55 protein-coding genes and 8 tRNA genes (1 of these 63 only partly in view) are annotated in these 57,671 nt (G+C 38.4%); 24 read left to right on the top strand and 39 right to left on the bottom strand.

Annotation, left to right across the window (positions count from 1 at the left end):
- Nucleotides 1-20 precede the first annotated feature (20 nt).
- The 7 genes from FAR12_RS18650 to FAR12_RS18620 all read right to left on the bottom strand — a co-directional run bounded on the left by FAR12_RS18650 (nt 21) and on the right by FAR12_RS18620 (nt 932).
- A tRNA-Tyr gene (locus tag FAR12_RS18650) sits at nt 21-104 on the bottom strand.
- A 10-nt stretch (nt 105-114) separates the two neighbouring features.
- Nucleotides 115-187: transfer RNA gene (locus tag FAR12_RS18645), tRNA-Phe, on the bottom strand.
- 30 nt (nt 188-217) lie between these two features.
- Nucleotides 218-294 (bottom strand) — tRNA-Asp (locus FAR12_RS18640).
- Between the two features lie 87 nt (nt 295-381).
- A tRNA-Ser gene (locus tag FAR12_RS18635) sits at nt 382-474 on the bottom strand.
- Between the two features lie 12 nt (nt 475-486).
- Nucleotides 487-563: transfer RNA gene (locus FAR12_RS18630), tRNA-Met, on the bottom strand.
- 58 nt (nt 564-621) lie between these two features.
- Nucleotides 622-697: transfer RNA gene (locus tag FAR12_RS18625), tRNA-Ala, on the bottom strand.
- A 160-nt stretch (nt 698-857) separates the two neighbouring features.
- Nucleotides 858-932, bottom strand: a tRNA-Glu gene (locus FAR12_RS18620).
- A gap of 626 nt (nt 933-1,558) precedes the next feature.
- On the opposite strand from FAR12_RS18620, the gene FAR12_RS18615 reads away from it, so the two are divergent.
- Nucleotides 1,559-2,437, top strand: a complete 879-nt coding sequence (locus tag FAR12_RS18615; protein ID WP_126410290.1) for a helix-turn-helix domain-containing protein — start codon at nt 1,559-1,561, stop codon at nt 2,435-2,437.
- Nucleotides 2,438-2,501: 64 nt separating this feature from the next.
- On the opposite strand, the gene FAR12_RS18610 is transcribed toward FAR12_RS18615, so the two are convergent.
- The 3 genes from FAR12_RS18610 to FAR12_RS24200 all read right to left on the bottom strand — a co-directional run bounded on the left by FAR12_RS18610 (nt 2,502) and on the right by FAR12_RS24200 (nt 6,054).
- A complete protein-coding gene (locus tag FAR12_RS18610; RefSeq protein ID WP_126410289.1) occupies nt 2,502-3,917 on the bottom strand; it encodes a SpoVR family protein in 1,416 nt (471 codons plus the stop codon).
- Nucleotides 3,918-4,247: 330 nt separating this feature from the next.
- On the bottom strand, nt 4,248-5,702 hold the full coding sequence (locus FAR12_RS18605; RefSeq protein ID WP_126410288.1) for an Msr family ABC-F type ribosomal protection protein: 1,455 nt from the start codon (nt 5,700-5,702) through the stop codon (nt 4,248-4,250).
- A 307-nt stretch (nt 5,703-6,009) separates the two neighbouring features.
- Nucleotides 6,010-6,054 (bottom strand): erythromycin resistance leader peptide, encoded by a 45-nt coding sequence (locus tag FAR12_RS24200; protein WP_121128006.1) that lies wholly within the window; start codon nt 6,052-6,054, stop codon nt 6,010-6,012.
- A gap of 113 nt (nt 6,055-6,167) precedes the next feature.
- Here FAR12_RS24200 and FAR12_RS18595 point away from each other — a divergent pair, with 113 nt between their 5' ends.
- Together FAR12_RS18595 and FAR12_RS18590 are read left to right on the top strand one after the other, a co-directional pair.
- Nucleotides 6,168-6,584, top strand: a complete 417-nt coding sequence (locus FAR12_RS18595) for a VOC family protein (protein ID WP_126410287.1) — start codon at nt 6,168-6,170, stop codon at nt 6,582-6,584.
- 125 nt (nt 6,585-6,709) lie between these two features.
- On the top strand, nt 6,710-6,961 hold the full coding sequence (locus tag FAR12_RS18590) for a YhdB family protein (protein ID WP_126410286.1): 252 nt from the start codon (nt 6,710-6,712) through the stop codon (nt 6,959-6,961).
- Between the two features lie 47 nt (nt 6,962-7,008).
- Here the strand turns inward: FAR12_RS18590 and FAR12_RS18585 are convergent, their stop codons facing one another.
- On the bottom strand, nt 7,009-8,727 hold the full coding sequence (locus FAR12_RS18585) for a phospho-sugar mutase (protein WP_126410285.1): 1,719 nt from the start codon (nt 8,725-8,727) through the stop codon (nt 7,009-7,011).
- Nucleotides 8,728-8,935: 208 nt separating this feature from the next.
- Here FAR12_RS18585 and FAR12_RS18580 point away from each other — a divergent pair, with 208 nt between their 5' ends.
- Both FAR12_RS18580 and FAR12_RS18575 read left to right on the top strand, forming a co-directional pair.
- On the top strand, nt 8,936-9,367 hold the full coding sequence (locus FAR12_RS18580; RefSeq protein ID WP_126410284.1) for a disulfide oxidoreductase: 432 nt from the start codon (nt 8,936-8,938) through the stop codon (nt 9,365-9,367).
- Nucleotides 9,368-9,370: 3 nt separating this feature from the next.
- Nucleotides 9,371-9,844, top strand: a complete 474-nt coding sequence (locus tag FAR12_RS18575; RefSeq protein WP_126410283.1) for a thioredoxin family protein — start codon at nt 9,371-9,373, stop codon at nt 9,842-9,844.
- Between the two features lie 57 nt (nt 9,845-9,901).
- Here the strand turns inward: FAR12_RS18575 and FAR12_RS18570 are convergent, their stop codons facing one another.
- Nucleotides 9,902-10,288, bottom strand: a complete 387-nt coding sequence (locus FAR12_RS18570) for a DUF5365 family protein (RefSeq protein ID WP_126410282.1) — start codon at nt 10,286-10,288, stop codon at nt 9,902-9,904.
- 133 nt (nt 10,289-10,421) lie between these two features.
- Between FAR12_RS18570 and FAR12_RS18565 the strand changes: the two genes are divergently transcribed.
- Nucleotides 10,422-11,297, top strand: a complete 876-nt coding sequence (locus tag FAR12_RS18565; RefSeq protein ID WP_126410281.1) for an RluA family pseudouridine synthase — start codon at nt 10,422-10,424, stop codon at nt 11,295-11,297.
- 152 nt (nt 11,298-11,449) lie between these two features.
- Here FAR12_RS18565 and FAR12_RS18560 read toward each other — a convergent pair whose 3' ends face one another.
- Nucleotides 11,450-12,505, bottom strand: coding sequence for a cytochrome-c peroxidase (locus FAR12_RS18560; protein ID WP_126410280.1), 1,056 nt, complete (start codon nt 12,503-12,505; stop codon nt 11,450-11,452).
- A 325-nt stretch (nt 12,506-12,830) separates the two neighbouring features.
- Between FAR12_RS18560 and FAR12_RS18555 the strand changes: the two genes are divergently transcribed.
- The 3 genes from FAR12_RS18555 (at nt 12,831) to FAR12_RS18545 (ending at nt 16,450) form a co-directional block, all read left to right on the top strand.
- Nucleotides 12,831-13,451 (top strand): DUF47 domain-containing protein, encoded by a 621-nt coding sequence (locus tag FAR12_RS18555; RefSeq protein ID WP_126410279.1) that lies wholly within the window; start codon nt 12,831-12,833, stop codon nt 13,449-13,451.
- An 11-nt stretch (nt 13,452-13,462) separates the two neighbouring features.
- Nucleotides 13,463-14,461: an inorganic phosphate transporter gene (locus FAR12_RS18550; protein ID WP_126410278.1), complete on the top strand. Its 999-nt coding sequence runs from the start codon at nt 13,463-13,465 to the stop codon at nt 14,459-14,461.
- A gap of 156 nt (nt 14,462-14,617) precedes the next feature.
- On the top strand, nt 14,618-16,450 hold the full coding sequence (locus FAR12_RS18545) for a beta/alpha barrel domain-containing protein (protein ID WP_126410277.1): 1,833 nt from the start codon (nt 14,618-14,620) through the stop codon (nt 16,448-16,450).
- Between the two features lie 33 nt (nt 16,451-16,483).
- Here the strand turns inward: FAR12_RS18545 and FAR12_RS18540 are convergent, their stop codons facing one another.
- On the bottom strand, nt 16,484-18,133 hold the full coding sequence (locus FAR12_RS18540) for a M20/M25/M40 family metallo-hydrolase (RefSeq protein WP_126410276.1): 1,650 nt from the start codon (nt 18,131-18,133) through the stop codon (nt 16,484-16,486).
- Nucleotides 18,134-18,304: 171 nt separating this feature from the next.
- Here FAR12_RS18540 and FAR12_RS18535 point away from each other — a divergent pair, with 171 nt between their 5' ends.
- Nucleotides 18,305-19,606: an NCS2 family permease gene (locus FAR12_RS18535; protein WP_126410275.1), complete on the top strand. Its 1,302-nt coding sequence runs from the start codon at nt 18,305-18,307 to the stop codon at nt 19,604-19,606.
- 47 nt (nt 19,607-19,653) lie between these two features.
- Here FAR12_RS18535 and FAR12_RS18530 read toward each other — a convergent pair whose 3' ends face one another.
- The 3 genes from FAR12_RS18530 to FAR12_RS18520 form a co-directional block, all read right to left on the bottom strand.
- Nucleotides 19,654-20,529 (bottom strand): hypothetical protein, encoded by an 876-nt coding sequence (locus FAR12_RS18530; RefSeq protein ID WP_126410274.1) that lies wholly within the window; start codon nt 20,527-20,529, stop codon nt 19,654-19,656.
- A complete protein-coding gene (locus FAR12_RS18525) occupies nt 20,510-21,046 on the bottom strand; it encodes an RNA polymerase sigma factor (protein WP_126410273.1) in 537 nt (178 codons plus the stop codon). Before FAR12_RS18525 ends, FAR12_RS18530 begins: the two co-directional genes overlap by 20 nt.
- Nucleotides 21,047-21,220: 174 nt before the next feature.
- Nucleotides 21,221-22,252 carry an FUSC family protein gene (locus FAR12_RS18520; protein ID WP_126410272.1) on the bottom strand — a complete coding sequence of 344 codons (1,032 nt, stop codon included), beginning with the start codon at nt 22,250-22,252 and terminating at the stop codon, nt 21,221-21,223.
- Between the two features lie 159 nt (nt 22,253-22,411).
- Between FAR12_RS18520 and FAR12_RS18515 the strand changes: the two genes are divergently transcribed.
- The 4 genes from FAR12_RS18515 (at nt 22,412) to FAR12_RS18500 (ending at nt 25,477) form a co-directional block, all read left to right on the top strand.
- On the top strand, nt 22,412-22,849 hold the full coding sequence (locus FAR12_RS18515) for a DUF6376 family protein (RefSeq protein WP_246010444.1): 438 nt from the start codon (nt 22,412-22,414) through the stop codon (nt 22,847-22,849).
- Nucleotides 22,850-23,100: 251 nt separating this feature from the next.
- Nucleotides 23,101-24,804, top strand: a complete 1,704-nt coding sequence (locus tag FAR12_RS18510) for an IS200/IS605 family accessory protein TnpB-related protein (protein ID WP_246010443.1) — start codon at nt 23,101-23,103, stop codon at nt 24,802-24,804.
- A 256-nt stretch (nt 24,805-25,060) separates the two neighbouring features.
- Entirely contained in the window at nt 25,061-25,270 is a 210-nt protein-coding gene (locus FAR12_RS18505; RefSeq protein ID WP_126410271.1) for a hypothetical protein, read from the top strand.
- Nucleotides 25,271-25,327: 57 nt separating this feature from the next.
- On the top strand, nt 25,328-25,477 hold the full coding sequence (locus tag FAR12_RS18500) for a DUF3934 domain-containing protein (RefSeq protein WP_126410270.1): 150 nt from the start codon (nt 25,328-25,330) through the stop codon (nt 25,475-25,477).
- 59 nt (nt 25,478-25,536) lie between these two features.
- On the opposite strand, the gene FAR12_RS18495 is transcribed toward FAR12_RS18500, so the two are convergent.
- Together FAR12_RS18495 and proC are read right to left on the bottom strand one after the other, a co-directional pair.
- Complete coding sequence (locus FAR12_RS18495; RefSeq protein WP_126410269.1) at nt 25,537-26,439, bottom strand: aldo/keto reductase; 903 nt, start codon at nt 26,437-26,439, stop codon at nt 25,537-25,539.
- A 15-nt stretch (nt 26,440-26,454) separates the two neighbouring features.
- Nucleotides 26,455-27,255 carry a pyrroline-5-carboxylate reductase gene (gene proC / locus FAR12_RS18490; RefSeq protein ID WP_126410268.1) on the bottom strand — a complete coding sequence of 267 codons (801 nt, stop codon included), beginning with the start codon at nt 27,253-27,255 and terminating at the stop codon, nt 26,455-26,457.
- Nucleotides 27,256-27,325: 70 nt separating this feature from the next.
- Here proC and FAR12_RS18485 point away from each other — a divergent pair, with 70 nt between their 5' ends.
- The gene (locus FAR12_RS18485) at nt 27,326-27,955 is read left to right on the top strand and encodes a DNA-3-methyladenine glycosylase (protein ID WP_126410267.1); all 630 of its coding nucleotides are present in this window, start codon (nt 27,326-27,328) and stop codon (nt 27,953-27,955) included.
- A 64-nt stretch (nt 27,956-28,019) separates the two neighbouring features.
- On the top strand, nt 28,020-28,631 hold the full coding sequence (locus FAR12_RS18480; RefSeq protein WP_126410266.1) for a spore coat protein: 612 nt from the start codon (nt 28,020-28,022) through the stop codon (nt 28,629-28,631).
- 42 nt (nt 28,632-28,673) lie between these two features.
- On the opposite strand, the gene FAR12_RS18475 is transcribed toward FAR12_RS18480, so the two are convergent.
- The 5 genes from FAR12_RS18475 to speD form a co-directional block, all read right to left on the bottom strand.
- Nucleotides 28,674-28,853 (bottom strand): LysM peptidoglycan-binding domain-containing protein, encoded by a 180-nt coding sequence (locus tag FAR12_RS18475; RefSeq protein ID WP_170972250.1) that lies wholly within the window; start codon nt 28,851-28,853, stop codon nt 28,674-28,676.
- Nucleotides 28,854-28,970: 117 nt separating this feature from the next.
- Nucleotides 28,971-29,633 (bottom strand): YknW family membrane protein, encoded by a 663-nt coding sequence (gene yknW, locus FAR12_RS18470; RefSeq protein WP_126410264.1) that lies wholly within the window; start codon nt 29,631-29,633, stop codon nt 28,971-28,973.
- Between the two features lie 56 nt (nt 29,634-29,689).
- Nucleotides 29,690-30,676, bottom strand: coding sequence for a Gfo/Idh/MocA family protein (locus FAR12_RS18465; RefSeq protein WP_126410263.1), 987 nt, complete (start codon nt 30,674-30,676; stop codon nt 29,690-29,692).
- A gap of 321 nt (nt 30,677-30,997) precedes the next feature.
- A complete protein-coding gene (locus tag FAR12_RS18460) occupies nt 30,998-31,615 on the bottom strand; it encodes an NUDIX hydrolase (RefSeq protein WP_126410262.1) in 618 nt (205 codons plus the stop codon).
- 68 nt (nt 31,616-31,683) lie between these two features.
- Entirely contained in the window at nt 31,684-32,496 is an 813-nt protein-coding gene (speD, locus tag FAR12_RS18455) for an adenosylmethionine decarboxylase (protein WP_126410261.1), read from the bottom strand.
- A 119-nt stretch (nt 32,497-32,615) separates the two neighbouring features.
- Here speD and FAR12_RS24030 point away from each other — a divergent pair, with 119 nt between their 5' ends.
- Both FAR12_RS24030 and FAR12_RS18450 read left to right on the top strand, forming a co-directional pair.
- A complete protein-coding gene (locus FAR12_RS24030; RefSeq protein ID WP_281275696.1) occupies nt 32,616-32,738 on the top strand; it encodes a hypothetical protein in 123 nt (40 codons plus the stop codon).
- Nucleotides 32,739-32,893: 155 nt separating this feature from the next.
- Nucleotides 32,894-34,549 (top strand): FAD-binding dehydrogenase, encoded by a 1,656-nt coding sequence (locus FAR12_RS18450; RefSeq protein ID WP_126410260.1) that lies wholly within the window; start codon nt 32,894-32,896, stop codon nt 34,547-34,549.
- 41 nt (nt 34,550-34,590) lie between these two features.
- Here FAR12_RS18450 and FAR12_RS18445 read toward each other — a convergent pair whose 3' ends face one another.
- The 11 genes from FAR12_RS18445 to queG all read right to left on the bottom strand — a co-directional run bounded on the left by FAR12_RS18445 (nt 34,591) and on the right by queG (nt 49,923).
- The gene (locus FAR12_RS18445) at nt 34,591-36,048 is read right to left on the bottom strand and encodes a CoA-acylating methylmalonate-semialdehyde dehydrogenase (RefSeq protein ID WP_126410259.1); all 1,458 of its coding nucleotides are present in this window, start codon (nt 36,046-36,048) and stop codon (nt 34,591-34,593) included.
- A 21-nt stretch (nt 36,049-36,069) separates the two neighbouring features.
- A complete protein-coding gene (locus tag FAR12_RS18440) occupies nt 36,070-37,416 on the bottom strand; it encodes a GntP family permease (RefSeq protein ID WP_126410258.1) in 1,347 nt (448 codons plus the stop codon).
- 23 nt (nt 37,417-37,439) lie between these two features.
- A complete protein-coding gene (locus FAR12_RS18435) occupies nt 37,440-38,636 on the bottom strand; it encodes an iron-containing alcohol dehydrogenase (protein ID WP_126410257.1) in 1,197 nt (398 codons plus the stop codon).
- Between the two features lie 144 nt (nt 38,637-38,780).
- The gene (locus FAR12_RS18430) at nt 38,781-40,559 is read right to left on the bottom strand and encodes a sigma-54-dependent Fis family transcriptional regulator (protein WP_126410300.1); all 1,779 of its coding nucleotides are present in this window, start codon (nt 40,557-40,559) and stop codon (nt 38,781-38,783) included.
- Nucleotides 40,560-40,704: 145 nt separating this feature from the next.
- Nucleotides 40,705-41,877 carry a sporulation protein YhbH gene (gene yhbH / locus FAR12_RS18425; RefSeq protein WP_126410256.1) on the bottom strand — a complete coding sequence of 391 codons (1,173 nt, stop codon included), beginning with the start codon at nt 41,875-41,877 and terminating at the stop codon, nt 40,705-40,707.
- A gap of 222 nt (nt 41,878-42,099) precedes the next feature.
- Nucleotides 42,100-43,995, bottom strand: coding sequence for a PrkA family serine protein kinase (locus tag FAR12_RS18420; protein WP_126410255.1), 1,896 nt, complete (start codon nt 43,993-43,995; stop codon nt 42,100-42,102).
- A gap of 388 nt (nt 43,996-44,383) precedes the next feature.
- Nucleotides 44,384-45,133 carry an oxygen-insensitive NADPH nitroreductase gene (gene nfsA / locus FAR12_RS18415; RefSeq protein WP_126410254.1) on the bottom strand — a complete coding sequence of 250 codons (750 nt, stop codon included), beginning with the start codon at nt 45,131-45,133 and terminating at the stop codon, nt 44,384-44,386.
- A 19-nt stretch (nt 45,134-45,152) separates the two neighbouring features.
- Nucleotides 45,153-45,626 (bottom strand): tRNA (uridine(34)/cytosine(34)/5-carboxymethylaminomethyluridine(34)-2'-O)-methyltransferase TrmL, encoded by a 474-nt coding sequence (gene trmL, locus FAR12_RS18410; RefSeq protein ID WP_126410253.1) that lies wholly within the window; start codon nt 45,624-45,626, stop codon nt 45,153-45,155.
- Nucleotides 45,627-45,681: 55 nt separating this feature from the next.
- On the bottom strand, nt 45,682-46,566 hold the full coding sequence (locus tag FAR12_RS18405) for an amidase domain-containing protein (RefSeq protein ID WP_126410299.1): 885 nt from the start codon (nt 46,564-46,566) through the stop codon (nt 45,682-45,684).
- 89 nt (nt 46,567-46,655) lie between these two features.
- Entirely contained in the window at nt 46,656-48,140 is a 1,485-nt protein-coding gene (locus FAR12_RS18400) for an aldehyde dehydrogenase family protein (RefSeq protein ID WP_126410252.1), read from the bottom strand.
- Between the two features lie 649 nt (nt 48,141-48,789).
- Nucleotides 48,790-49,923, bottom strand: a complete 1,134-nt coding sequence (gene queG, locus FAR12_RS18395) for a tRNA epoxyqueuosine(34) reductase QueG (protein WP_126410251.1) — start codon at nt 49,921-49,923, stop codon at nt 48,790-48,792.
- 108 nt (nt 49,924-50,031) lie between these two features.
- Here queG and FAR12_RS18390 point away from each other — a divergent pair, with 108 nt between their 5' ends.
- A complete protein-coding gene (locus tag FAR12_RS18390; protein ID WP_126410250.1) occupies nt 50,032-50,700 on the top strand; it encodes a B3/B4 domain-containing protein in 669 nt (222 codons plus the stop codon).
- A gap of 88 nt (nt 50,701-50,788) precedes the next feature.
- On the opposite strand, the gene FAR12_RS18385 is transcribed toward FAR12_RS18390, so the two are convergent.
- Nucleotides 50,789-50,862 (bottom strand) — tRNA-Gly (locus FAR12_RS18385).
- A gap of 404 nt (nt 50,863-51,266) precedes the next feature.
- Between FAR12_RS18385 and FAR12_RS18380 the strand changes: the two genes are divergently transcribed.
- Entirely contained in the window at nt 51,267-52,517 is a 1,251-nt protein-coding gene (locus FAR12_RS18380; protein ID WP_126410249.1) for an ATP-binding protein, read from the top strand.
- Nucleotides 52,518-52,548: 31 nt separating this feature from the next.
- Here the strand turns inward: FAR12_RS18380 and FAR12_RS18375 are convergent, their stop codons facing one another.
- Nucleotides 52,549-53,004 (bottom strand): DinB family protein, encoded by a 456-nt coding sequence (locus FAR12_RS18375; protein WP_126410248.1) that lies wholly within the window; start codon nt 53,002-53,004, stop codon nt 52,549-52,551.
- A 291-nt stretch (nt 53,005-53,295) separates the two neighbouring features.
- On the opposite strand from FAR12_RS18375, the gene FAR12_RS18370 reads away from it, so the two are divergent.
- The 3 genes from FAR12_RS18370 to FAR12_RS18360 all read left to right on the top strand — a co-directional run bounded on the left by FAR12_RS18370 (nt 53,296) and on the right by FAR12_RS18360 (nt 55,355).
- Nucleotides 53,296-53,877 (top strand): WxL domain-containing protein, encoded by a 582-nt coding sequence (locus FAR12_RS18370; protein WP_126410247.1) that lies wholly within the window; start codon nt 53,296-53,298, stop codon nt 53,875-53,877.
- Nucleotides 53,878-53,944: 67 nt separating this feature from the next.
- Complete coding sequence (locus FAR12_RS18365; RefSeq protein ID WP_126410246.1) at nt 53,945-54,784, top strand: WxL protein peptidoglycan domain-containing protein; 840 nt, start codon at nt 53,945-53,947, stop codon at nt 54,782-54,784.
- A 100-nt stretch (nt 54,785-54,884) separates the two neighbouring features.
- A complete protein-coding gene (locus FAR12_RS18360; RefSeq protein ID WP_126410245.1) occupies nt 54,885-55,355 on the top strand; it encodes a hypothetical protein in 471 nt (156 codons plus the stop codon).
- A gap of 495 nt (nt 55,356-55,850) precedes the next feature.
- Here FAR12_RS18360 and FAR12_RS18355 read toward each other — a convergent pair whose 3' ends face one another.
- On the bottom strand, nt 55,851-56,417 hold the full coding sequence (locus tag FAR12_RS18355) for an NADPH-dependent FMN reductase (RefSeq protein WP_126410244.1): 567 nt from the start codon (nt 56,415-56,417) through the stop codon (nt 55,851-55,853).
- Nucleotides 56,418-56,429: 12 nt separating this feature from the next.
- A complete protein-coding gene (locus FAR12_RS18350; protein WP_126410243.1) occupies nt 56,430-57,488 on the bottom strand; it encodes an LLM class flavin-dependent oxidoreductase in 1,059 nt (352 codons plus the stop codon).
- Nucleotides 57,489-57,644: 156 nt separating this feature from the next.
- Between FAR12_RS18350 and FAR12_RS18345 the strand changes: the two genes are divergently transcribed.
- Nucleotides 57,645-57,671, top strand: partial view of a winged helix-turn-helix transcriptional regulator gene (locus FAR12_RS18345; protein WP_126410242.1) — the 5' portion only. 333 nt of this gene lie beyond the right edge of the window; 27 of the gene's 360 nt are visible here — the first part of the coding sequence; it begins with the start codon at nt 57,645-57,647; its stop codon lies beyond the right edge, outside the window.

Genomic DNA, 57,671 nt, shown 5'->3' with positions numbered 1-57,671 from the left:
TCACTATCGTGAAAAAACGTTGGTGGAGGGGGACGGATTCGAACCGCCGAACCCGAAGGAGCGGATTTACAGTCCGCCGCGTTTAGCCACTTCGCTACCCCTCCAAATAAAAAGTGGCTCAGGACGGAATCGAACCGCCGACACAAGGATTTTCAGTCCTTTGCTCTACCGACTGAGCTACTGAGCCATAACATAATATTTAATTCAAAAAATTAAATGGCGGTCCGGACGGGACTCGAACCCGCGACCTCCTGCGTGACAGGCAGGCATTCTAACCAACTGAACTACCGGACCAGAGTTTTTTCGACGTAAGGAGAAAATAACTTTCATTAACTTTTTCGCGCTAGCGAAAATAGGTTTCATTATAACAAAGAATAAAAATGGAGGAGGAAAGGGGATTCGAACCCCTGCGCGGTTTGACCCGCCTGTCGGTTTTCAAGACCGATCCCTTCAGCCGGACTTGGGTATTCCTCCACATTATAAAATTGGTAGCGGCGGAGGGAGTCGAACCCACGACCTTTCGGGTATGAACCGAATGCTCTAGCCAGCTGAGCTACACCGCCAATATAATATTTTTTAGTTTTCCACTGCTACATTCTGCAAAAACCGCCGAACCTAGGTTGGTGGAGCCTAGCGGGATCGAACCGCTGACCTCCTGCGTGCAAGGCAGGCGCTCTCCCAGCTGAGCTAAGGCCCCAACTTATAGAAGAAACATTATTGCTAACACAGAAAAACTAAAATTGAATTACGCTATTGCAAGATAAGGAAGTTTATTTTGCTTTCGCAAAAAAACTAGCTATTTTACTCCACTTCGTTTCGTAAAAGTGGAACATTATTTTCGCCATGCGAAAAAATGTTGGTGACCCCTACGGGATTCGAACCCGTGTTACCGCCGTGAAAGGGCGGTGTCTTAACCGCTTGACCAAGGGGCCAATCTATTAATTACTTTTTTGCGACAGCTATATCAATATAACACCTTTAAAAAAACTCGTCAACGCTTTTTCTAAAAAAAATTTAAAAACCACAAAAAAAGAACTACAACCGTGTAGTCCTCCCAATTTTCATTTACTTTTCAAGCTATATCTGTGGGCTCGATAATGGTTATTTCATTAATGTTGACTAATTTTACATCATTATAGGAGTTGATGTTTCTTATTTCAAGCATGCCATTATTATAATTGAATAAGATTGTGTATAGTTCTTCATGGTAAACAACTTGTTTTCCAAGCAAATTCCTCATCCCCCATAATCCTTATTGATGAGAACTAACTATAGCAATTTTTTAATGCATGACGCCAGGTTCATCATCGTTAGAGTTTCCATGAATAGATGTGGTGTCATCATAAGTCCCAAAAAAGGCAAGTAATACAATCAATAGACTAGCGAGCCATTTTTTCATCCTTCATCACCTCTGTTAATTTTCAAATATCATAGCATGTCCAAAGAATTGGTGAATTTTCCGTATTTACTGATATAATGAAGATAATCAATAGTTTTCTTACAATTACGAATTTTTCCGTGCTCCATGATAAATATAGTTATATTGGAGTGAATTATTATGGCAAGATACTTAGGTCAGCGAATTAAAGAAGCAAGAGAACGCCTTGGATTATCCCAATACGAGACGAGTAAAGATATTTGCACTCAGGCCTATATTAGTAAAATCGAGAAAGGTAATGTTCTTCCAACTGCTGATATTTTGTTAAAGCTTGCTGATCGATTTAGCATCGATATCTCCTACTTGTTAGATATTTCTAGCATTCCACGACATGATTACGTCATTGATGCATTTACACAAATTAGAGAATCCATTAATAATCGGGATTACACGACTGTTCGTAAAATTGTCGAAACAGAAAAGAATAATTTTTTATTCATGGAAAAGAAATTGCAGCAATTTTTAACATGGCATGAGGGAATTTGTTATTTTCAATTAGATCAGGATCTGCCCAAAGCGATCCAATGTTTAGAAGAAGCCCTCGATATGACAATAAACAACAAGAAGTTTTTCTCAGAAAGAGAAATCGAAATATTAATTAGCCAAGCCAATATTTTTAGCCAGAGTAACATGCACGAAGAAGCCATCAATAAATACGAAGAAGCAATGACTCATATTCACCAGTTGTCGGAAGTAATCAATAAACATGTTCCTGTTCGTTTGTTCTATAATTATGCCCGAATAATGAGACTTACTGGGAATTATTATGAGTCCATTCATTTATGTGATAGAGGGCTAAAACTCACCGAAAAACATATGCTTATGTATCTTCGAGGGGACCTTTACTTTCAAAAAGCTTATAATTATAAATCGCTTAAAGACATGGAAAGAGCTGTTGAGTGCTTTAAATTTGCGGAAATGGTCTACATTTTAGAGAACAACCAGCCCGCCATTTCCATGGTAAAAAAACATTTGGATCCATTAACTTCTAAATCATGAACCTCATAAAGGGGTTCATGATGATGGCAAGAAAAAAGAACTACCTTTTTCGGTAGTCCTCTCTCTAAAGATATTTCCGATGGACCCCTTTTCCATCGTAAGAAAACAACATATTGCGCTCCTCAATAACCGTTTCCATATGAACACCTCTGCCCCATAGCTGATAAATATAAGGGAGTACTTTTTCCAAATACTTGAGATCAAGTTCAATGCCTTCGTACCAATGCTTTATATAAAGCTCACCATTTTTCAAGTAATCTCCATCTGTCACGGTTAAGAAGGGGAACCCTCCATTGACTCTCATATTAACAAGCTGGTCTCTAACTTCTTCCCAGCCTTTATCAACAATTTTATAGTCTCTTCCCTGCTTTTGGAATAAATACATATCCTCACGTAAGACAAGATCCTTCGTCAAATAATTCCTCAGAAAAGAAATATCAGATTCAATTTCCCGCACTTCATAAATTTTATCCCGACCAGAGTTCTCTTTTACTCCTCTTTCTTTCATGAGCTCTGTCGGATTATTGTATCTCTCTTCAATGTCTTCAAAAATTTTCAATCCTAAATAATATGGATTAATCCCTGTTCGAGATGGTTGAACTACACCAGCATTTAACTTTGCAAACTCCAATGCCTCAGAAGATGTTAAATCCATCTCTCGTAAAATTCTTTGATGCCAGTACGACGCCCAGCCTTCATTCATGATTTTCGTTTCTAGCTGAGGCCAAAAGTACAGCATTTCCTCCCTCATCATGGTAAGAATATCTCTTTGCCAATCTGTTAATTCTCGACTGTAGCTCTCAATAAATAACATGAGATCCTTTTCTGGCTGAGGTGGAAATTTCCTTTTCATCTTTTTAGACTTACTCTGTTTTTCCGCTTTCCTATCTAAATTCCACAAATCATCATAAGGACTTGCTTTGATATCATCTTCCTCTTCATACTCAACATCATCCAATGTCCATGAAAGCTTTGGACGCATAAGTGAAGGATCAATATGCTCCTCAATCGCAAGCACTGCATCTAGAAAATTTTCTACTTCTTGCTTACCATGCTCAATTTCATACTGACGGATTCTCTCTGCCGTTGCCGACATACTCTCGACCATATCCCGCTTCGTATTTTGAAAACGAACATTGTTTTTGAAAAAATCGCAGTGTGCGAGAACATGGGCTACGATTAGTTTGTTTTGAATTAATGAATTGGAATCCAGTAAAAATGCGTAGCAGGGGTTAGAGTTAATCACAAGCTCATAAATCTTCGAAAGCCCTAAGTCATAATGAAGCTTCATTTTATGAAATTGCTTACCAAAACTCCAATGTGAAAATCTTGTGGGCATTCCATACGCGCCAAAGGTATAAATGATATCTGCTGGACAAATCTCATATCTCATCGGATAAAAATCAAGGCCAAATCCTGAGGCGATTTCTGTAATTTCGTCAATGGCATACTCCAGTTCTTTACGTTCTTCCTCTCTCATCCGATTCTCCCCCTTTTTGGTCTTATCACAATGTATGAGCAAAAAGTAGAAATGATGATCTGGAATAGTTCTCCAATTAGAAAAGCGCAAGCGCCCTGCTCATCGCCGTACAAACTGGAGGGGCATCGACTGAGATAAAGGAAACTTGAATTACGTGAGCAATTCATAGTTGACTTATCGTAGGGAGTAAAAATGTACTTCAATTTTTACCTGGTGACCCGAAGTTTGCTAGGTGATAGGCGCTGGAGCTAGACATTTCTCAGAGTAGAGAAATCTTTCTTATACTATTAAAAAGAGAACCCATTTTCAGTGGGTTCTCCTCTCTCCAGTTCATTTTTGAACGAGCTTCTTCTCTTTAATCTCAAATTCCATATCCCCGACATTTTCGATAAACTTTTTATCATGGGAAACCAGAAGTATGGTTCCTTGATAAGCCTTGATAAATCGTTCTAATGCTTCAACCGCATTAATATCTAAGAAATTCGTCGGTTCATCTAGTAATAAAATGTTGTACTCCCCTAAAAACAACTCACATAGACGAAGACGAATCGCTTCTCCTCCACTAAGGGATTTTACATTCTTTAAAACATCTGTCCCTTCAAACTGCATCGAGTGTAAAATACTACGTAAAAAGCTCTCATCATATTCAGAACGATTTTTCAAAAATTGTAGAACCGTTTCATCACTTCCATACTGATAGCTCATTTGGCGGAAGAAACCAATTTTCGCTTTCGGTGAAATCGTTAAATCAGGGCCATTATTAGCAATGTATTCAAGCAATGTACTCTTCCCACTACCATTACTACCAGTAATAGCGATCTTTTTTTCAAGTGGTATTTGAAAGCTTACTTCCTCCAGCAACACTCTATCTTTCACCTGAAGCGTTAATCTATCTGCCATAATGGGAAACTTATTATGCAATTCTAGATGCTTTGGTTGACGGAAAACGATCGGTCGTTCATCTTGTACAGCTTCGACCTCCTCAAGTCTTTCCATTCGATGTTCAATCGCTTTTGCAGCACGCTGTGCAGCTTTTTGACTGGTTCCTTTTGATTTTGTCATAAACGTTTTGTTCGGTTTGGCGTTTGCTTCGCGCTTTGTCATGCTGCCTGCTTGCGCAATTTTTTCTGCCTTTTTCATTTTTTCTTGAGCTGCTTTTTCTAGACGACTCTTTTCTTTTAGAAACTGTTCATGCGCTTGACTCTGTTGTTCACGTTCTAATTGCTTTTGAGCAACGTAATCACTGTAATTCCCTGTATACACATGGACTTTGCCTTCTCGGACTTCCCAAATCGTCGTAACAAGCTCATCCAATACAGCACGGTCATGGCTAATAAGTATTAGCGCTCCGTAATAATATTTAAGTTCATCGAGTAAAAACGCTATCCCATCTTGATCCAAATGTGTTGTCGGTTCATCGATCAGCAAAGCTTCATAATAATGGGTAAATAATTGAGCTAGCTTCATTCTCGTCTGTTCCCCACCACTCAATTGCTCCGAATCCTTTGGTACATCTAATTTTCCCATTAATGCTGGATCTGCTTCTGCAGCTTTTGGGGCTTCTAGTTGCTCAAAATATCCACACTCAACGTGACCATGAATTTTTCCGACAGATGGTTTAACAATACCTGCAAGCAATTTCAATAATGTACTTTTACCTGCTCCGTTTTTTCCGACTATGCCGATTCGATCAAATTGATGAATGGCTAATCGATCAATTTTTAGTATTTCTTTATCTAAATAAGTTACTTCTATATTTTCTAATTCAAAACAAATTTGTTCCATATTTGCTACCTCCGAAATTAGTGTGATTTCGTACCGATAGCTGGATCGATACGAGCTTTTTTTAAATCAAGCTCGTATTAAAAAAATAATAAGAACATAGAACTTACCTCCTTTTTACATATAAAAAACCACAGACGCCAATGTCCGTGGTTTAGAGTAAATGGGATAATTTAGTTTTAAGTACAAACACAAAAAAAGGCAGATCGTTCCGCCTTTCTCCAAGAATGGTTATTTGAAGATGATTAAAAAAGGACAGACTTATCCCGTTTACTCTGCAAACACAAACAGAGTCTTTGACAGTATTCAATTACTGATTCAAAGCAGGGAAACGAAGTCTCATTGAGTGTGTCATTTTTTAATAATCCTCCTTAATAAATTCATGTTCATTATAGGGGGCATTTTCAAAAAAGTCAAAGTCAAATTTAAGTATTCTATAGTATAATTTTGGAAACGGAGGGATGTTCTATGAGCGAAACATTATTAAGAATTGGAACTATCTATTTACCTGTTCAAAATGTGAAAGTATCTTCACAATGGTATGTTGAAAAATTAGGTGCCAAGTTGAATTACCACGATGGAGAAAAAGCCATCCTGGACTTTGCGAACCTGAGCTTTTTTCTCGTTAGAGCCCAAGAAGGGCAAAAAGCAAACTTTATTGATGCGAATAACCATGAACGTTTTTCAATAACCTTTGAAGTAAATGGACTAGAAGCCTTAAAGTTGATACATAAGGAATTTAAAGAAAAAGGGATACTAACTAGTGAAATCGAAAATAGAGGTCACGCTGGAAAAAACTTTGTATTTTCTGATCTAGACGGTAATCAATTTGATGTATGGAGTGAACTTAGTCCCGTCTTCAAAGAAAAATATTTGCTTACTTAGTATTAATTTTATACAGGTAAATGCTGAAAAAGCCTTTGTATTAAGGTCACCAACATTTGCTGAGTGAAATTCATCTCTATCTTCATACACTATTATCAACTCCTTAAAAAGAGGAGATGTGATAAATGGAGATAGTGGATTATGATCGCGCTTTGTATTACACCCACCGGTCAGAGTGGGACAACTTATTAATACTCATGGTCAGAACACAGGACCATTTTTTATCAAAGAAAATCGAGCATTTCCTGCACGCTTATAATTTCGAAAAGGATTATATGGAGATCGAAAAACATTTATATTCCTTACTGAGATACATCGACCATGCCAACAATCACCTAGTCACCCAACATCCTTTAGATGTTGAGATGATGCATTAAGAATTCCACCAATAATTAAAGACACGGCACAAAGCCGTGTCTTTATTTTAGTTCATCATACCTTCTACGATCCCCATAAAGCTCTCTTCAATTTTGTTCAACTTCGACTTACTGTCTGTTAGTGAAGAACCTTTTACCCCGAAATAAAATTTTATCTTAGGCTCTGTTCCAGAAGGACGTAAACAAACCCAAGAATCATCTTCAAGGAAATACTTCAACACATTCGACTTTGGAAGTTCGATTGTTTTTTCTCCTTCTACCGTTGTACTGATTCCCTTTAGGTAATCCTCTTGTTTAACTACCTTCAGTCCTGCAACTTCCTGCAGTGGTTTTTCCCTAAAGTCTGTTAATGTTTGTTGAATTTTCTCAGCGCCTTCTTTCCCTTTTAATGTAAGGGAACGTAAGCCTTCTAAAAAGTATCCATACTGTTCAAATACGGATAACAATGCATCGTATAAGGACATGCCTTTCTCTTTATAAAAAGCACACACTTCCGTTGCTAAAAGGGCTGCTTGAATCGCATCTTTATCGCGGGCAAAGTCGCCAATTAAATAACCATAGCTTTCTTCATACCCAAACAAGAATTGATGTTCACCGCTAGCCTCATACTGCCTAATTTTTTCGGCAATATATTTGAAACCTGTTAATACATCAACCGTTTCTATATTAAAGGATGAAGCAACTTCTTTTCCCAATTCTGAAGTCACAATCGTTTTTAACATCACACCATTGCTAGGTAATGTACCCTTTTTACTTTTCTCTGAAAGGATGTAATGCAGTAGAAGTGCACCTGTTTGATTTCCAGTTAGGACCTGATATTCGCCCTCACTATTTTTAACCGCAATCCCTAATCTATCTGCATCTGGATCCGTCGCAATTAGTAGGTCGGCGCCAACTTCTTTTCCTTTACGAATTGCAAGCTCAAATGCAGCATGCTCTTCAGGATTTGGACTTTTCACAGTCGAGAATTGTGAATCTGGCAATTCTTGTTCTTCAACAATATGTACTTGCTCATATCCAAGAGCCTTTAGTCCACTTCTCAATGGTTTATTCCCTGTTCCATGTAATGGAGTAAAGACAACTTTTATGTCAGACTGCTGACCTAATGAGTTTTCTGAAATCGTCACGAGCTTGTCCTGATATTCACGATCAATCTCTTCACCGATTATCGTAATTAGCCCTGCAGCTTTTAGTTCCTCTTCAGTTTTTACTTCAATTCGTAGTTCATCAACTACTGCATTGACCTTTTCTACAAGCGCATCTGCATCTTCATTAGCTAACTGCGCCCCATCTGGACCATACACTTTGTATCCATTGTATTCCGGCGGATTATGACTAGCCGTAATAACAATCCCTGAATAGGCGTTTAAAAAACGTACCGCAAAGGATAGTTCTGGTGTCGGTCTTAATTCATCAAATACGTATGTATGAATTCCTTTTGAAGCAAGTGTTTTTGCTGCCTCCATCGCAAATTCTGGCGATTTATGTCTAGAATCATAAGCAATAACCACACCTTGTTTCTTCGCTTCATTGCCCTTCTCTTCAATAAAAGCAGCTAGTCCAGCTGATGCTTTACGAACCGTATATAAGTTCATTCGGTTCGTACCTGCACCGATTTCACCGCGCATTCCGCCCGTACCAAACTCTAAATTTTTATAAAAAGACTCTTCCAAACCTTTTTCATCTAACAAAAGGAGTTCTTCCTTCAGTTCAGCATCTAGTTCGTTATATTGAAGCCATCTAGAAGATTGCTCTTTCCAATTCATTTATGACCACTCCTGTTTAATATGAATTCAAAAATTTGCCATGGTTATATGGTACTACAAAATCCCTTCAAACTTCTATTACAAGCATGTTAAAAATTTCGTTGATGCAATGGAAAATTTAAAATTTTTCGTAACATTATACGTATTATTTGAAAAACCTATGCTTACATCATAAAATAATGGAGACTAATTTTTAGAAGGAGTATATATGAACGATAAAAAAGATGTTCGTGAATCGCTGATTTTTGTCGCTTGGGCGGCTTCCGTTCTTGCTATGTTTGGAAGTTTGTATTTTTCTGAAATTAGACAGTACGAGCCTTGTGAACTATGCTGGTATCAGAGAATTTTAATGTACCCGATGGTTGTGATTTTAGGTATTGCGACAATTAAGAAGGATTATCGTATATCCTTGTATACGATGATTTTATCCCTTATCGGAGCTGGTATTTCCTTATATCACTACGGGCTTCAAAAGCTTGCTTTTCTAGCTGATGTAGCTCCTGCATGTGGTCGTGTTCCATGTACTGGTCAATACATAAATTGGTTCGGATTTGTGACCATTCCTTTCCTTGCCCTTATTGCTTTTATCATCATTTTTGTTTGTAGCTTCATGATTTGGAAGAAATCGAAGGAGGTTTAATCATTGAAAAAAGTACTTATTTTCTTAGTCATCATTATTGTATTATTTGCAGGGGTTTCGATTTTAACAAAAATGCAAAATGAAGAAAAGGTTTCATCTGATAATAATAAATATGGAAAAGATACATTGGATCCATTAACAATTGAACAATTAGATGACCCTAATTATCAAAATCTAATTTTACCTGAGGATTTAGAAGACAAGCTTGCTAATAATGAAGATGTTACAGTTTATTTTTATAGCCCTGACTGCCCTCACTGTCAACGTACAACACCAGTCGTTGCTCCACTTGCTGAGGAAATGGGCATTGACCTTGTTCAATATAATTTACTTGAGTTTGAAGATGGTTGGGATGATTACGGAATTACTTCAACTCCAACAATTGTCCAATTTAAAGATGGAAAAGAAGCAGAGCGTATCGTAGGCTCTCAAGAAGAAGCCGTATTCGAAGATTGGTTTAATAAAAACAGTAAATAAAAAAGCTGGATCAAGAGGTCGTTTTAAACATCACCTTTTGGTCTCAGCTTTTTTTACTTATATCAACAACTCATTTGCAGCTTTCGTATAAACACTAAAGTTGGCATTCTTTATTTGCTTTGCTTCTAAAAATTGTTCATAATCAAATGGGAAAAACATACCATAATCCTTTAGAATTTCTGTATTCGTTTGAAAAATGGATTTGTACTTTGGAAGTAGCTCATTTGATTCTAGAATTGAAATCAAAGTCTGCAGACTAGTGATGACTTGATATGCTTCCTTTAAAGTTCCATACTGCGGACATTGTTGTAATACGTTGATCTCTTCAAATTCTCTAATGTCGTGATCCGAATAATAAAGAGGAAAAATGTCCTGATAAAACGTTTTAATAAGTCCCTTTATCTTTTCTTCCTGGTCTGGTGTAGACGCAAAAACAACCTTCACTTTTAACCCACCTTTAATAGCCTTATAATACATTTGTCATATACGATAAGAATAACATATGTACTGTGGTCAAAAGCGTGGTAATTATCGCCAAAGCTTTAGCATTATTCCGCACCATCGAAAGGAGAAAAACATGCAAATTTCATCGAAAAAGGGAGAATGGTTCGAAATAATAGTACCATCCGACTGGAATGGGATTTCAACCGAGCATTTGTTTTGGAATGTTTGGAATGCCCCTAAAAAGCTAACACATCAATTCAGAACGAATAAAGAAGTCACAGTGAATGGTTCCCCTGCGAACTGGCATGAAGCACTAAAAACAGGAGACCGTTTACGTATTAAACTTTTCTCCGAAGTTGAATTTGGTGTGACACCAACTTATATGGATTTGGAAATCCTTTTTGAAGACGAACACTTGCTTATCGTGAATAAGCCCGCTGGAGTCAATACTCATCCAAATAGCCCCGAGGATACTGATACTTTAGCAAATGGTGTTGCCTTTCATCTACAAGCAAATGGTGAGTCGCGACAAGTAAAACATATCCATCGATTAGATCGGGACACTTCAGGAGCTATTCTATTTGCTAAACATGCACTTGCAGGCTCCATTTTAGATAAAATGCTCGAGGAACGGAAAATTAAAAGAACTTACGTTGCTCTTGTAGAGGGTAAAATAAGAGGCAAAAAGGGAACGATTAATGAACCAATTGGGAGAGACCGACACCACCCTACGAAAAGAAGAGTGTCCCCAAACGGACAACAAGCGATTACACACTATCAAGTGATCGAATCAAGCCCAGATTTTTCAAAGGTAAAATGTCAGCTTGAGACTGGAAGAACACATCAAATCCGGGTCCATTTTAGCCATATTGGTCATCCTCTTATTGGTGACAAATTGTATAATGAGAACCCTAGTGGTAATCGTTTAGCTCTTCATGCTGAGCAACTCCAATTGACTCATCCACTCACATTTGAAAAAATTGACGTGGTTTGTCCAGTAGAATGGTAAATGCAAAAGAGCACCCATTAATTTGATGGGCGCTCCATTTATATAAACGGCATAAGAGCCGAAATTTTTGTATGTAATCTCTTTTCCCTTGCAAAATTCGTCCTAAACTAAAAAATAACCTTGGAGCCAATTCTCCAAGGTTATCGTAATTTTTATAGTGGAAGTTCTGGTTTTTTCGCTTCTGGTATTTCTCCACCAAGGCTTTCTAAGAATGCCACAAGATAGCTAACTTCTTCCTCTGTCAGACTCAATGGTTGCAAGAGTTCACTTTTATTAGGATGAGCTCCTCCACCTACATTGTAATAATTGACTACTTCTTCTAATGTTGCAAGGCTGCCATCATGCATATATGGACCTGTATGAGCTACTCCACGAAGACCTGGAGTTCTAAATTTCCCTTTGTCATTTTCGTTGTTTGTCACGGCGAATCTACCGTCGTCTCCATCCATACCTAAATTGTGATAATTATGATCCGATAAGAGCGGTCCAGCATGACATGAAATACAGCTTGCCTTACCAACGAATAGTTTCATTCCTTCTTTTGCCTCGGCAGATATTGCATCTTCATCTCCAGCCAAGTATTTATCAAAAGCCGTGTCTGTTACAACAATCGTTCTCTCAAATGACGCAATCGCTTTGGCAATATTGTCAGCCGTGATTTGATCGTTGAATACTTTATTAAATTCTTCGACATAACCCGGTACAGCGCTTAGTTCAGTAACTAACTCACCTAAGTTTTGGTTCATTTCACCTTCAGCCTGAATCGGACCAACTGCTTGCTCTTCTAAGCTACCAGCACGTCCATCCCAAAAATTCTCCTTATAATAAGCAGAGTTAATAATGGATGGACTATTTCTTGCTCCATTAAATCCTTCGAATCCAATGAATTTTTGTAGGCCATCGGCATATCCTGCAGCTGGAGCATGACAGGATGCACAGCTCAATTTATTATTACCTGAAAGTCTTTCATCAAAATATAGCATTTCTCCTAAAGCAACTTTCTCATCTGTCAATTCGTTATTAGCTGGTACAGCCACTACACCAAGAGGCTCAAACTTTGCCTTCGCTGCCTCTAATTCAGCATCTACTCCTTGTTCTTCAGTTGCTGCTTGTTCCTTCTCAGGTGCAGCAGCATCTTCTTTCGTATTACATGCGGCCAACAACACAGCTGAGAAAAGAAGAGTCCATAATAACTTCATACTTTTCATGGTAATACCCCCAATGAAATTTATTGGCTGAAATATTAGTTGTCGCGACCTTCCATTTATTTCATCCAATTACAGTTATTATATAATTAGATTAATTCTTATTTTCGAGTAAGTTTTGAATAAAATGTGAAATATATCACAAAGTAATATATCCATAGTTTTTACAGTATGTAACAATAATTACTAGAAATAGGTATTTTTCTACACATTAAAACAAAAATCCCGACTTTTCGAGTAAATTTTATTTCTTTTTGTTCTTTTTTCATATAAAATTATTTCGTTTGGAACTATAATATAAAGGTTATTAATAATTGGAGGTCAAATAATGGTTTTCAACAAAAAACAGGACAAGCTAATGGTTTTGCTTAAGGATATCTCAACGAATTTAAGAGAGAGCGCCCATTACTTTGCTGATTATAAGCTTCAAAATATGAATGATCTAAAAGTCTTTTTTGAAACACTCAAAGATTACGAAACAAAAGGCGATACATATGTTCACGAGACGATTCAAGAATTGAATAAAGTATTTATTACTCCGATTGAACGTGAAGATATTCTTCAATTAGCGATGAGTATGGATGATGTACTCGATGGATTTGAAGCTTGTGCAGCAATGTTTGAAATGTACTCCATTACTCAAGCGGATGAATTCATGGTGAAATTTGTTCAAGCTTTGCGCGCATGTGCAGACGAAATCGAAGTTTCCATTGATCTAGTTACCAATAAAAAACTCCTACAAGTTCGTGAACACGCGATAAAAATTAAAGATTACGAATCCAAATGTGATGGCATCTTACGCCAATCAATTAAGCATTTGTTCTCAGTTGAAAAAGACCCAATTCGTATTATCCAATACAAAGAAATCTATGAAACATTAGAAGAAATTGCCGATCATTGCCAAGGTGTAGCTAATACACTTGAAACCATTATTATGAAAAATGCCTAAGGAGTCATGTCATGGATGTTATTCTTATACTTACAGTATTAATCGTCATTGGGGCATTAGCATTTGACTTTATTAATGGATTTCATGATACTGCCAACTCCATCGCTACCGCTGTGTCAACGAAAGCGTTACGCCCAAGACAAGCTATCATTCTTGCAGCTACGATGAATTTTATTGGAGCGATTTCTTTTACAGGCGTTGCTAAAACAATTACAAAAGATATCGTCGACCCTTTTACCTTAGAAAACGGTTCGGTTGTTATATTAGCAGCCCTGATTGCTGCGATTACATGGAACTTAATTACTTGGTATTATGGAATTCCATCAAGCTCATCCCATGCGATTATCGGCTCTATCGCCGGTGCTGCCATTGCTGCAGCTGGGTTTCAAGCTTTGAATTTAAAAGGTTTTATTAAGATTATTGAGGCTCTTATTTTTTCACCAATTATCGCTTTTGTAGTTGGATTTATTGTATACAGTATTTTTAAGGTGCTATTTAAGAACAATAATCTTTCAAAAACAAATCGTAATTTTCGCTTCATTCAAATTGGGACAGCAGCTTTACAATCCTATACACATGGTACAAATGATGCTCAAAAGGCAATGGGAATCATCACAATGGCCTTAATGGCTAATCAGTATGTTACAACCGATGATATTCCGTTTTGGGTTCAATTATCCTGTGCGATTGCAATGGGACTTGGAACTTCTGTTGGTGGATGGAAAATTATTAAGACTGTTGGCGGAAAGATTATGAAGATCCGTCCTGTAAATGGGGTTGCTGCGGATTTAACCGGTGCTATGATTATTTTTGGAGCAACGTTTATTCATTTACCAGTAAGTACAACCCACGTTATTTCTTCATCTATTCTTGGAGTTGGTTCAGCTCACCGTGTCAAAGGTGTTAAATGGGGAACTGCTCAAAGAATGCTTGTTACATGGGTCATTACTTTACCAATCTCAGCATTGTTAGCTGGAATCTGTTATTTGATTCTTAACTTATTTTTCTAAATATAAATGGTCGAGTTTTTATAACTTGGCCATTTTTTTTATGTCCATTTCAGGACTCTTTTCGCAAAGGCTTCTGACATTTACGAAATAACAATTCATTAGAAAACTTCATTCGTGTATGATTAGAGAAAAGATATTTTCTAGGAGGTGATACCCATGCCTGATTGGTCGTATCATCCACTCTTTAAACCAATTGTTTCGAGGTTACCAGGTTCTATGGGCAGGGAGTTCATTCATCGCGGAATGAGCTTCATCGCATCCGTACCTGGAGGGTCTCGGTTCATCGAATTTCTTGGACATATGGCTCCTTCCAACCATCTAAAACGGGATTTTCTTGGTATTCCCATTGCAAGCCCTGTTGGATTAAGTGGAAAGGTTGACCCACAATTAACTGGTACTTGTGCCTTTTCCCATTTAGGATTCGGATTTATTGAGATTGGTCCTGTTACCCTTGAACCACATTTGGAACGTCATGCTTCCTTCCAGAACGAGCAGATCTTTTTCCCAAATTCCTTAGAATCTATTGGTCTTGAAAAAACGATACGAAAACTACAACAAATTCAAACTTATGATAAACCTCTCTTCATTCGGATTGCAAAGACTGATAGTTTGAAAGAACTGTTCTTATTAATAGAGTCATTAATTCCTTTTAGCGACGGAATCATTATCGAGGATGCCTTAAATATAGAACAATTCGAGGAGCTCAGAGCGATTCATGGAAATACGAGAATCCTTTTATCAATGCCCGTTACGAAAGCGAAAGAAAGTAGAGCATACATAGAGCAACTATTTCGTTGCGGTTTTATCGACGGCATCGTCCTTGAAGAAAACTTCATGAAGCAAGGTGAAATGAAATTTTCACCTAAAGACCAAACTTCCGAAATGGTCCTAGCATTAAAGGAATTATCAGATATCCCAACGATTGTGTCTGGAGCAATTTACGAACCTAATGACGCATTACTTTATCTTGAACACGGAGCCGATCTCTTGTTCCTTTCAAGTGGGTATGTGATGACAGGTCCTGGGCTTCCAAAACGAATTAATGAGGCCCTATTGGATCATGAACATACACAAGTTGAACATAGTGGCTGGCAATGGTACTGGTTGTTTGGATTCTTTATTTTCGTAGGAGGCTTATTAGCCTTAGGTTTTAGCATGACCTCCGTCATCCTTTCCTATGACGAAGCATTTTTACAATTAACTCGTGAACAAATTGTGGCTCTCAATCCAAAAATCATCAATTTCATGGCACATGACCGGATGACACTAGCTGGAACGATGATTTCGGGTGGTTTATTGTATATGCAGCTAGCTCGGAATGGAGTTAGGTATGGAATCCATTGGGCGAGAAAAGCGATTAATATTGCTGCCATCATTGGTTTCTTCGGGATATTATTTTTTATAGGCTATGGTTATTTCGATTGGTTGCACGGATTATTTTGGGCGATTCTCTTACCTGTTTTCTATCTTGGTTGGAAGAAAACAAAGAATGCCCGTGAGGTTTCAACTTCCATCAATCGTACGAACCATCCAGCTTGGAAAAAAGGAACTTGGGGACAACTTGCCTTTGTGATCCTAGGCTTCGCTTTTATCCTTGGCGGAATTGTAATTTCAACCATCGGCATAACAAACGTCTTTGTTTCAACTGATATCCTATATATTTGCATGACACCTGAACAACTAAATGCGATGACGGAAAAATTGATTCCCGTAATTGCACATGATCGGGCTGGATTTGGTGGTGCCCTTATTAGCGTCGGCTTGCTAGTCCTCACTCTGTCTCTATGGGGATTCCACCAAGGGGAACGATGGGTTTGGTACACATTTCTAATCGGAGGTATTCCGGCATTCTCTGCTGGCCTTTTAACTCATTTCTTCATAGGTTACACTACGTTTATTCACCTACTTCCAGCTTATATTGCTTTTGGTTTATACATTGTCGGACTCGTGCTCTCTAAAGACTTCTTCTTTGAGACTAGAAAAATATAACGAAAGAACCGCTTCAAATGCGAAGCGGTTCTTCTATTTTAATAATGCCTTAGTGATCGCTCTAATTAATCCTGGAAGGTACCCAAAGCTATAAGGCTTGTAGACTCGTTCTGTCCATTTGTGTGCATCCTTGCCATAGACACCGACATTAAAGGCAGGAATATTTAATGCCTTCATTTTTTCTAATGGGATTGGGAATAACATATCCATTGCTGGAAAGTTTCGCTTAAGTGAGCGAATCTCCTCTTCTGACCCTTCAAAAGACAGGAAGCTACCATCTGATAAATAAGGAAAATATTTTCGTAGTTTAAAAGTTTCTCCTGTTTCAGTAGCTTCTTTCTCAAGAACAGCCTGAATTTTCTCAGAAAGAGAGCTCCCCCTCTCATTACTTAGTTTCAAATAATTAGACGGAAGGAATGGTGGTGCAAAGAAAATGATGACCCTCGGCTTTTTTTCGGGATCTAATTTTTGCAATGCCTCTACTATTTCAAAGGCTACCTCTCTTGCATCTGAATCTGTATTCTGATGTTCATCTATTATTCTATCTATTTCGTTTATCCCTAACTTCTGTAAATAATCGATATAGTTTTCTAAAGTCGTAACCTCTACTGACCAGTTCAGTTCCCTTTTAGGTAGTTGATTAAGTTGGACGAATTCAGAATAGCTTGTTTTGAGTCTGTCTTCAAACTCATGACAAGCCTCTTCTGCAATTTTTACTAACCCAGTTAGCACTGCCTGAGGTGTCTTTTCATAATAAAAGTAATTAAAGTATAAACGCGCGCTCAATGCAGTTTGTACATCATACTGCTTTTTATCATCTCTGAAATACAGACAGCTTGGTGGAAGAACGAGCTCTCCTTCCATTTTTTCAACTAGGTCGAGATTTTGATTGATTCTAAGATTGATCTCAGACGCGATAGTAGTAGGGTCTATTCCTGTTAGACTTTCCCCCACATGTGCCTCTCTTCCGAAAACAGCAAAGCACGGAAGAAGCTTACCAGCGGTACCTGTGTATATATATTTGTTAGTATCCTCCGGATAAAGTGGAGAGATTAGATCATTATTAATCGCTGCCACGTACTCCAAATTATATTTTTCCTTAAGGTGAATTAATTCCGATAACGCCCCTCTTACCCCTGTGTGCTGACGTTCTTCATCCGGATTGAACATGACTAAAATATTTCCGTCGAGTTCGTCCATATGCTCGGAAAAATAAAGAAGATTCACGAGGTGGACAGCCACCCCACTTTGCATATCCAATGAGCCTCTTCCAAAAAGCCATTCACCTGATTGAGCATCTGCCATCACATCCACATTATTCTCATAGGTAGAAAAATACGTTTCGAGAGCATCTGGATTATGAGCAATAGCCTGTATCGCACCGAAATCCTCTGTCCCAACTGTATCGAAATGAGCAAAATAGATTATGGTTTTGGTTGTATTGTTAGGCGACTTTAACAAAGCAAATACATTTTTCCGCTTATAAAGATCAGTTTCAATCTCCTGAAGGATTAGATAATCCGGATATGCCTGATAATAAGGAAAGGATTGAAAAAGTTTGAAGAGCCACTCTGCTTTATGTATTTCTCCATTTGTCCCTGAATAGCTATGCATCTTAATTAATTCTCTCGTTAATAGCTCGACTTGCTGTTCTATTCGTAATCCTTGAATATGTTTAAACAATGGCATATCCCCCTTGGAGTGCTGAATAATCAACAAATAATATTACAAACACTGCAAATAATAAGAACATTAGATAATTTTATGATATTCGATTTTGTGCTTGAAATCCACCTACAAAACGAATATTATAGAGAATGTGTTTTTAAAACGTTCGTGTTTTGGAGGTTAATCATGTTTAAGTTAAAAGAACATCAAACGAATGCGAGAACGGAAATTTTAGCCGGGATCACAACATTCTTAACAATGGTATATATCGTAGTCGTGAACCCGATTATTTTAGCAGATGCTGGAGTACCATTTGATCAAGTATTCACTGCGACAATTATTGCAGCAGTTGTCGGTACTTTATGGATGGGGCTATTCGCTAATTATCCAATTGCGATTGCACCTGGTATGGGGTTAAATGCATATTTCGCTTATTCTGTTGTTGGTAGTCATGGAAATATCGACTATGTTACAGCTTTTGCAGCTGTGTTTATTGCAGGTATTATTTTTGTCATTCTTTCATTAACACCATTCAGAAATATGTTAATTGAAGCTATTCCAGAAAATCTAAAGCACGGAATTAGCGCAGGTATCGGTTTATTTATTGCTTTCATCGGTTTGCGCTTAACTGGACTTATTACAGCGCATCCTTCTAACTTAGTAGCACTAGGAGATCTGCACCAGCCTTCCGCTTATTTAACGATCATCGGTCTTGCAGTCACATTGATTTTAATGAGCTTGCGGGTACACGGGGCGTTATTCATTGGGATGATCGTTACAGGGATTGTTGCTTACTTTACTGGTAACCTATCCTTTGACCAAGGTTTCGTGTCATTACCGAAGTTACCTGAAGGACTAATTGTTCTTAATCCGATTGACGCAATTGGCCAAGTGTTCGAGCATAGCTTATATGCAGTCGTGTTCTCATTTTTACTTGTTACAATCTTTGATACAACTGGAACAATGGTTGGAGTTGCCCAGCAAGCAGGTTTAATGAAAGGTAATTCATTGCCTCGTGCAAAAACAGCATTACTTTCCGATTCAATCGGTACAACTGTTGGAGCCGTGTTCGGAACTAGTCCAACTACCGCTTTCATTGAATCATCATCAGGAGTTGCAGCAGGTGGACGTACCGGACTAACGTCAGTAACAGTTGGAATTCTCTTTATCCTATCTGCTTTCTTTGGCCCGTTAGTAAGTGCGGTTTCTGGATTGTCAGCTATCACTGCACCAGCGTTAATCATCGTAGGAAGCTTAATGATGGGTTCAGTTGCTAAAATTAAGTGGAATGAATTAGATGAAGCATTCCCCGCTTTCTTAACAATTTTAGCAATGCCGTTAACTTCAAGTATCGCAACTGGAATTGCACTAGGGTTCATTTCTTTCCCACTTATCAAAATCGCTAAAGGAAAATGGCGTGAAGTTCACCCAATCATTTACGTTTTTGCAGTATTGTTCTTCTATCAATTGGCATTCTTGCCGCATTAATAAAAAGAGACCTATTAGGACCAACATACGGCCCTGATGGGTCTTTTTCATTCTTCAGTATTTGCATAGGTAAATTCATAGGTTAATTCCTTATTATCCAACGTAACTTTTATCGTATTTTCTCCATTAAACCAAATAAATGTGTTACCTTCTCTCTTCCATGCTGGTAATCTCTGTTCGACCTGATTTAAATATGCAATAAAGCCTTCATTTGTGGCTTCTTCCCAAAGATATACTTCCTTATCTGTATCAATTGTTAATGGTTGCAACCCCACTGGAAAAATCATCTCACCATAGCCATGACGTACATATAACTGTTCTTGATAGATATGCGGTTCTCTCCCATTTAATCTTAGTGAATACATTGCATCAAATATCTCTGCATACTCAAGTTTTGGGTAGTCAAAAGAAAAATAAATAGATTTCCCATTAATATCTTCAATAAAAAAGTGGTATCTCTGCATAGTATCAATCGTTTTAACATGTTCAATATACATTGTTGTTGGATAAGGAAAATTGTCTAATTGTTCATTAACAAACATGGGACTACTACGAATAATTTGATTCTTTTCATCCTCGGTGACCACTTTAACTTTCCCTACTGGAACTTCCTCTTCTTCACGATATAAAATGATTTCTTCATTTATACTCTCACCATGAACATCACTAAGAGCCCAAGTAAATAGACTTCTGTTACTTTTGTTTTCCCCAATTAAATGCCATATCAGGCCCCCACATATAACAAATAGCACACACGTAGCCAAGATTCCTTTCCATTGTAAAAATAGGTGTGGACCATGTGTAGAGGTCTTTTGAGATATGGAATTGTGGATCCTTTTTCTTGTAACTTCCTTCTGTACATATGAAGGATTGAACGATTTTAATAGAATCCATTTTTCTTTCTCATCCAATGGTTTGTTCAATCCCTTCTCCTCCTTCCAAACGATACATTGTTCTCAACTCTTGAAGTGCCCTTGATAACGTCTTTCTTACCTTTGTCTCTGAGCAGTCTAGAATCTCTGCAATTTCTTTTGTCGAGCACTCTTCAATTTTTTTCAAAATCACAACTTCTCGATAAATTGGTTTCAACTGACCAATCTGAGTCATTAGTTCAAGTATTGATTCTTTGTTTACAAATTCTTGTTCTAAACTAAAAGATGAAGACAGCTCATGATGTTGAGTAAATCTCATAAAAAGCCTTCTTCTTTTTCGTCTTCGAATCTCATCAATGACTAAATTCCGCGCAATACTAAATAGCCATGTCTTCACACTAGATCTCTGTTCAAAACGTTCATAAGCTGAAAATGCACGGACAAAAGTATCGTGTATCAAATCCTCACAACAATCCATATCCCCGATCATATACAAAATAAACCGGTAAATATCAGCATAGTATTGTTCATACCATTTTAGGATAAGCTCTTCCTTTTTTCCGTCCAATCATTGTTCACCTACTTTTTTTCTTTCTTACCTTATCAGTCGTTTGGAGATTCATTTTGTGACACTTAAGTTTGAAAATTAACTAAATGTGGATTAACTTGATGTAGTTTTAATAGTGGATTCTGACGTTGTATTAGAGAAGAGCTAAGCGGGTACGTTAGCCCGTCCCGCTTTCTATTTTCCTCTCTTCATATATTGCTCAATGAGTCGATCAAGACGATTCATTTGGAAGGCATACTGATAAATCGCTGAGCTGATGACGACAAGAGGAATTTGTCTTTCTTCATTATCACCCAGTGAACCAATACTTTTTTGCAAGAATTCACTTGTTTGATTTAGTAATTCCTCTTCCAGCTGATGTTCTTCATCCATTTTTATTTTCCCATCGTATTTCAGTAAAATTAATTCATGCAATTTGATTAAATGCTCTAGTTGTTGATCAAATATCAGATCATCTTCGTCTTTTGGCTTACATTGAAAATAGAAATCGTCGATGCTTTCTAAAACAAGAAATCCTTGTTGGAGCGATTTTACCATGAGTTTGAAGACAACGATTTCTCGTAAATCCATTTGATTGACTTTCGCCATCTTCTCTCGTTCTTCATCAAATAACTTAAATTGCTCCTCCAACTTTAGCAGATCCTTCTCTAACTTCTTCATTTGATCGTGGAATGATTTTTCTGTCATTTCATTTGAAATAGCCGTCCTCATAAGAATAGACATGTTTTGAAAAACCTCATTCACTTTTACAATGAAATTCTTCCTGTAATTAGGCGGGTAAATCACTACATTGACGAATAAGGCAGATGCCATCCCAATTAAAATGATGCCAAATCGATGCAAGGCAAATAATAAATCTTCATTTCCCGGTGCACTCATAATCGCGAGCACTGTCACAAGCGTAAGAGAAATAGTTTCTGCCATTTTTAGCTTTAAGCTAACTAAAATCACAATGATCATGACAAGTCCGATGGCAATCGGATCATTGCCAAGAAAGTACAGTGCCAATAAAGCAATAATGGCTCCTAATGTATTCGTTTGAACCTGATGCCAGATTTGTTTCCATGTTCGATAAATCGAAGGCTGAATGGTAAAAATCGCGGCAACACCGGCGAATACAGCTGATTCCATATGAAACAAAGAGCATATGTATAATGCAAGCGTAACTGCAATTCCCGTTTTTATAACGCGAGGTCCTAAAGTCACAAAAATCAAATCCTCCAAATTTAATCATTGTTTTATTCACCCCATTTTACGTCGGACCTGTATTCTTATCAAGAGATATCTATGTAACGAAACCTTTTTCCACGTCAAACGTATGTATAGAGAGCGTACTTAAAAAGCGAATCAAGAAGGGAGAATGAGATGAAGAAATTCACCATCATGATAATCTTGGCTACTATGCTATTAAGTGGCTGTTCATTTTTCAATGAGGTTAACGATACTCTCGATTATGTCGGCGTTACAACAGAGCATATCGAACGTTTAAATACTTTTGCTGAAGAAGCCCCACAATTAGTAGAAAATGCCTTAAGCAATCCTGAATTAGTAACCGAGCTACAATCCCAGCTTTCTACCTTAAAAACAGAAATCGAGGAATTCATCGCTTTGAGCGATATTCCTACTATCGCGGAGGACATTCATCAGGAATTAGTAAGTAAGAATGAGTTACTCCTGGAAGAAATCAATAAGGTACTTGAAAACGGGCATCTCGCACTAGATAAGCTTGAGAATTCACAGATTTTCACAACGATTAGTGATGTTACGAGTTTAATGAATCGGATCGAAAATCTCACACAATAGTTTCAAGTTGGAGACCAAATCATTGATTTGGTCTCTATTTCTATGCTTTTGACTTAAACATAATTTCCTAGAACATTTCACATCCTATTTTTATCAACACTAGCGAGAAGACTCCTTCCTCAACAACGTAGGGAGAAGATGAATCGCTTTTTGTGTCTATTTTCAAAATTAAATAAAAACAAAGGGACAAGGTTTTGAATTTTTGGTAAAATAAAAGCGAGAACAAACGTTCCTTTTGAGGTGGTTGAGAAATGAGGAAAACCTATTTTTCTACTCGTGTATACAAAAATACGTTACGTGAAATATTTAACGACTCTATTTCTCATACCCTTCTTTTGTTCAGTCGTTCTAAGCACTTCGCATTTCATACGCAAGTATTAGAAAAACGTTCGAATGAATCGAGGAGAAAAAAATCGCTTCACCTTATCGTAAAAGAACGTTTTCAATTGAATGATCATTATGCCGGGAGTGCTGTTCAAGAAGCAAACGCCTTGCTCAAATCGCAAAAGGAACTTCAAAAAATGTATATCGAAAACAAAGAAATTCAACTCACTTCGGTTAAAAAGAAAATGAAATCAACCAAACGCCATCTAACGATTCTTTTAAAAATCAAACAATCCTTTGTAAACGGAAGTCCAAAATTCAATCAAACCGCCAGAGAACAACAAATTGGACATTTTTTCGTGGTGAAATTTAAATTTAGAACTGACATATACTATCATGCTTACCAATTTGAACATGACTATTTAGATTCTCAAATCGCTTTTTTTAAAAGAAAATTAGGTCGGCTAGATTTCAGATTAGATAGGTTGCAAAAACAGATAAGAAGTTTGAAAAATAATAGTAACAGTGTAGTTTTTGGCACGAAGAAGTTATTCAAGGCTCAACACACAAAAGAGAACTATCAATATGATCACCAACAATGGCGAAAAGATTGGGAACGATCTCGATACAATCAAATGACCATTAGTGGCCGAAAAGATGCCAAGGTCGGCAATTTTGTATTTTGTTATATTCCAGAGACGCGAGAACTTCATTTCACAACCCCGGATGGTACTAAGATAGATATTGAAAACCTTGTATTTCCATATGGTCAAGAACAGGTTAACCACGCAATTGAAACACAGATGAGCTGCAAAAACAAAAAGAAATATGGCAAACCCATCGCGTGGTCTGTCGAAGACCATGGGGACTACTATATTTTCAAATGCATAGTTTATGTGCCAGAGAATCCTCATAAAAATCATAGTCGGGCAGACGGCTTATTAGGCCTTGATTTAAATGTAGACCATATCGCATGGTCCAATATTAATGCAAAAGGTCAACTGATAAAATCAGGTGTGTTTTCTTTCGATTTGGAAGGAAAAACATCTGAACAAATCACCAAAATCATTGAAAACAAAGCAGTCGTTATTGTTGATTTAGCGATGAAGTTAAATAAACCTATTGCTTTGGAAAAATTAAATACCACCCAATCAAAAGTTTCTCATCCATACGGCAATAGAAAAGCCAATAAAGCGATGAGTCAATTTGCTTACAATAAAATGATTTCTGCCATTAAAAACCGAGCAGAGAAAATGGGGGTAGCCGTGTTTGATGTGAACCCAGCCTACACCTCCCAAATTGGCAAAATCAAATATATGAAGCGATTGGGAATTTCGATTCATCAAGCTGCTTCTTATGTCATTGCACGACGTGCAATGGGATTCAAAGAAACGCTTCCACCAGTGTTGCATTCCCTGTTACCGGAGAAGATAGCAGGTCTACATCACTGGGCGCAGTGGAAGTGGGTTTCGTCATGCCTGTCTGATGTGCGTAAACATGCATTCTATCAGATAGAACTTTTTTCCTACGACAAGATTGATTCGTTGAATCAACTCTTTTCTCAAGGGGCTCTTTCAGACTTGGAGGAAAAAGGTTTGTCAAAGGTGAAAAGTAGAAAACCCATTGCCTAGTTGAACGGGTGGTGGTCTACTAAATCCTTTAGTAGCTTTTTTAGGAATCCCCTTCCTCAAAAATCCATTTGGATTTTAGGTAGGGGTAGTTCAAAAAAGGACTCTATATTTTAAAAATAACAGGAGCGCTACGTTCAAATTCATGTTAAGGTTAGAAAGTATGCTTTAGAAGAGTAGATATGAATATCTCACTCCAAAATATCAAAGAGGCTTTCCATAATGGAGACTGAACATAGTAAATACGAGGTGCAAGAAAATGAACAAACGCTGGACAATCAGTTCAATTAAAGAATTTGTTGAGAAAAATTCAGAAAGCAAGCTATTAACAACAGAATATCGAGGATTTTCTCAAAAGCTATTATTTAAATGTGCATGTGGGAATGAGTTTGAAAAAACATTTACGAAGTTTAAAAATAATCACCAACGTAAATGCGATGTTTGCCAGCCACCCAAAGCATCACGCTAAGAAATTATCCGTAGTTTTTCGCTACAGGAAATATACAAGGACAACGGAGATGATTCCATGAGTAAGGCTAAGAGTAAGAGTGGAACAGGCAGAGGGACAGGTAAAAAAGGCTGGAATCGTTGGCAGGCGAGCGCAAATAGAGCGAAGAGTGCGAAGCCGTATAAGAGTAAAGGCACCAAACAGGAAACGAAGACTTCCGAAGATTAATTGAATATCTCAATCTACAATGAAAAGGCTTGGAAAACTCCAAGCCTTTTGGTTTTCAATTATGCTACGTCTGTACCTGTTGAAGCAATCCAAATTTTGTACCATTGCTGGCGCGTCATTTTAATCGATAAAGCTTCAACTGCAGAGCGAATTCGCTCGATTTTACCTGAACCAATAACCGGCATAATTTTCGCTGGATGATGAAGCAACCAAGCATACATAAGCTTAGCTAATTCCTTCGTACCGAGCTCCTCTCCAACTTCAAGTAAAGCCTTCTTGATACGTAAGGATTTATCATCAGTAGCGTTAAAAATTTTCCCACCAGCAACTGGTGACCATGCCATTGGAGCCACTCTCTTTTGTAAACAATGTTCGATTGTTCCATCCTGGAATGTTTCCAAGTGACTCACAGAAATCTCCACTTGATTTGTTACTAACGGAAAGGATAAATAGCTACTAAGCATATCAAATTGAGATGGTGTAAAGTTCGAAACCCCAAAGTGTTTTACTTTTCCTTGTTCCTTTAAAAGTGTAAATGCTTCAGCCACTTCTTCTGGGTCCATTGCCGGATCAGGACGATGTATAAGGAGCACATCCACATAATCCGTCTGTAAATTCTTTAATGAGTTCTCAGCACTTTTAATGATATGTTCTTTGCTAGTATCGTAATGCTTGACCTCATGCTCAGGACGTTGATTGGATAGGAGCTTGATCCCGCACTTTGTTACAATCTCCATCTTTTCTCTAAGAGAAGGTTTTAGTGCTAGTGCTCTCCCAAAAATAGCTTCATTTTGATAATTCCCGTAAATATCAGCATGATCAAAGGTTGTAATGCCTAGCTCTAAAGATTCTTCAATTAACGTTACTAATTCTTGGTCCTTGAGATTCCAATCATTCAGTCGCCATAATCCATGAATCATGCGAGAAAATGACAAGTCATCAGTTAGCTTAATCTTTTCCAAAGTAATCCCCCACTTTTAAAGATTTTTTATTTTTTTCGTACAGCTTTCCATTGCTTGTAAAACAGCTGAGCGGAATCCATTCAGTTCTAGAGCAGAGACTGCTTCGATCGTTGCTCCACCCGGTGTACAAACCTGGTCCTTTAATTCGCCGGGATGCATGCCAGTTTCTAAAACCATTTTAGCAGCGCCTAAAACGGCTTGTGCCGCAAGTCGATACGCTTGCTCTCTTGGAATACCATCCTTCACACCGCCATCAGCAAGTGCTTCAATAAACATATAGACATAGGCCGGAGAAGAGCCACTAATCGCCGGAATACTATCCATTAATTTCTCCGCTACCACTTCCACTTCTCCAAAAGAACGGAAAATAGCTAAAACCTGTTCAAGGTCATCGGAAGTGACCCTATCATTTATGCTGAGCGCACTCATTCCTTCCCCTACAAATGAAGGCGTATTTGGCATTGTGCGCACAGCTTTAATCTTTTTCCCAAAATCACTTTCTAGGTCATCCAATGTAATTCCTGCAGCAACGGTTATAATAATGGTATGTTCTGCAACGACTGCATTAATTTCTTGGATTACTTCCTTATGTATATCAGGCTTCACAGCAAGGAAAAGGATATCTGCCCATCTCGCAACTTCAGTATTATCCTTTGTCGCATGAACTGAATATTGCCTCTTAACCTTATTAAGTGTTTCATCTGACTTTGCACTAACTTTAATTTGTTCAGGGGCATAAGTAGCAGATGACAAAATTCCTTTTATCATAGCTTGGGCCATTTTTCCGGACCCAATAAATCCAATTTTCTTGTTCATGCTTTCCCTCCTAGTAAACAATGTTATTATACTTGAACATAACGAGAAACTCCATTAAAGGAGGCTTTTGATGGATACCTTTTTAAATAACGAAGAACCATTTCAAATTCGGCTTAAATCAAAAGAATTTTTTCAACAGCCTACGATTGAACTGGCCAAACAGCTACTTGGTTGTCTCCTCATTAAAGAGAGCTTAGACGGAGTTGCTTCCGGTTATATCGTAGAGACGGAAGCCTATATGGGACCAGAGGATAAGGCTGCACACAGTTTTCAAAACAGAAGAACGAAACGGACAGAAGTATTGTTCGGTGAAGCAGGAATCGCTTATACATATAGGATGCATACCCATTGTTTGGTCAATGTCGTGAGTGGTGAAAAAGAAAAGCCCGAGGCTATTTTGATTCGGGCAATTGAACCTTTTTCCGGTATTCCTTTAATGGAAACGAGAAGGAAGACAACAGTTCTTAGAAATTTGACGAATGGACCTGGAAAATTAACAAAGGCTCTTGGCATCACGATGGATGATTACGGCCGCTCATTTCAAGAACCTCCAATAATGATTGCTGAAGGTGTTTTACCAGACGAAATTGCATCAGGCAAGAGAATAGGCATTGAAAATAGTGGCGAAGCAAAGGACTATCCCTGGAGATTTTGGGTGAAAGGAAATCCTTATGTCTCGAGACATCAACGAGAGATTTAATGCATGATTGATTGCCCCTTTCCTCATAATAATGATGTTAAAAAAATTCTAGGGGGTACTTTTTATGCAACAGCAGTTTAACCAAAATGAGCAGCAACCAACTGGGCAAATGAATAATCATGGTGCACATGAAGTCATGGCTACACACGAGGTGTTACATGGCTTAGTTGGGGCTTTTAATGAATATTTGATGTGCGAGGAACATATTACAGACCAAGACCTTAAGGATATACTTCAAAGACAAAGACAGTTCATGACCGAAGAATACAATATTTTGCTTGAATCTTTTAAAACAGGACAGGAACCATCTAAGCAAACAGCCGTCTATAAAATGAATCAATCAAATGAAGTTCAATTTGGATTAACCGGCGACAAACCGACAAAGCCAAATCAACAAGCATCGCAAATTGGTGATAAATGCGTTTCCGGTGTGATGATGTCCTGCATGAAGTCCCTCTCAAGCTGTATGACGATGGCTGCGACGGAGTGTAATAATCCAGTGGTTCGCCGCGTGATTGCTGACAGCGTTCCGAACCATATTGAAATGGCGTATGAACTATTTTTATACCAAAACAAAAAAGGCTACTATCAAGTCCCACAGTTCAGCGGACAAGATATGCAACATTTATTAAATGCGTTTGACCCTGCTGATGGGCAAGGGAATATGCTTCAATAAAGGAAAAGGTGATAGCCCAATGGCTACCACCTTTTTCAAAATTCACGCCAATTCCTCCATCGGTACGGCGAGGGTATCACCTATCGTGAGTTGTTTCGGATTTTTATGTTGGTTGACCTTTAATATAGAAATAATGGAGATGTTAAATTCACGAGCGATGGAGCAGACTGTGTCACCTCTCTTAATCTTATATGCTCTTAACACGTGTTTGGACTGTTCCACAACAATCACCACCATTGCATTTTACATATTCTTTACCCCGCCCATTTTTTCCATAAACGCAGACATGCACAAAAAAAATAGCCCCTCCCACATAAATGGAAAGAGCAATTTTTAACATTAAATACCTGTAATTCCTTGAATAGTTTCGGCAATGAAGCCCATTCCAAGACCCAAAAGAAAGAAGACAATGGAGATCGTCCATGCAGCTCCTTTTGAAAGCTGGCCAACCTTATGAAGACCAAACGCAACTAAAATTAATTGCCAAATGCTAAATACTTCAAAAGTTGAAAGAACAGGTGAGTCACTGCCCAATACTCCTCCAAGACTTGTGTAAAAAATATCTGAATTCTGACCAACTAAGTATTGAATTAGATTGTTCAATAAGAGACCCGCTGCACCAATGACCAAAATATAAGTGTTCATTGAAAATAATTGTTTAAAAGTTGTATTCTTACTAGCAATTTTAACAATGATAAAATAAATGACAGTAGAAATCAAAACTCCAAAAATCGGTGCAAAAAGTCCGCCAACCGCTGTTGTAAATTTGGTAAGTGGCAAGACTAATTCTGCTTGTTCCAGAGAGAGTGTACCTGGTACAACTATATCCTCTGCCTTCATCGTCAGTGCAGACAAACTAGCTGCAAGAACATAGATGAGCGTAATAATTCCAAGAGCTCCCCAAATTTTTGGCTGCTGATAGATTTTTTCAAACTGTTCATTCGGCCTCCAAAACATTCCCAGTAGGGAAGGCTTGCCTGTATCCTTTTTCTCCATTTCCATAGCCTCAACTCCATTCATGTTATTTGTTACTATACGTTATTAGGAAATACTAGGTTTCATTTTAAATCGCTTGGATAAACGACACCCATTTGTTTTCTTGCCTCATCTAAAATCTCCATCACTTGTAAAGAAACTTCATATGAGTTGATGCTTGATTCTCTTTTACCATTTTGTAATAGCTCAATAAATTCCTTTGTTTCGTAGAACATTGGATGATTAACTTGTTCTTGAGCGATATCTTCCACTTCTCCATTACGATAACGAATTTTTACATCCTCAGGTGGATTTAGCTTATCAAAGACAATGATACCTTCCTCCCCTTGGACTTCTGATTGCACAAATGAATTCGTGATTTTTGAAAACATCAGAAGGACTTCCTTGTCTTCGTATTTCAAAACTAGGCTGCCTTGCGCATCAACACCTGTCTCAAGCAATAACCCACTCGCTTTTACCTCTAGTGGTTTTCCAAATAGAGCAACAGCCGGATACAGGCAATATACTCCGATATCCATCAATGAACCGTTTGAAAATTCTGGTTTGAATGCGTTTAAAATCGTTCCCTCTTTATATGCATCATAGCGAGAAGAATACTGACAATAGCTTGCGAAAAATCTTCTTACCTGGCCAATCTTATGTATATTGCTTTTAATAGCTTGGAAATTTGGAAGAAACGTTGTTTTTAATGCTTCCATTAATAAAACATTATGTTCCTTCGCGGTTTCGATCATTTTTCTGAGCTCACGTGCATTTGAAGCAATTGGCTTTTCACATAAGACATGCTTTTTATTTTCCATTAGTAAAATGGCTTGCTCAGCATGGTGAGAGTTTGGACTTGCAATATACACCGCATCGATCGCATCGCTTTTGGCCATCTCTTCAAGACTTGTAAAAGTTAAACTGACGCCATATTTTGCAGCAAACTCTGACGCTTTTTCCTGTGTACGTGAATAAACAGCGGTTAACTGAAAATCTGGATGCTGACCAGCAGCTGTTAAAAATGAATCTGTAATCCAATTCGTTCCGATAATTCCAAATCGTATCATCGCTTGTTTTCCTCCTTGTTGATTTATTCCATTATAATCTATAATTCATAAAAACTTAAAAAAAAAACAAAAACAGCCCCCTAGGACTGTTGATAAAGTGTCTATTTAATTGGCCTTATGGCTCTCTTCTTTATTTTATAACTGTTAAGAGCTTTCTCCCACATGCACAAATACTAGAGTGTTTAAGCTGGATTACTTCTTGATGGCAAGTATCACAAATCTTTTTCACCAAATAAATCATCTCCCTAGTGCGATTTCTTTCTTAATTAGAATTATACCAATTTAAATATTAAAGTCAATATTTATTTAGAATTATTATAATTAAGAATTGATAATCTCTAAGAAATGAGATAAGATTCGTGCAGTCAGTCCCCAGATTACTTTATCTTCATAATAATAGAAGTACTCTTCCATTTGTCGAACCTGCCACTTATACTTTTCTCCGCCCGTAATATGGTGAAAAGGGAAATTTTCCTCAGGCTCTAGCTTGAAATTGATTTGAAATATTTCTGGTTTCGTTTGTTGCAGGTATGTGAGTGGCACTGAGAAAACTTCAGCTACTTCATCCGGATTTGGTGAAATACGAGCGGATTCTTTAATAAATCCAAGATAGGGATAAATAATGGAGCCAAACGATGAGACCATATAATCGAGTGGAGATACATTGATAATTTCCTCTTCGGCAATTCCTAATTCTTCAGACGTTTCACGAATAGCTGTATGTCCTTCATTCCTATCACTTGCGTCAACTCTTCCACCTGGAAAACAAATTTCACCTGGCTGCCTCCTAAGCGTGTGGGATCTCACCTCAAACAAGACATGAAGTCCATCAGCTTTTTCAATTATCGGTAAAAGGACTGCATAATTTGAATAGTTTTCACTTCCTAGAATTCGCGGCTTTCGATTTTGAAGGAGTGACTTAAGATTATTGATATCCATTTTCTCCCCCCTGCAGGCTATTTTCTCTATTATATCGTTTAAATGAAAAAGACTACAGTATCGTAGTCTCAATCGTCCGTAATATTTTTTCCGTAAAAAATTTCGTCCATTTCAGTTACAAGCTTCTCGGTAATCTCCTCTTCTTCCTTCAGGGTCAAATCTTCTTTGGACTGATGAAATAGATAGTTATCTAAATCAAATTCCCTCAACTTGCATTTTGTATGAAAAATATTTTCCTGATAAACATTGACGTCAATCATGTGGTAGAGCTTCTTCACTTCATCAGGGATATAGTTCTGAATGGAATTAATCTCATGGTCGATAAATAGTTTATGACCTGTAATATCTCGGGTAAAACCACGAACACGATAGTCAATCGTCATTACATCCGTTTCAAAAGAGTGAATCAAGTAATTTAAAGCCTTTAGCGGAGAAATCTCCCCACATGTGGCTACGTCAATGTCGGCACGGAAGGTGCTAATCCCCTCATCAGGATGTGACTCAGGATATGTATGCACGGTGATATGGCTCTTATCCATTTGGGCAACAACTGAACCTGGAATCGGCCCTGGAGATTCTTCAAAAGCTTCTTCTGGTGATTTATCGACCGGTCCCTCTGAAACAAGAATCGTTACACTCGCGCCTTGTGGAATATAATCCTGTTTCGCCACATTCAGAATATGAGCTCCAATAATCTCTGCCACATTGGATAGAATGTTCGTTAGCCGATCAGCATTATACACTTCATCGATATATTCTAAATACGCATCCCGCTCTTCCCTTGTTTTCGTATAGCAAATATCATACATATTAAAGCTTAATGATTTCGTAAGGTTGTTAAATCCATGTAACTCGACTATTTGCTTTGGCGTTAGATTCATCACAATATCCCCTTTATCTTTTTGAAGTCCCATATCCTTATATTTTTTTGAAAAAAGGATATTATACGTCTAATAAATTGCGCAAGATAACATTATCTTGCCAAGAAAGGAGATAATTTATGACAAATCGTAACGACAATCGCGAACGTAAGAACAAGTATCCGAACAACAAAGCGGATACAGAGTTCTCCAAGGATGTTAATATCCGTAGCGAGCGGACGAAAAAGGATTTAAAGAAATAGCGTGTTATGGGGCCCTTAAAAAGGGTCCTTCATCACTCCTCCCTACGTTACTCCCCATTTTCTCTTAAGCCATCCCATTGATGAAGCAGGAAAAACCCCTTAATTTAGTGAATATTATACTTACTCGATTGTTGTCAAAATAAGGGGGATAAAAATTGAAATACGATGTTATTGTTGTCGGAGCAGGACTTGCTGGATTAGTCGCCACATCTGAATTGGTTGAGGCAGGAAAAAAGGTACTACTCCTTGATCAAGAGCCAGAAAGCTCGATGGGTGGACAAGCATGGTGGTCATTCGGAGGCCTTTTTCTAGTCGATTCACCAGAGCAAAGAAGAATGGGAATCAAGGATTCCAAAGAATTAGCATGGCAGGATTGGCTCGGTACAGCAGGATTTGATCGTGAAGACGACGAAGATTATTGGGGAAAAAAATGGGCAGAAGCCTATGTTGATTTTGCAGCCGGTGAAAAAAGAGAATGGCTTCATCAAATGGGCGTTCGTTTTTTTCCTGTCGTTGGTTGGGCCGAACGAGGTGGCTATTTAGCTGAAGGACATGGAAATTCTGTCCCACGCTTCCATATTGTTTGGGGCACTGGTCCTGGACTCGTTAAGCCATTTGAAAAAAAAGTGCGACAAGGAATTGCAAATGGACTTGTGGATTACCGACCGCGTCATCAGGTCGATGAGCTCCTCACTGAAAATGATGTCGTTGTTGGGGTGAAGGGTTCTATACTTGTCCCTAGTACTGCCGGGCGTGGCGAAGCGAGCTCACGAGAGGTTGTTGGCGAATTTGCATTTAATGCTGATGCAGTCCTTGTCTCTAGTGGAGGAATTGGTGCAAACTTCGATTTAATTCGTAAAAATTGGCCAGCTCGTCTCGGTGAACCACCAAAAAAAATGATCTCTGGTGTTCCAGAACATGTCGATGGCAGAATGCTCGAGATAACAGAAAAAGCTGGCGGCAGAATCGTCAATCGTGACCGAATGTGGCATTATACAGAAGGCATTCAAAACTGGAATCCGATTTGGCCAAAGCATGGCATTCGAATCTTACCAGGTCCATCCTCAATATGGTTAGATGCAGAAGGAAATCGATTCCCTACACCATATTTTCCAGGATTCGATACACTCGGAACCCTTGAGGCGATTCAAAAAACAGGCTATGACTATTCATGGTTCATTCTTACCCAAAAAATCATCGAAAAAGAGTTTGCTCTTTCAGGCTCTGAACAAAATCCTGATTTAACTGAAAAAAGTATTAAAAAGGTTTTATCACGACTTGCACCTGGGCCAACTGCCCCTGTAAAAGCTTTCATGGATCATGGCGAAGATTTTATTGTAGCCGATACTCTACCAGAACTGGTCAAGGGAATGAATAAAATTACTGGTGACAATTTAATTGAGTTCTCTCATATCGAAAGGCAACTTCAAGCCCGAGATCGAGAAATGGACAACAAGTTCACGAAGGATTTGCAAATTACAGCTATGCATGGAGCCCGTAATTATCTCGGAGATAAACTCATCCGTGTTGCAAAACCACACAAAATTTTGGACCCGAAAAATGGTCCACTCATTGCTGTTCGATTGAACATTTTGAGTAGAAAAACACTTGGAGGCTTGCAAACTGATCTGTCTGGCCGTGTCCTGAACTCCGAAGGAAATCCAGTGCCAGGATTATATGCCGCTGGTGAGGTTTCTGGTTTTGGTGGAGGCGGCGTTCACGGATATCGCTCACTTGAAGGAACGTTTGTCGGAGGATGCTTGTTTACCGGAAGGCAGGCTGGACGCGCATTAGCAAAAGAAGTCAATTAAGGCAAAAGGCACCCACAACAATCGTTGCGGGTGCCTACAATTTACCAGCGGGCAGTTAACATTTTTCTTCTTGTATAAAATTCTACCCCATCAGTGCCATTAGCATGTAAGTCTCCATAGAAGGAATTTTTCCAACCAGAGAATGGGAAGAAAGCCATTGGTGCTGGGACACCGATATTTACACCTAGCATCCCCACTTGAATATTCTCTCTAAAGTAGCGTACAGCACTGCCACTATCAGTGAATAGGCATGCTCCATTTCCGAAGTCTGATTGATTGGTTAACTCAATTGCTTCCTCTAAGCTACTCACACGAACAATGGAAAGGACAGGTGCAAAAATTTCTTCTTTCCAAATTCTCATAGAAGGATTCACGCGGTCAAAAATAGTCGGTCCAACAAAATATCCATCTTGATGATAAGCTTCATCTTTACGACCGTCTCGAACTAATACAGCTCCTTCCTGCTCACCTATTTCAATGTAGTTCGCCGTTCTTTCTTTGTTTTCTTTGCGTATCACTGGACCTAAAAAGACATCTTCATCAAGTCCGTTTCCAATCTTAATTTGATCCGCTTGCTCGTTTAGCTTTTCAATCAACGGCTCAGCCACATCTCCAACTACTACAACCACGGAGCAGGCCATGCATCTTTCACCCGCAGATCCATAAGCGGCCCCAATAATCTCTTTTACTGCAGCATCTAAATCAGCATCTGGCAAAACGATCGAATGGTTTTTTGCTCCTGCTAATGCTTGAACTCGCTTTCCATTCCCTGCTGCTGTTTTATAAATATACTCAGCTACTGGCTGAGAACCAACAAATGAAATAGCCGGAACGTCCTTATGATCCAATAATCCATTTACAATATCGTGAGCACCGTGGACAATATTGAGAACTCCATCTGGTAGTCCTGCCTCTTTGAACAGCTCTGCTAAGCGATTTGCTAGAATTGGCGTTCTTTCAGAAGGTTTTAACACGAATGTATTCCCGCATGCAATTGCTAGTGGGAACATCCAGCACGGAACCATCATCGGGAAGTTAAATGGGGTAATTCCTCCAACTACGCCTACAGGATATCTATACATGCCAGATTCAATATTAGTAGCAATGTCTGGGAGCTGTTTACCCATCATGAGCGTCGGAGCACCTGCAGCGAACTCCACACATTCAATTCCCCTTTGAACTTCTCCATATGCCTCTTTGTAGCTCTTTCCATTTTCCTGCGTAATGAGTTTGGCAAGTTCTTCCCAATTATCAATCAATAATTGCTGGTATTTAAATAGAATACGAGCACGTTTTGGGACCGGCGTTTTACCCCAAGTTTTGAAAGCTTCTTTTGCTGCTTGCACCGCTTCATCAAGGTCCTCCCGAATTGAAATTGGTACTTTAGCAAGCTCTTCGCCTGTTGCAGGATTGGGAACACTTTCGTATTTTTCTGTTTTTGCCTCAACCCATACCCCGTTAATGAAATTTTTTAATAGTTTTGTAGTAATCGTTGTCATGAAAACCTTCCCCTTCCCATTTTAGAAAATCGAATATAGTATGACCGCTAACGCCAACACAATCGTTGGTAGAACTACACTAAGAATAAATACTGGCCAATAAGCCCTTTTATGGGTCTCACCACATATTGCCCGGATCGTCGTCACGACATATCCATTATGTGGAAGAGAATCCAATCCACCAGATGCTAAAGCAGAAATTCGATGCATTGCTCCTGGATCCAGCCCTTGCGCCATATATATTGGTGCCAAGATTGGTAGAGCAATTCCCAATCCTCCTGAAGCCGATCCGGTAATACCACAAATGAGCGTTACAGCTATCGCTAGTCCCATTAAAGGCGGTCCTGGCATATTCACTAATCCGTCCACAACCGTGTCAAATGCAGAAACCTGAGCTGCAACACTACCAAAGCCCACAACCGCACATGTATTAGCAGCGGCCACTAAAGCGTCTTGGGCCCCTTTAGCTAATGATGACCAGAACTCTCTTAAGTACTTATACATAAAGACACAAGCTAAAAGTATGCCACTCGCCAGAGAAATTAAGGCAGCTGCAGTCGAAGAGGCAAACTGAGCTATCGTATTTAACATCACAATAACGACTACTAATGGTAATATCGCAAAAATTACATGAGGATAATCTTTATCATTTACTGGTGTTGTTGGTTTCTGCATTTCTAATTCGACATCTGCAGCTATTTCATTAGAAGCGGCTGATAATTGATTCGGCGGTGAAAATCCTTCCCCATTTTGAACGGCTTTTTTCACCATTCTTCCTAGTAAAATTCCTCCTACAATCATAATAATCAAGGCCATGATAACACCGATAAGTCCTCCAGCAGTTGGCTTCGTTCCAAAAAACTCGGTCGGAATGAGGTTCTGAATTTCTGGTGAACCAGGTGCTGTCATTGTAAAAGAAATAGAACCAAAAACTAGTGCCGCCGGTATAAAACGATGTGGTAAATTAGAAACTCTAAACAAGGAAACTGCGATTGGATATACCGCAAATCCTACTACGAATAAACTAACTCCTCCGTATGTCATGATTGCCGCAGCAGCTACAACCGCAAATACCGCCCGTGATGGTCCGAGTGTATTCTTTACCCAATTGGCGATACTGTCAGCAGCACGTGTTTCCTGCATGATTTTCCCAAATACCGCACCGAGTAAAAAAATCAAAAACCAAGATTTAAAATATCCAGTAAACCCTGTCATATAATAGTCTGCTAGTGCTGTTTCGAGATTTAGTCCTCCAGTGACAGCAACCAATACCGCACTGATGATAGCCGCTATGATAATATTGATTCCTCTCATCGTTAAGATGATTAATAGAATTAAGGAAGCAATTAACCCAAGCATTCCAACCATATTTCAATTCACCTCTTCCATGTTTAATTTACCGTCTCTTCTATGGAAAACTGATAATTATAGCAAACATGATAAAGCTCTACTAATTCATCATGAGTAGGGATTTTTGGGTTATTCCCAGGACTTCCACTTTCAACTGCATCAACAGCCATTTTTGCCACTACATTTTCAAATGCGGCAGAGTCTATACCCCACCCTTTTAAGTTTGGAATATCCATCTTTACACAAAGAGCTTTAATTGAATTTACAGCAATATTTGCTGCTTCTTGATTGGAAAGGCTTTCATTGTTAGGTTCAAAAATTCTTCCTAGATCAGCCAACCTCTCCACACAGGCTTCTTTACTGAATTCTAAAACTGCCGGTAATAGCATCGCGTTCGAAATCCCATGAGGTACATGAAAGATGGCTCCTATCGGTCTTGACATCCCGTGAACAAGACAGACAGATGAATTTGAAAATGCCATACCTGCTTGTAAAGAACCAAGTGCCATCGCTTCACGAGCATCTTCATTTTCACCATTCATGAAAGCGGTTAAAATATTCTCCACAATAAGCTTCATCGCTGATAATGCCAATGTATCGGTCATCGGATGAGATTTTCTTGAAAGATAGGCTTCAATTGCATGACTAAGAGCGTCAATCCCTGTTGCAGCTGTTACATTTTTCGGCGATGAAATCGTCAATAGTGGATCAACAATGGCTACTTCCGGCATGAAGGCAGGCTGTTTGATCATCATTTTCACATCAGTCATCGTATTCGTAATAATCGTGGCATCCGTTGCTTCAGAACCAGTACCTGCCGTTGTAGGAATTGAAATATGAGGGACTGGTGGATTTGATGCTATTTTCCTTTCTCGCATATAGTCACCAATGTAACCTCCATTTGTCGCCAGAACAGCAATAGCTTTGGCAGTATCGATACAGCTCCCTCCACCGAGTGATATCACGATGTCACATTGTTCTTTTTGCAGGAGCTCCAAAGATTCAGACACATATTGGTCTGTTGGTTCTGAAGCAATTCCTAAGTAGACTTCACTTTGTACTCCTTGCTCTTGGAGAAGATTTCGACACTTGCTGACAAACCCAAGACTGTCCATAATTTTATCACTAACAATAAGGGCTTTTTTTCCTTTCCGTAAGGCTTCAGTTCCAACGTTTTCAAAAGCATTTCTTCCATATAAAATTGTTTTAGGCGTTCGAAATACTGCGAAGTTTTCCACTTTTACCACCCCTTTTGATTATTCAACATCTAATTTGCAAGAAGTGTGCCAAGTTTCAAACTAGTAATCTATTAGGATTTCTAAGCAAACAACACTGTAGATACTACACTACAGTGTTGTGTTTATGTAGTGACATCACTACACCTAATTAATTCCGTGCTTTTTAAGCTTTTGATATAAGGTTGTCCGATGAATCCCCAAAATTTCAGCTGTTTTTGATTTATTTCCACCTGCTCTTGTTAGAGCATTTAAAATCAATTCCTTTTCTCTTTTGTCTCCTAGCATTTTCGCTTCTCTCAGGAATGTTCCCGCTCCGGTAAGAGACAGTTCTACATGTTTTTCCGGTGCTATTTCATTCACGAAAATCTTTGATAAGTGCTGTACATCAATGATTTCCCCCTCAACAAGTGTCACCAATCTTTCAATTGTATTCACCATTTCTCGAATATTGCCTTTCCATGGATGGTTCATAAACGCAGACACAGCTTCAGAAGTTAAGGATTTGTACGGCACATCATATTTTTCACAAACTTCCTTCAGATAATAGGAAATTAAGCTTGGAATATCATTCTTACGTTCCCGCAGAGGAGGAATATGTAGTTGAATAATGTTTATACGGTAAAATAAATCCTCTCGGAACGTTCCTTTTTCAACCATTTCCTTTAAATCACGGTTGGTTGCCCCAATAATTCTTGCGTTAATATGATATCTCTTAACGCCACCAACTCGCTCTACTTCTCTTTCCTGTAAAACCCGTAATAACTTCGTTTGCATCATAAGCGGCATCTCTCCGAGTTCATCGAGAAAAATCGTTCCATTATGAGCCAATTCAAATTTCCCAGGTTTTCCTCCTTTTTTTGCTCCGGTAAAAGCCCCTTCTTCATAGCCAAATAACTCAGATTCAAATAGCTGTTCAGGAATCGCTCCACAATTTACGCTTATAAATGGACCTGTGGAAAATGGACTTAAGTGATGTATACTCTTAGCAAACATTTCTTTCCCTGTCCCACTTTCTCCCGTTATAAGTACTGTAGCTGCAGTTCTTGCTGCTCTCCTCGCTATCCGTTTCACATTTAAGATTTCCTCACTAGTACCAATAATTTGGTCAATCGTTATTCGACTATCTCCTTCTTTTATCAAGGTTAGGGATTCTTTCTGAGATCGTTCTTTTCTATGATCCTCTTGTAATCTTTCATGAATCTTATATACTTCTGTCACACCTTCAAATATGAGCATCCCAATGGCGCCAGTAACTCTTCCATCCTTCCAAATCGGAATTCGGTGAACTACCATGTCTTGACCCTGTATATTTTGCAGAACACCTCTTTCAGGAATACCCGTTTTCACTGTAATATGTAGATTTGTATTATCAATCACTTCCGTAACATGCCTTCCAATGGCATCTTCTCTTTTTATACCCGTAAAACGACTGTAGGCATTATTGAACTCTTGTAAAATTCCATTTTCATCTACAAAGGCAATGCCCTCGTAGGCGCTGTCCAAAATAATATTTAGCGCTTCCGCGGAATTTTGTCGCTGTTCTAATCGATAAATATATTTTGAAAAACCATCAAGAATATCGCGTCGAGTTAAAATTCCAACAAGGACACCGTTCTCGTCCAAAACAGGGAGCTGATCATATGGAAGGGCAAATACATCCAATATAGAATCGGCAGGACTAATACTAGCAAAGTTTCTTGTTAATGTACTTTGAACTAAGGACTCCCCATCACTTCCATGTAATAAAAGGTAGAGTAGTTTTCTTAATGTAATCATCCCTAATAAGTGCTTATTTTTATCAACGATTGGAAGACTGTCTATACGCAATTCATCCATTTTTTCAACTGCTTTTTTTAATGTTTCACCTTGTGTAATAAAATATGGATTCGGTGTCATCCAATACTTAACCTGGAGAAGCTCCATACTTTGCAGAACCTGTTCACCTTTAATAAGGCTCTTATTCAAGATACATTCCCCCTCTGAATCGTTATCCTTTTCTCATAGCTCGTTTCTATCATATCAAAATTCTGAAAATTAAAATAAAAAAAGAGAGGATTTCCTCTCTTTCTTAAGCATACATCTTATCTTCCTGCTCCTTTTTAAAGAAGCTTCGCATGGCATGGAATACATCGGCTTTTTGCTTGAGGATATAATATCGGAAGTCTTCGTGCTTGATGTTTTTATACGCGGACATGAGGGTCGAATGCCTATTGTACTGATTCACTTCACCGTAACCAAACATGTTAGATACATTCATTAACTGTTCTACGAGCTTCACACATCTTGCATTATCTGAGGTTAAATTATCCCCATCGGAAAAATGGAATGGGTAAATATTGTACCTCGTAGGATTGTATTTCGCTTCAATAAGTTCTAATGCTTTGCGATAAGCTGATGAACAAATTGTTCCTCCGCTTTCCCCTTTTGAGAAAAAATCCTCTTCACTCACAACCTTTGCCTCGGTATGGTGGGCAATAAATTCAATTTCTACCGTTTCATACTTTGTACGTAAAAATCGGGTCATCCAGAAAAAGAAGCTCCTGGCCATATACTTTTCCCATATTCCCATCGAGCCACTCGTATCCATCATCGCAAGAACGACCGCTTTCGATTCCGGTTTGACAACTTCGTTCCATGTTTTGAATTTCAAATCCTCTCGGAAAATCGGGTGGAAACTCGCCTGCCCTGTCATCGCGTTTCGCTTGAACGCCGTCATCATCGTTCGTTTCTTATCAATATTCCCCATTAAGCCTGTTTTTCGAATATCATTAAACTCGATATTCTCAATGACAATGTTATCCTGCTCTTTTCTCTTCAAATTCGGAAGTTCCAATTCTTTAAATAACGCTTCTTGAATATCCATCAGTGATACTTCTGCTTCAAAATAATCTTCCCCAGCCTGATCTCCTGCTCCCTGACCTTTACCAGGTCCCTTTTGGCCACCGGATCCATCACGAGCAACAACATCCCCAATTTGACTGTCTCCATCACCTTGGCCCACATGTTTATTTTTATCATAGTTGTAGCGAATTTTATATTCATCCAAAGAACGTATCGGTATTTTAACCACTTCTCGACCGTTTGACATGACTATATTTTCTTCTGTTATAAGGTCGGGTAAATTGTTTCGAATCGCTTCTTGGACTTTTTCCTGGTGGCGCTTCTGATCATCGTGGCCTTTGCGGTGGAGGGACCAATCTTCCTTCGAAATCACAAATTGATGATTGTTAACATCGGTCATCTTAACCCCTCCTTGTTTTTATAAAATTGTTCACACTTTTTTACTTATTCGCATACAATATCTCGGGTGTCTCACGAAAAAAAGTAAAAATGGTGATTACTCTATCCTATGCAACGATCTGAAATAATTTACAACTAGTTACGATAAAAGCACGTATGCCCATGAAAAACATCGATTTCTAGATGAAAAAAGGCTGACAGAAAATCTGCCAGCCTTTTCGTCTTATCGATTTAACAAGCTACCTACATAACGTAACAACTCATTCGCAGAAGTCGAATTATATCCATGTTCATCAATGAGTCGTGCGACAACCTCATTCACTTTCTTCAACTGCTGCTCATCTGGTGTTTTCGTAGACGTCGTAATTTTTACAACATCTTTCAAATCAGCAAATAGCTTTTTCTGAATAGCTTCTCTCAAGCGATCATGCGAATTGTAATCAAATCGCTTTCCTTTTCTAGCATAAGCTGAAATGCGAATTAATATTTCTTCACGGAATGCCTTTTTCGCATTTTCGGAAATGCCGATTTGCTCTTCAATCGAACGCATCAATTTTTCATCTGGATTAATTTCTTCCCCAGTTAACGGATCACGAAGTTTAATTTTGTTGCAATATGCTTCTACATTATCTAAATAGTTATCCATAAGCGTTTTGGCAGACTCCTCATAAGAATACACAAATGCCTTTTGGACTTCTTTTTTCGCAATATCATCATATTCCTTACGAGCGACTGAAATGAAATTCAAGTAACGCTCTTTTAATTCATCGGTAATAGATGGATGCTGGTCAAGCCCTTCTTTTAATGAACGTAATACATCTAGGGCATTTATCGATGTCATTTCCTTACGAATAATTGTAGACGAAATTCGGTTGATAACATAACGTGGATCAATTCCACTCATGCCTTCATCATTGTATTCCTTCTTCAATTCTTCTAAGTCGGCAGAATTAAAGCCTTCTACATTTTGACCATCATATAGTCGCATTTTCTTAACGAGGTCAATATCACCTTTTTTCGGTTCCTTTAAACGCGTAAGGATGGTGAACATCGCTGCCACTCTCAATGTATGTGGAGCAATATGAACATCGGACACATCGCTTTCCCGAATCATCTTTTCATAAATCTTTTCTTCCTGACTTACTTTTAAGTTGTAAGGTACTGGCATGACAATAATACGTGAATGTAGTGCTTCATTTTTCTTATTAGAAATAAAAGAACGATATTCTGTTTCGTTCGTATGAGCCACGATAAGTTCATCCGCTGAGATCAGCGCGAATCTTCCCGCTTTAAAATTCCCCTCTTGGGTTAAAGAAAGCAAATGCCATAAAAACTTCTCATCACATTTAAGCATCTCTTGAAACTCCATCATCCCACGGTTCGCCTTGTTTAACTCACCGTCAAATCGATAAGCTCTCGGATCTGACTCTGAACCATATTGAGCAATTGTAGAGAAATCAATGCTTCCTGTTAAATCAGCAATATCCTGAGATTTTGGATCGGATGGACTGAATGTTCCAATTCCTACCCGTTTATCCTCTGAGAAGAAAATTCTTTCCACAATAACATCCTCAATCCGACCGCCATACTCTTGGTCTAACCTCATCGTATTGAGCGGTGAAAGGTTTCCTTCAATGCGAATTCCATATTCCTCATAAAAATCCTGACGCAAATGATGGGGAATTAAATGAAGCGGATCTTCATGCATCGGGCATCCCTTAATTGCATAAATGGCACCTCGATCTGTTCGAGAATAACCCTCTAACCCTCTTTTTAACATTGCCACCAAAGTCGATTTACCACCACTGACTGGCCCCATTAACAAAAGAATCCTTTTTCTAACGTCGAGTCGTTTAGCAGCTGGATGGAAATATTCCTCCACTAATTTCTCTAACGCTTCCTCCAGTCCAAACAGCTGATTACAGAAAAATTGATAACGATTCTTTCCATCAATTTTTTCTACTCCTGCATCTTTGATCATATTGTAAACTCGTGAATGTGCTGATTGGGCAACCCATGGCTTTTCTTTAATAATCTCTAAGTAATCTGCAAAAGTTCCTTCCCATTTTAACTTTTCCTCTTCATATCTTTGCATCTCAATCTTTTTTAATATATCCATAAGGACCCTCCCCTGTCGCTTGATCAGAGACGATTAATATAATCTATGCGAGCCTTTAAACGAACATGCGTAAACAAGGTGAGAGTTTTGTTGTTCTATTTCAGCTAACCTATACAGCAGTGAAGAAAACCAAGCTGTCAAAAAAAATCCATACTTTACATTCACACTTTTCTTAGAATAGGCTATAATAAATTTATATGTTAACTTTTGCTATCTGAAATTTTATAATTTTGAGGGGGCATACATAAATGGGTCTAGTACTTATTCTTGGCGTTATGGTTGCATTCTTAGCTGCCATCTTCACTGCTGGCTACAACGATAAGCCTGGTACAAACAAATAATTTGCAAAATAAAAAGCTGCTGAATTCATTTCAGCAGCTCTTTTATTTTATCGAAGATTCATTTTAATACTCTCAACAAATTCCCTCATATACATGCGTGATTGTTTTTCAAGCATAGTCCCCATTTGTGAAGTCCAAGTGTCATTTCTTTTTCCACCTGTTCTTTCTACGTAATACTTTTGAATGATTTCATTGTATTCCTGAAGCTCTTCGATATATTTCTGTTCATTCTCTTCGTAGACATTTTCATGATACACATGGTTAAAAGGAAGTCTTGGTTTTTGCCCTGAGATTTTCGCTGGATAGCCAATAGCGATTCCGAACAAAGGAATAACCCGCTCTGGTGTCTTTAACAATTTCACAACTTCTTCTAAATTATTTCGAATCCCACCAATATAGCAAATGCCAATCCCCATAGACTCTGCTGCAATAACAGCATTTTGAGCAGCTAATGCTGCATCGATAAGGGCAACCATGAATTTTTCCGTGCTTTCAATCGATGGCTCAACCTCTTTGCCTTCCATTTTTCCAATTAAGGCATGCCGATGCAAATCCGCACAAAAAATAAAGAAATGGCCATTGTTTTCAACATACGACTGATTGCCCGCGATTGCTGCTAATTTTGTTTTCTTCTCTTTATCGGATACTCCAATGATCGAATAAGCCTGAATAAAACTAGATGTGGAAGCTGCTTGAGCACTTTCTACAATCGTTTGAATCTGTTCCTGTGATAAAGGTCTGTCTTCAAAACTTCGAATCGAGCGATGGTTTAAGATCGTTTCAATAACCTGATTCACTTCTTCCACCCTTTCTAGCTTATTTCAAATGAGCGAAATCCTGTTGTCTTAATGCTTCATAGATTAGAATTGCTGCTGTGTTGGATAAATTTAATGATCGAATATTATCAGTCATTGGGATACGAAGAGCACGATCTTGATTTTCTGCAATCAAATCCTTCGGAAGTCCCGTCGTTTCTTTTCCAAACACAAAATAATAATCCTTATTTACATCACTGTAATCGAAAGTAGAATACGGCTTTGAGCCAAACTTCGTGATATAGAAAAACTCTCCTCCTGCATTCTTTTCAAAGAATTCATCTAAAGAATCATAATAAATGATGTTGACGAATTGCCAATAATCAAGTCCCGCTCTCTTTAACTGTTTATCATCAGTGGAAAATCCGAGTGGACGGATTAAATGCAGAGTTGTATCTGTACCTGCACAAGTACGAGCAATATTTCCCGTGTTAGCTGGAATCTCTGGTTGATATAGAACTACGTGAATTGCCACTTTTGTTCACCTCAAAAACTTTTTTAAAAATCTACATGCTATTATAACATTCTTCTTATCGGACTTTAATTCCTGCGGCTTGATCATCTACAATATGAAGAAATTTGTATTTTATGTTCGGCGTATACGCGGTGGAATCCTCGTAAGCCCAGTATCTCATTCGACTATTTTGCGTATGGGCATTAACAAGTGGCATCCCATCTTTATCTTTTGCGACGACAATCGTGGTGTGATCGAAACGCCCATCTCCTTGGAAGTCATAACAAACCACATCGCCTATTTCAAGCATGTCAGCTGAAGCTACACTTTCTGCTCGAAGTCCAGACTTTGCATTCGGCAAATACCATCTTAAAGAATTGGCTACAGTCCAGCTATAGCTCCAATTATTATTTTGCATCCACCAGCCTTTACTACGATTCGGGTAACCTGTCATCGGTGCATTTCCTGCATGCAGACATTGAGAAATATAATTCGTGCAATCCACATCAAATTTTTTATAGGCTGGATTGAAATCATTCCACCACACTTCCGCATATTTCACTGCTTTCAAACGATCATATTTAAATCCCGCACGTTCTTCACTTTCTTCCTCGTCAAAAAATAGCTCAATATCTCTTGATTCAAATGGGTTTATTTCCTGGTCTTCTACTAACACATCCTTGTAAAATTCCGCGACCCTTTCCTCTATTTCCTCTTCTATATATAAATTCCCTTTGTGATTAATTAGATACTGAAAATGAACCTGATAAAAAGCTTTTCCAGACTCCTTTTCCTCGATTGCATCAGTAATGTTTCCTGTTGCTTTTACCTTAACAATTTCCCCTTTTCGCTTGGATAAGCTCTCCTTTTTCCTTTCCATTTTCTCGTCCGAATTATTTCTTGTATTGGTTACGTACTGATTTACACGTTTTAGTAAATGTTCTTGAAGCTGTTCCCGCATTTTTTCTAACACTCCCTTCATCTCATTTATATGAAAAAAGGGCATAAAAAGAGCCCGATCGTTTCCGATCGAGCTCTTAGTGTGGTGGTTTATTGGATAGAAACCCAGACACTCTTTACTTCTGTATAGTTATTAAGCGCATAGGATCCCATTTCACGTCCAATACCTGATTGCTTGTAGCCTCCGAATGGAGAAGCAGCATCAAAGGCATTGTAGCAGTTCACCCAAACTGTACCTGCGCGAAGCTTGTTGGCAACATAGTGAGCTTTTGCAACGTCCTGAGTCCACACACCAGCTGCTAAGCCGTATTCACTATTGTTTGCACGGTTAATCAATTCATCTAAATCTTCATATGGCATTGCAGCGATTACTGGTCCGAAAATTTCTTCCTTCGCAATCGTCATTTCATCGCGAACATCCGCAAAAATTGTAGGCGAAACAAAGTAGCCTTCTTCTTGTGGTTTCACACCACCGGTTACAAGCTGTGCACCTTCACTTACACCTTTTTCAATATAGCTTAGGACACGATTTTGCTGTTCAACTGAAACAAGTGGTCCAATCTCCGTATCAGCAAAAATTCCTGCACCTTGTTTAATTTTTTGAGCATGTGAAGCCATATCAGCCACAACATTATCAAAATGTTTCTTTTGAATGAAGACTCTGGAGCCGGCACAGCAAACCTGACCTTGGTTGAACATAACACCATTAAGTGCTCCAGGAATAGCTTTTGTTAAATCCGCATCTGGAAGGATGATGTTTGGTGATTTACCACCAAGCTCTAAAGTAACACGCTTCAATGTCTTAGAAGCATTAGACATAATCAATTTACCAACTTCAGTTGAGCCAGTGAATGCAATTTTATCAACTAAAGGATGATCAACTAACGGTTGACCAGCTGTTTCACCAAATCCAGGAACGATGTTAACAACACCAGGTGGGAATCCAGCTTCTTCAATTAATTCTGCTAAATATAGAGCAGAAAGTGGCGTTTGTTCTGCAGGTTTTAACACGACTGTACAGCCAGTTGCTAATGCTGCTCCAAGCTTCCACATCGCCATAAGTAATGGGAAGTTCCAAGGAATAATTTGCCCAACAACTCCAACTGCTTCGTGGCGTGTATAGTTGAAGAAAGGACCACTAACAGGAATGGTTTGCCCAACAATTTTTGTTGACCAGCCAGCATAATAGCGCATATGTTCAATCGCTAATGGAATATCTGCATTCGTTGTTTCACGGATTGGTTTCCCATTATCCAAAGTTTCCAATTGAGCTAATTCTTCTGCGTTTTCTTCCATTAAATCGGCTAGTTTATACATGAGACGACTGCGCGCAGCGGCACTTAACTGAGACCATGGACCTCCATCAAATGCTTTGCGAGCTGCCTTTACTGCCAAATCAATATCTTCTGCTTCTGCTTCATAAACGCTAGCCAATACTTCACCTGTAGCTGGATTGTAAGTGTCGAATGTTTTTTGTGATTTGCTTTCTACAAATTCCCCATTGATATAAAGCTTTTTCTTTCCACTTAAAAACTTTTCTACCTTCTCTTTTAAATCTACAGTTAATTGGCTCATAAAACTCCTCCTCAAATATAGTATTCTATGTAACTCATGTTGCATAGAAAGACTAACGGTAGCGCTTACACAGTAATGTTAACACTTGAGAGTTTTTTAAATCAACAGTTAAGTTTTTAAATATTTAGATATTTTACGACATAAACTGGCAATCTTCCCTTTCTTTTGATAGATTATGGGATTTAGTAGTTGTGAGCATTCTCTTTACTCGTCGGAGAAAGCCGGACTAAGGTTCAGTGACACGATTAAGCGTTCCAAAGCAAAAGCTGGCATTCATACCAGGTTTGGTTGACAGGATTCAGCTACTAACAGCTATTTTTGTCATCCAAGGGAGCTTTCATTGACAAAATTCAGCTACTAACAGCTATTTTTGTCATTCAAGGAAGCTTTCATTGACAACTTCCAGCTACTAACAGCTATTGTTGTCATTCAAGGAAACTTTCTTTGACAAAATCCAGCTACTAACAGCTATTGTTGTCATTCAAAGGAGCTTTCATTGACAGAATCCAGCCACCCACAGCTATTTTTGTCATTCAAGGAAGCTTTCATTGACAAAAAACAGCTACCATCAGCTATTGTTGTCAATCAATCAGAGAACAAAAAGAAAATGATACAAAAAATAGGTCTGGAGAACAACTCGTCCCCAAACCTACCTCTTTATCATCTGTAGACCTTTTTCGATTTCACTCAATACATTTATGTCAGTTTCCTGTTCCTTTGCCCCAAGCAATTCCTGCTCAGCTTGCTCCCCACCAATTTTTCCAAGAGCCCAAGCAGCTGTGCCTCTTAGCACAGGTCGAGCATCCTCTTTCATGACCTGTACCAAATCATCTATAGCCGTTTCATCCTTAAAATGAGCTAATGCAATAATGGCATTTCGTTGTATCGGATTCTTTCCACGCCACGACCCTGATAGCTGACCAAAGCCCTCTCTAAACTGACGATTGCTTAATTGCAGAATCGGTTTTAAAAGTGGCTTCACTACTTCAGGCTCTGCCTCCATCTCATCATGAAAATGATAATCCTTGCCCTTATTTTCTGGACAAGAAGTTTGGCAAGAGTCACAACCGTATAATCTGTTTCCGATCTTTTCACGATATTCTTCTGGGATAAAATCCTTTGTCTGTGTTAAAAAAGCAATGCATCTTTGTGCATTGATTTGCCCCCCCTGAACCAATGCTCCTGTTGGACAAGCGTCAATACACTTATTACAGTCTCCACAACGATCCTCCATTGGCTCATCAGGTGCGAATGGGAGATTCGTAATCATTTCTCCTAAATAGACATAAGAGCCGAATTCTGGTGTAATGATGGCACAATTTTTCCCGCTCCAGCCAATTCCGGCTCTTTCAGCCACTGCCCGGTCCGATAATTCACCTGTATCGACCATCGATTTGCATTTCGCATCAGGAACTTTTTCCAGAATAAATTCCTCAAGCTTTTTCAGCCGCTCTCGTAAAATAATATGGTAGTCTAGCCCCCAAGATGCTCTACTAAATAGACCTCTACGTTCTCCTTTTTTGCTCGTTACACGTCCGTTCATTTTCGATGGATATGCTAATGCAATGGCAATAATTGAACGAGGCTGATCCATTAACAAAGCAGGATTCACCCTTTTTTCAATATCAGGCTCTTCAAAACCAGATTGATAACCCAACTCTTGTTGGCGAATGAGACGATTTTTCAATTCATCAAAAGTAGATGCCGTTGTAAAACCGATCTTATCGATTCCAATCGTCTTACTATACTCAATAATTTCTTGTTTTAATTGATCGTAATTCATATCAGGTACCTCCCTTCTTCTCAGTTTTTATATATCAAAGTTACATTATTGTAAAAAACCATATCCATTATGATAAACTATTTTCAATAGTTTTTGGAGGTGGAAAGCTTGGAAATTCATTTATCACCACAGATATGCGAAAAAGTAGCCGATTTTAAAATTGCTGTTATTCACTATCAAAATATTGAGGTGGGACCCTCGCCACAAATGCTAAAAGGAAGATTGCAGCTATTCCAGGAATCTTTATTCTTTGAGCTTGAAGATAAAAAAGTAGCAGATGTCGATGGAATTGCTGAATGGAGAACTGTTTTTAAACAAACAGGAAAAGACCCGAATCGCTATCGTCATTCGGCGGAAGCCTTATACCGAAGAGTGCAAAAACATCAATATCTTTCAACTGTTAATAGTGCCATCGACGTGAATAATTTCTTTTCTCTACAATATCAAATTCCATTAGGAATATATGATATGAAGGCATTATCAGGTGATATCACGATGAGATTAGGGACAGAAGATGAAGAATATATTGGATTGAACGGAAGAGCTAATAACATACATAATTTAATTGTTACTGCTGATGACCAAGGACCATTTGGAAGTCCATTTGTCGATTCAGAAAGAAGTGCCGTTTCAGAGTCCACAAAGGATGCTTTACAAATTGTTTACTTGCGTCCTTCTTTGGCAATAGGTAAGGCTGAGAAAATGGTCCAGTCTTTAGAAAAAATGTTTGTTCAAATCCATGGTGGCGATTCTTCTTATAAGATTATCAGTTGCTGAAAATAAGCTTGTTCTCAAGCTTATTTTTTTGCATTAAAAAACGCAATACTTCGTTCTTTAGAAACGAAATACTGCGTTGCTTATGTATTGGAGCGGGTGATGGGAATCGAACCCACGACAACAGCTTGGAAGGCTGTGGTTTTACCATTAAACTACACCCGCATGTATATTGTAATTTTATCTTGTTTTGCTTCCTGACTTTGGCCTAACATGCCTCTAACTCTACTAGCTTATTCTGGGATGCCTGGTCGTCGAGGCAACTCGCAGCCGATTCATCGATGTGATGCTCGTGGCTGTGGTTTTACCATTAAACTACACCCGCATATTAATATAATTCATTCTATTTCATACCCACTCAAAAGATGACTGGAGATTGAACTTAATTTCACAAGAGAATTATAAAAAACACTTTATCATGATCTTTTTTACCCGTCAAGGTCACTCGCGAAAAAATGTCGTACTACAATGAATTTTGTCGCGTCTACTGAAAATATTGAAAAAATTTCGACAATACTTTAAACTGAGGAAAATAGTAACTTTCACATAGGTTTACTGGGGGATTCGGGATGATATTGTTAAAAGGATTACTTATCAACCTTCTCTTTATTTTACTTCTTGTGCTTTTTTTTAGCATGATACTTTGGAATAAACAGAAGTTCCTTAAAATTGAATATCAGGGCTTGTTTCTCTCCCTTTTATGTTCTGCATTAATCTGCCTTAGCCTCTTTTTATCCATACCAGTTAATGAGAACTTTATCTACGATTTACGCTTTATTCCTTTTTTACTTGGAAGCATATATGGTGGAAAAAGAGTCACGATCATCTTAGGTATCGTGCTCATTCTAGTTCGTCTTCCATTTGGTGGCGATGGAATTTGGCTTACTATTTCCCTCGTTGTAGTTTCATCATTAGCTATACTCTGGCTCAACCCAAAGTTCGGAAAAAAAACAACCAATTGGAGACTTTGTATTACGACCACTTTCTCATTCATTTACTCCATATTTGGTTTCTTAGTGCCTTCATTCTATTATGGATTTAACAATATCATGACCTTTTGTATCTATTCTATTGTTTTAACTTCTTCTACCTTTTTTGTCACATACTTAACAGAAGTTCTTCGTACAACTTATATTTTACAACTCGGTGCAATCAAAAATGAAAAAATGGAAATTGTCAGTCACCTAGCGGCAAGCATTAGTCATGAGGTGAGGAATCCTTTGACCTCTGTAAAAGGTTTTCTTCAGTTGATTTTGGAACATCGGGATATCCCTGACAACTGTCATCAATATGCTTCACTTGCTTTAGACGAAACCGTGCGTGCTTCTGATATCATTAATGATTACTTAACATTTGCAAAGCCACACCCAGAAGTTTTGGTCATGCTTGATATTGAAAAAGAAATCCTAAAATGCAAAGAAATTATCGGCCCTCTTGCATTGAAGAACTCAGTTAATATGAATATGGTCTTTTTTCACACAACGATGATCCAAGGAGATCCTCACAAATTTCGACAGGTACTGTTGAATATTTGCAAAAATGCGATCGAAGCTATGCCAAAAGGTGGGACATTATCCATCGTTACGACTACGAACGATAATAAAACAGTTGTTCACATTGCTGATACTGGTCATGGTATGAGTCCAGAACATGTCGCTCGGTTAGGTGAACCTTACTTCTCTTTAAAAGAACAAAAAGGAACTGGCCTTGGCATGATGGTTGTATTTCGGATCGTTGAAGGAATGGGTGGAAATGTGAAAGTATCAAGTGAAGAACAATTCGGAACCTCGATTACCTTGAGTTTTCCAAATGCCGGATAGAAAGAAGCGATCATTTACATGAATGATCGCTTTACTGCAGCCCTCTCCCGATAAAATTTGCGGACACTGGATTTAAGCCGATTTCCCGAGCCCACACAGAAAGTTGACCAATATGATGAATTTCATGAGCGATAACATGATGTATGACTTCCATTTTTGTATACTTTTCATCATTCCAAGGAACGGTAACCACTTTATCTTCCCCAGTATATTTGCTCAAAATTTCTTTTACTTCTACGCGGAAACGATCAGATAGTTCCTTTGCTTTTTCAAGTGTCTCGTATTCTGAGAAATCTGGTTCAATAGGTTCATTTCCTTCAATTGCATATAGCCAGCTATATTCGACATCAGCAATGTGTAAAAGCGTATGTAGAATATTTCCTATTCCTCCAACTCGATTCTTCAATAACTCTTCCTCAGGTAGTTGTTTACACCACTCAAACCATTCATCTCGGACCTGCCAATTGTATTCAAAGAATTTTAACATAGACACACTCCTCTCAAGTTAATTATTCTATTTCCACACACTTTATCCCTTTAAAAATAAAGAAACAGGTTGCACCTGCACTTAACTCTGACCTTATCCAATTTATACCTCATATGGGACGAAAACGTATCTATCAAGCTATCAATAAATCTCTTATGATTAATCTTGTTGATGGAATTCAAATTCATCTTCTCCGAATGTTCGAGAAGTGAATGAGAGCAAATCAACAAATTGATTTGTCGTTTATGCATTCATTCATATAATCTCATTCATTTTAGGAGGAATTCATTGATGAAGAAAAATTCTTTCGTATCCAAAGCTCTTTCTATTACTGTAGCATTCGGAATTGCGGTAACAGCATTTGGAACTCAATCATTTGCAGCAGGAACTGAATCAACCACTACACTTACAGGTGGAGATTTAACAGTTGACAGTATTACATTTAGTGAACTTTCTACAACACTGACTGGTTATTCAACAATCGCAACAGCCAATTGGGGAATTGGTGAGATTATTGATGCAAGAGGTACAGGAGCAGGTTGGAATCTAACACTTGAGCTATCACCATTCCAAGCAGTAGATGGGACTGATGTAGGCCTAGAAGCATCATCACTAAAATTAGTAACCGATCCAATTGTGAGTAAGGTTGATGAAACATCATCAGATGCTAGTACGATTACACCTATAACAGTTGGTGAACTTGGTACAGCACTAGATACAAATTTACCTATAACACTTCTGTCTGCTCAAGTAGGCGGGGGTATGGGTTCCTTTAAATTGGAGAACATGGGCGTGAAATTAACCATTCCAGCAAATGCATACGCAAAAACTTATAAAGCTACTGCAACTGTTTCTTTAAACACTGCGCCTTAATATATATGATTAATTTAATCGAAGTCCTCCTATACTAAGGGGGACTTTTTTATTTAGGAGTGATTCCATGAAACGTTGGTCGTGGATGATGATCATCCTTTTAGTATTAGCATTCCCTCCTCCATTTGTTTATCCAGCTGAAAATGATTTTGAATTTAGTGTCGAACCAATTTTTCCTCAATCGCAAATTGGCAATGAAGGCTATTATCATTTCCAAGGCGAACCGAATCAAACCGTCACCCTCCAAGCAAGGGTTATCAATAAGAGTGATCAGCAAATGCAAGTTCTCATTCGTGGTTTAAATGCGTATAGCAGCAAGCAAGGTATTATTTATCAAGAAGAGCCTGCATCTGATACGACAAGCATTATCGAAGAAAGCTATCAATTTAAAAATGTAATAACTACTCCGAGTGAAATAAATTTAGAACCGTTGGAGACAAAGATTGTAGATTTCAGTGTCAAGGTACCTAATATTTCTGGAACCCTACTTGGAAGTGTTGAATTTCGAGTTTTTCAAGGAACGGAAGAATTAGCCAATAACGAAGAGCAGTCTCAGCTTCTCATCGACCAGTATAAAGCCGTAAATTATGGAGTTCAAGTAGATATAGGTGATTATACAGGTACAACGGACATCTCTTTTGGCACCCCTACCTATTCACCTGAACAAATCGCTATGATGATACCGGTTGAAAATATCCATCCTGTCATCGTGCCTAATATAACTGGTACATATGAAATTACAAAAGAGGGAGATAATGATTTCTCCATCAAAGGAGAACTTCCTTCCTTCAAAATGGCCCCTATGACAACATTTCAGTACCCTATTTCATGGGCAGAAGGAACATTGGAGCCAGGTACATATCATGTCAGTTCCACTCTCGCTCTCAATGGACAAACCAAAGAGTAGGAAAGAACGTCAATATCCAGGACAGTTTCCTGATGAAAATCCTAATAAGTAAAGAAGTTAGGAGGCGATTTTTATCAAAAAGGCAGCAGCATTAATTCTAATGTTTATACTTACTGGTTTTGATCGAGCAGACATGATCGAAATTTCTAATATCGAAACGACGATTATCCCAGCAGAAAATATTTTAAGATACGACATTGAGCTAAAAAATACAGGTACAGAACCGTTTGAAAGCACCTTTGATTATCCTGGGGACAGATATTATGGGATTGAGTTAGTTGTTTTACCACATCGAAAGCTTGCAGCTAAAATGGAGCTTGTACCTAACAGCAAATTTATTAAGATGGTTTCAAGAGGAAGCAGTAGTACGGGCAGAATAGAGCCTGGAGGTGTCGGCTCCTTTCACTTGGAATATCAAATGAAGCAAGGTTCTCTTCCCTCTTTTGTCAAAAAAGAGGCATTTGATTCTACACTCCTCATTTTGGACGGGGTCAGAACGATCAAGCAAATTCCATTACGGCAATTTAAGGAGAGCTCTCTGCTAGAAGGTATTTGCATCTTTTGCAGGTAATCTCTTTCATTTTTCTAAAATGAATCGGCTTGAATAACTCTTTCGTCTTATTGGGGATCATAAATCGATAGGACATCCCACATAGACAAGTTGTTTCGTTCTTCACAGCATGGATTTTTTTCTTAAAAACGACAGTTGGGTACGTCATGATTTCATCCCTTATAAAAAATTGGTACTCCATAACTAATAGACGTATCGCTTCGCAAACATGTTTCAAAAGGAGACTCATTTATGAATTTCCTAAAGTACACTTTATTTTTCATTTGCTTTTTGATATGGGCACTTCTCCTTGGACTATATATTTATGTTGAAGGTGTTTATAAGCTACTTGAATGAATGTTTCCTGACAAATTGTATATGATAAAAACGTGCAAGAATGGCAGAAACATTCCCCTACTTTTTATTTAGCGGAGTGAAGGCTGTAATTCTTCCATAAAAAGAACGAAGCTGCCCCAAGTGGACAGCTTCGTCTTTTATCATATAGATCAAGCATATTTAAAAATCATATTCAGCGTCTTTCTCTTCACGAATTTTTCCATAAGCCTCTGTTAAAACGACCGTGTCCTCCACCAATCGTTCAATCCGAAACAAGACATCATCACTGACAATTTCTTTCCGGTGAAAATCGCTTTCTTCAATAAATACATAGGTTTGAACGATTTGTGCTTTCATATAGGACAAAATCGGTTTTAACTGTTGCTCGGCAACCAAATAATGTTTGGCAGATCCTGCTGTCACAAACATGCTAACAATTTTATCACGCAAAGCATTGACTGGAAGAAGGTCAAATACGTTCTTTAATGTCGCAGGAATTGATGCTTGAAAAATTGGTGTCCCGATAATGATGGCATCTGCTTCCATAATCGCTTTTGTCACATAGCCAGTGTCGCCTTCATATTCGAGATAATTGCGCCCATCACTAAACTGCACATCGTATTCAGCCAAATCAATTAGAGTTACTTCTATTTTTGGATATTTTGCCACGAGGGCATCGATCGTATAATTCATCGCGGTTCTAGTTTTTGAGCCCACCTTTGAGCCTGATAAGCCAACGATTTTCATATCGCGAACCCCCTATTTTTTCTTTGTATATTTCTTAATTGCTGGTAAAATTTCTGTCCCAATCAGCTCAATGTTTTTCATTAAACGTTCAAATGGTACACCGCCAAAATCAATTTGCGCAATATAACGCTGATGTCCGTATACTTCATGCTGATGAAGAATTTTTTCAATAATTTGCTGCGGGCTACCGATGTTCATAATATTTTGCGGGTCGACCCCTTGAGCAAAATGCTGCTTCGGAAAGCCTTGTCCATTTGTCTTCTTCATCCCCTCATTTATATGAGGATACATCTCACGCAACGCCTGCTGAGAAGTTTCAGCGGCATAGAAAAATCCTGCAGTTGCCACTGGGAATTCCGCTGGGTCAAAGCCTCTGCTTTGTAACGCCGCTCTATATGCATCAATTGTCCGCTTAAAAACAGAAACAGGACCTCCTAAATGAGCCATCATCATCGGTACACCTGCATAGCCTGCCTTAATGGCACTAGCCGGTGAACCACCAACCGCACGCCAAATAGGCAAAGAACCATTTTTAGGACGAGGGAGGACACTCGCGTTTCTTAACGGAGCACGAAATTCTCCTTCCCAATTGATAACTTCTTCTTCATTTATTTTCACGAGAAGATCAAATTTTTCTTCAAACAATTCTTCATAATCACGAACATTATAACCTAATAAATCAAACAGCCCGATTCTGGATGCACGCCCTGCAATGATCTCTGCACGGCCATCGGAAATTAAGTCAATTGTCGCGAAATCCTCATACACTCGAACTGGATCAGAGGTACTGATGATAGTCGATGAGCTACCTATTTTAATGTTTTTTGTCGCCTGTGCAATTGCTGAAAGTACGACAGAATGTGCTTGTGTGGCAAAATACTCCTGATGGCTTTCCCCTACGCTAAAAAAATCAAGGCCCGCTTGATCAGCTAGCTTTGCGTATTCAATAATTTCCTTAAGTCGCTCTTGTGCTGAAATTCTTTCTCCTGTTTCAGGATTTGGCAAATGATCGCCAAGCGTATATATTCCAAACTCCAGACCTTCATCTGGATTAATTCTATATTTTTGCATCCTTATCTCTCCTTCTGAACTCATATGAGTAGTGTCCCCGATTATCAGTTGATCTTTCCCTACAACATGTTATTATGGACCTTAGTAAATCAAAATGTAAGTACGCACTTAAAAGTTGTATAGTATCAAAAAGGATACTATTAAGGAGAATATAAAATGACCATTGAACCGGAATTATGTAAG

This window comes from Bacillus yapensis, from assembly GCF_005280205.1.
Taxonomy (GTDB): Bacteria; Bacillota; Bacilli; order Bacillales; family Cytobacillaceae; genus Robertmurraya; species Robertmurraya yapensis.
This window is presented reverse-complemented; position numbering and strand designations above follow the sequence as displayed.

Coding starts and splice junctions, on each gene's coding strand:
- FAR12_RS18400 (WP_126410252.1), bottom strand. CDS start 48,140: ATGAGCCAATTAACTGTAGATTTAAAAGAGAAGGTAGAAAAGTTTTTA.
- FAR12_RS18485 (WP_126410267.1), top strand. CDS start 27,326: ATGGATACCTTTTTAAATAACGAAGAACCATTTCAAATTCGGCTTAAA.
- FAR12_RS18350 (WP_126410243.1), bottom strand. CDS start 57,488: ATGCAAAAATATAGAATTAATCCAGATGAAGGTCTGGAGTTTGGAATA.
- FAR12_RS18535 (WP_126410275.1), top strand. CDS start 18,305: ATGTTTAAGTTAAAAGAACATCAAACGAATGCGAGAACGGAAATTTTA.
- FAR12_RS18430 (WP_126410300.1), bottom strand. CDS start 40,559: ATGGAGCTTCTCCAGGTTAAGTATTGGATGACACCGAATCCATATTTT.
- FAR12_RS18355 (WP_126410244.1), bottom strand. CDS start 56,417: ATGAAAATCGTTGGCTTATCAGGCTCAAAGGTGGGCTCAAAAACTAGA.
- FAR12_RS18590 (WP_126410286.1), top strand. CDS start 6,710: ATGGAGATAGTGGATTATGATCGCGCTTTGTATTACACCCACCGGTCA.
- speD (WP_126410261.1), bottom strand. CDS start 32,496: ATGAATCTAACGCCAAAGCAAATAGTCGAGTTACATGGATTTAACAAC.
- FAR12_RS18560 (WP_126410280.1), bottom strand. CDS start 12,505: ATGAAAAGTATGAAGTTATTATGGACTCTTCTTTTCTCAGCTGTGTTG.
- FAR12_RS18375 (WP_126410248.1), bottom strand. CDS start 53,004: ATGTTAAAATTCTTTGAATACAATTGGCAGGTCCGAGATGAATGGTTT.
- FAR12_RS18515 (WP_246010444.1), top strand. CDS start 22,412: ATGAAGAAATTCACCATCATGATAATCTTGGCTACTATGCTATTAAGT.
- FAR12_RS18465 (WP_126410263.1), bottom strand. CDS start 30,676: ATGATACGATTTGGAATTATCGGAACGAATTGGATTACAGATTCATTT.
- FAR12_RS18500 (WP_126410270.1), top strand. CDS start 25,328: ATGAGTAAGGCTAAGAGTAAGAGTGGAACAGGCAGAGGGACAGGTAAA.
- FAR12_RS18580 (WP_126410284.1), top strand. CDS start 8,936: ATGAACGATAAAAAAGATGTTCGTGAATCGCTGATTTTTGTCGCTTGG.
- FAR12_RS18565 (WP_126410281.1), top strand. CDS start 10,422: ATGCAAATTTCATCGAAAAAGGGAGAATGGTTCGAAATAATAGTACCA.
- FAR12_RS18360 (WP_126410245.1), top strand. CDS start 54,885: ATGTTTATACTTACTGGTTTTGATCGAGCAGACATGATCGAAATTTCT.
- yknW (WP_126410264.1), bottom strand. CDS start 29,633: ATGGAAATGGAGAAAAAGGATACAGGCAAGCCTTCCCTACTGGGAATG.
- FAR12_RS18420 (WP_126410255.1), bottom strand. CDS start 43,995: ATGGATATATTAAAAAAGATTGAGATGCAAAGATATGAAGAGGAAAAG.
- FAR12_RS18550 (WP_126410278.1), top strand. CDS start 13,463: ATGGATGTTATTCTTATACTTACAGTATTAATCGTCATTGGGGCATTA.
- FAR12_RS18460 (WP_126410262.1), bottom strand. CDS start 31,615: ATGGATATCAATAATCTTAAGTCACTCCTTCAAAATCGAAAGCCGCGA.
- FAR12_RS18505 (WP_126410271.1), top strand. CDS start 25,061: ATGAACAAACGCTGGACAATCAGTTCAATTAAAGAATTTGTTGAGAAA.
- FAR12_RS18595 (WP_126410287.1), top strand. CDS start 6,168: ATGAGCGAAACATTATTAAGAATTGGAACTATCTATTTACCTGTTCAA.
- FAR12_RS18585 (WP_126410285.1), bottom strand. CDS start 8,727: ATGAATTGGAAAGAGCAATCTTCTAGATGGCTTCAATATAACGAACTA.
- proC (WP_126410268.1), bottom strand. CDS start 27,255: ATGAACAAGAAAATTGGATTTATTGGGTCCGGAAAAATGGCCCAAGCT.
- FAR12_RS18615 (WP_126410290.1), top strand. CDS start 1,559: ATGGCAAGATACTTAGGTCAGCGAATTAAAGAAGCAAGAGAACGCCTT.
- yhbH (WP_126410256.1), bottom strand. CDS start 41,877: ATGACCGATGTTAACAATCATCAATTTGTGATTTCGAAGGAAGATTGG.
- FAR12_RS18405 (WP_126410299.1), bottom strand. CDS start 46,566: ATGCGGGAACAGCTTCAAGAACATTTACTAAAACGTGTAAATCAGTAC.
- FAR12_RS18545 (WP_126410277.1), top strand. CDS start 14,618: ATGCCTGATTGGTCGTATCATCCACTCTTTAAACCAATTGTTTCGAGG.
- FAR12_RS18440 (WP_126410258.1), bottom strand. CDS start 37,416: ATGGTTGGAATGCTTGGGTTAATTGCTTCCTTAATTCTATTAATCATC.
- FAR12_RS18605 (WP_126410288.1), bottom strand. CDS start 5,702: ATGGAACAAATTTGTTTTGAATTAGAAAATATAGAAGTAACTTATTTA.
- FAR12_RS18370 (WP_126410247.1), top strand. CDS start 53,296: ATGAAGAAAAATTCTTTCGTATCCAAAGCTCTTTCTATTACTGTAGCA.
- FAR12_RS18365 (WP_126410246.1), top strand. CDS start 53,945: ATGAAACGTTGGTCGTGGATGATGATCATCCTTTTAGTATTAGCATTC.
- FAR12_RS24030 (WP_281275696.1), top strand. CDS start 32,616: ATGACAAATCGTAACGACAATCGCGAACGTAAGAACAAGTATCCGAAC.
- FAR12_RS18480 (WP_126410266.1), top strand. CDS start 28,020: ATGCAACAGCAGTTTAACCAAAATGAGCAGCAACCAACTGGGCAAATG.
- FAR12_RS18445 (WP_126410259.1), bottom strand. CDS start 36,048: ATGACAACGATTACTACAAAACTATTAAAAAATTTCATTAACGGGGTA.
- FAR12_RS18555 (WP_126410279.1), top strand. CDS start 12,831: ATGGTTTTCAACAAAAAACAGGACAAGCTAATGGTTTTGCTTAAGGAT.
- queG (WP_126410251.1), bottom strand. CDS start 49,923: ATGAATTACGATCAATTAAAACAAGAAATTATTGAGTATAGTAAGACG.
- FAR12_RS18380 (WP_126410249.1), top strand. CDS start 51,267: ATGATATTGTTAAAAGGATTACTTATCAACCTTCTCTTTATTTTACTT.
- FAR12_RS18610 (WP_126410289.1), bottom strand. CDS start 3,917: ATGAGAGAGGAAGAACGTAAAGAACTGGAGTATGCCATTGACGAAATT.
- FAR12_RS18510 (WP_246010443.1), top strand. CDS start 23,101: ATGAGGAAAACCTATTTTTCTACTCGTGTATACAAAAATACGTTACGT.